At 64.5% G+C, this 53,274-nt stretch carries 63 protein-coding genes, 1 pseudogene and 1 riboswitch (1 of these 65 cut by a window edge); of the genes and pseudogenes, 37 read left to right on the top strand and 27 right to left on the bottom strand.

Annotated features, from left to right (window positions below; translation table 11 throughout):
- Positions 1 to 24: 24 nt before the first annotated feature.
- Complete coding sequence (locus tag IVB45_RS28665) at positions 25 to 435, top strand: c-type cytochrome (protein ID WP_247358596.1); 411 nt, start codon at positions 25 to 27, stop codon at positions 433 to 435.
- Between the two features lie 11 nt (positions 436 to 446).
- Here IVB45_RS28665 and IVB45_RS28670 read toward each other — a convergent pair whose 3' ends face one another.
- On the bottom strand, positions 447 to 704 hold the full coding sequence (locus IVB45_RS28670; RefSeq protein ID WP_247358594.1) for a hypothetical protein: 258 nt from the start codon (positions 702 to 704) through the stop codon (positions 447 to 449).
- Positions 697 to 1,491, bottom strand: coding sequence for a DUF899 domain-containing protein (locus tag IVB45_RS28675; RefSeq protein ID WP_247358592.1), 795 nt, complete (start codon positions 1,489 to 1,491; stop codon positions 697 to 699). The genes IVB45_RS28670 and IVB45_RS28675 overlap by 8 nt, the downstream gene beginning before the upstream one ends.
- A gap of 146 nt (positions 1,492 to 1,637) precedes the next feature.
- On the opposite strand from IVB45_RS28675, the gene IVB45_RS28680 reads away from it, so the two are divergent.
- The 9 genes from IVB45_RS28680 to IVB45_RS28720 all read left to right on the top strand — a co-directional run bounded on the left by IVB45_RS28680 (position 1,638) and on the right by IVB45_RS28720 (position 11,929).
- Positions 1,638 to 2,870: a helix-turn-helix domain-containing protein gene (locus IVB45_RS28680; RefSeq protein WP_247358590.1), complete on the top strand. Its 1,233-nt coding sequence runs from the start codon at positions 1,638 to 1,640 to the stop codon at positions 2,868 to 2,870.
- 30 nt (positions 2,871 to 2,900) lie between these two features.
- On the top strand, positions 2,901 to 3,539 hold the full coding sequence (locus IVB45_RS28685) for a PQQ-binding-like beta-propeller repeat protein (RefSeq protein ID WP_247287956.1): 639 nt from the start codon (positions 2,901 to 2,903) through the stop codon (positions 3,537 to 3,539).
- 215 nt (positions 3,540 to 3,754) lie between these two features.
- Positions 3,755 to 4,405: a LysE family translocator gene (locus IVB45_RS28690; RefSeq protein WP_247287954.1), complete on the top strand. Its 651-nt coding sequence runs from the start codon at positions 3,755 to 3,757 to the stop codon at positions 4,403 to 4,405.
- A 57-nt stretch (positions 4,406 to 4,462) separates the two neighbouring features.
- On the top strand, positions 4,463 to 6,031 hold the full coding sequence (locus tag IVB45_RS28695) for a DUF4403 family protein (protein ID WP_247358589.1): 1,569 nt from the start codon (positions 4,463 to 4,465) through the stop codon (positions 6,029 to 6,031).
- A gap of 134 nt (positions 6,032 to 6,165) precedes the next feature.
- The gene (locus IVB45_RS28700) at positions 6,166 to 7,290 is read left to right on the top strand and encodes an ABC transporter ATP-binding protein (RefSeq protein WP_247358588.1); all 1,125 of its coding nucleotides are present in this window, start codon (positions 6,166 to 6,168) and stop codon (positions 7,288 to 7,290) included.
- An 86-nt stretch (positions 7,291 to 7,376) separates the two neighbouring features.
- Positions 7,377 to 8,426 (top strand): ABC transporter substrate-binding protein, encoded by a 1,050-nt coding sequence (locus tag IVB45_RS28705; RefSeq protein ID WP_027570655.1) that lies wholly within the window; start codon positions 7,377 to 7,379, stop codon positions 8,424 to 8,426.
- A 33-nt stretch (positions 8,427 to 8,459) separates the two neighbouring features.
- Positions 8,460 to 9,722, top strand: a complete 1,263-nt coding sequence (locus IVB45_RS28710) for an ABC transporter permease (RefSeq protein ID WP_247358585.1) — start codon at positions 8,460 to 8,462, stop codon at positions 9,720 to 9,722.
- On the top strand, positions 9,719 to 10,549 hold the full coding sequence (locus tag IVB45_RS28715) for an ABC transporter permease (protein ID WP_018454162.1): 831 nt from the start codon (positions 9,719 to 9,721) through the stop codon (positions 10,547 to 10,549). Before IVB45_RS28710 ends, IVB45_RS28715 begins: the two co-directional genes overlap by 4 nt.
- Before the next feature lie 165 nt (positions 10,550 to 10,714).
- Entirely contained in the window at positions 10,715 to 11,929 is a 1,215-nt protein-coding gene (locus IVB45_RS28720; RefSeq protein ID WP_247358584.1) for an ABC transporter substrate-binding protein, read from the top strand.
- Between the two features lie 170 nt (positions 11,930 to 12,099).
- Here the strand turns inward: IVB45_RS28720 and IVB45_RS28725 are convergent, their stop codons facing one another.
- A complete protein-coding gene (locus IVB45_RS28725) occupies positions 12,100 to 12,645 on the bottom strand; it encodes a PRC-barrel domain-containing protein (protein WP_027570651.1) in 546 nt (181 codons plus the stop codon).
- A 140-nt stretch (positions 12,646 to 12,785) separates the two neighbouring features.
- On the opposite strand from IVB45_RS28725, the gene IVB45_RS28730 reads away from it, so the two are divergent.
- On the top strand, positions 12,786 to 12,929 hold the full coding sequence (locus IVB45_RS28730; RefSeq protein ID WP_247358582.1) for a hypothetical protein: 144 nt from the start codon (positions 12,786 to 12,788) through the stop codon (positions 12,927 to 12,929).
- Positions 12,930 to 12,931: 2 nt separating this feature from the next.
- Here IVB45_RS28730 and IVB45_RS28735 read toward each other — a convergent pair whose 3' ends face one another.
- Complete coding sequence (locus tag IVB45_RS28735) at positions 12,932 to 13,162, bottom strand: hypothetical protein (RefSeq protein WP_247358580.1); 231 nt, start codon at positions 13,160 to 13,162, stop codon at positions 12,932 to 12,934.
- Between the two features lie 243 nt (positions 13,163 to 13,405).
- Here IVB45_RS28735 and IVB45_RS28740 point away from each other — a divergent pair, with 243 nt between their 5' ends.
- The 6 genes from IVB45_RS28740 to thiC all read left to right on the top strand — a co-directional run bounded on the left by IVB45_RS28740 (position 13,406) and on the right by thiC (position 18,974).
- On the top strand, positions 13,406 to 13,954 hold the full coding sequence (locus IVB45_RS28740) for a transglycosylase SLT domain-containing protein (RefSeq protein ID WP_247358578.1): 549 nt from the start codon (positions 13,406 to 13,408) through the stop codon (positions 13,952 to 13,954).
- A gap of 51 nt (positions 13,955 to 14,005) precedes the next feature.
- A riboswitch (TPP riboswitch) is annotated at positions 14,006 to 14,134 on the top strand.
- Entirely contained in the window at positions 14,122 to 15,147 is a 1,026-nt protein-coding gene (locus tag IVB45_RS28745) for an FAD-dependent oxidoreductase (RefSeq protein ID WP_247358576.1), read from the top strand. It overlaps the preceding riboswitch by 13 nt.
- Positions 15,138 to 15,335: a sulfur carrier protein ThiS gene (gene thiS, locus IVB45_RS28750; protein WP_027570647.1), complete on the top strand. Its 198-nt coding sequence runs from the start codon at positions 15,138 to 15,140 to the stop codon at positions 15,333 to 15,335. The genes IVB45_RS28745 and thiS overlap by 10 nt, the downstream gene beginning before the upstream one ends.
- A 178-nt stretch (positions 15,336 to 15,513) precedes the next feature.
- Positions 15,514 to 16,296: a thiazole synthase gene (locus IVB45_RS28755; protein ID WP_247358574.1), complete on the top strand. Its 783-nt coding sequence runs from the start codon at positions 15,514 to 15,516 to the stop codon at positions 16,294 to 16,296.
- Positions 16,283 to 16,891, top strand: a complete 609-nt coding sequence (locus IVB45_RS28760) for a thiamine phosphate synthase (protein WP_247358573.1) — start codon at positions 16,283 to 16,285, stop codon at positions 16,889 to 16,891. Before IVB45_RS28755 ends, IVB45_RS28760 begins: the two co-directional genes overlap by 14 nt.
- Positions 16,892 to 17,075: 184 nt before the next feature.
- On the top strand, positions 17,076 to 18,974 hold the full coding sequence (thiC, locus tag IVB45_RS28765; protein ID WP_247358571.1) for a phosphomethylpyrimidine synthase ThiC: 1,899 nt from the start codon (positions 17,076 to 17,078) through the stop codon (positions 18,972 to 18,974).
- A gap of 124 nt (positions 18,975 to 19,098) precedes the next feature.
- On the opposite strand, the gene IVB45_RS28770 is transcribed toward thiC, so the two are convergent.
- A complete protein-coding gene (locus IVB45_RS28770; protein WP_247358569.1) occupies positions 19,099 to 19,287 on the bottom strand; it encodes a hypothetical protein in 189 nt (62 codons plus the stop codon).
- 415 nt (positions 19,288 to 19,702) lie between these two features.
- Here IVB45_RS28770 and IVB45_RS28775 point away from each other — a divergent pair, with 415 nt between their 5' ends.
- Positions 19,703 to 20,242, top strand: a complete 540-nt coding sequence (locus IVB45_RS28775; RefSeq protein ID WP_247359179.1) for a mismatch-specific DNA-glycosylase — start codon at positions 19,703 to 19,705, stop codon at positions 20,240 to 20,242.
- On the opposite strand, the gene IVB45_RS28780 is transcribed toward IVB45_RS28775, so the two are convergent.
- Both IVB45_RS28780 and IVB45_RS28785 read right to left on the bottom strand, forming a co-directional pair.
- Entirely contained in the window at positions 20,215 to 20,700 is a 486-nt protein-coding gene (locus tag IVB45_RS28780; RefSeq protein WP_247401721.1) for a DUF4262 domain-containing protein, read from the bottom strand. The two genes, IVB45_RS28775 and IVB45_RS28780, sit on opposite strands and share 28 nt — an antisense overlap.
- Positions 20,701 to 20,787: 87 nt before the next feature.
- Positions 20,788 to 21,225, bottom strand: a complete 438-nt coding sequence (locus tag IVB45_RS28785) for a VOC family protein (protein WP_247358565.1) — start codon at positions 21,223 to 21,225, stop codon at positions 20,788 to 20,790.
- Positions 21,226 to 21,565: 340 nt separating this feature from the next.
- Here IVB45_RS28785 and IVB45_RS28790 point away from each other — a divergent pair, with 340 nt between their 5' ends.
- Positions 21,566 to 22,228, top strand: coding sequence for a glutathione S-transferase family protein (locus tag IVB45_RS28790; RefSeq protein ID WP_247358563.1), 663 nt, complete (start codon positions 21,566 to 21,568; stop codon positions 22,226 to 22,228).
- Between the two features lie 21 nt (positions 22,229 to 22,249).
- On the opposite strand, the gene IVB45_RS28795 is transcribed toward IVB45_RS28790, so the two are convergent.
- Both IVB45_RS28795 and IVB45_RS28800 read right to left on the bottom strand, forming a co-directional pair.
- On the bottom strand, positions 22,250 to 22,978 hold the full coding sequence (locus IVB45_RS28795) for an SDR family oxidoreductase (RefSeq protein WP_247358562.1): 729 nt from the start codon (positions 22,976 to 22,978) through the stop codon (positions 22,250 to 22,252).
- Positions 22,979 to 23,094: 116 nt separating this feature from the next.
- Positions 23,095 to 23,529 carry a hypothetical protein gene (locus IVB45_RS28800; RefSeq protein WP_247358560.1) on the bottom strand — a complete coding sequence of 145 codons (435 nt, stop codon included), beginning with the start codon at positions 23,527 to 23,529 and terminating at the stop codon, positions 23,095 to 23,097.
- A gap of 446 nt (positions 23,530 to 23,975) precedes the next feature.
- Here IVB45_RS28800 and IVB45_RS28805 point away from each other — a divergent pair, with 446 nt between their 5' ends.
- The 3 genes from IVB45_RS28805 (at position 23,976) to IVB45_RS28815 (ending at position 25,661) form a co-directional block, all read left to right on the top strand.
- Positions 23,976 to 24,362, top strand: coding sequence for a RidA family protein (locus IVB45_RS28805; protein WP_247287926.1), 387 nt, complete (start codon positions 23,976 to 23,978; stop codon positions 24,360 to 24,362).
- Positions 24,363 to 24,515: 153 nt separating this feature from the next.
- Positions 24,516 to 24,776, top strand: coding sequence for a hypothetical protein (locus tag IVB45_RS28810; RefSeq protein WP_007613673.1), 261 nt, complete (start codon positions 24,516 to 24,518; stop codon positions 24,774 to 24,776).
- A gap of 249 nt (positions 24,777 to 25,025) precedes the next feature.
- Positions 25,026 to 25,661 (top strand): hypothetical protein, encoded by a 636-nt coding sequence (locus IVB45_RS28815; protein WP_247358558.1) that lies wholly within the window; start codon positions 25,026 to 25,028, stop codon positions 25,659 to 25,661.
- A gap of 4 nt (positions 25,662 to 25,665) precedes the next feature.
- Here the strand turns inward: IVB45_RS28815 and IVB45_RS28820 are convergent, their stop codons facing one another.
- Both IVB45_RS28820 and IVB45_RS28825 read right to left on the bottom strand, forming a co-directional pair.
- Complete coding sequence (locus tag IVB45_RS28820) at positions 25,666 to 26,151, bottom strand: J domain-containing protein (protein ID WP_247358557.1); 486 nt, start codon at positions 26,149 to 26,151, stop codon at positions 25,666 to 25,668.
- A 178-nt stretch (positions 26,152 to 26,329) separates the two neighbouring features.
- A complete protein-coding gene (locus IVB45_RS28825; RefSeq protein ID WP_247358555.1) occupies positions 26,330 to 27,889 on the bottom strand; it encodes an outer membrane beta-barrel protein in 1,560 nt (519 codons plus the stop codon).
- 274 nt (positions 27,890 to 28,163) lie between these two features.
- Between IVB45_RS28825 and fabG the strand changes: the two genes are divergently transcribed.
- The 3 genes from fabG (at position 28,164) to IVB45_RS28840 (ending at position 30,033) form a co-directional block, all read left to right on the top strand.
- The gene (gene fabG / locus IVB45_RS28830) at positions 28,164 to 28,931 is read left to right on the top strand and encodes a 3-oxoacyl-ACP reductase FabG (protein WP_247358554.1); all 768 of its coding nucleotides are present in this window, start codon (positions 28,164 to 28,166) and stop codon (positions 28,929 to 28,931) included.
- A 221-nt stretch (positions 28,932 to 29,152) separates the two neighbouring features.
- Positions 29,153 to 29,401 carry a helix-turn-helix domain-containing protein gene (locus IVB45_RS28835; protein WP_018454141.1) on the top strand — a complete coding sequence of 83 codons (249 nt, stop codon included), beginning with the start codon at positions 29,153 to 29,155 and terminating at the stop codon, positions 29,399 to 29,401.
- A gap of 113 nt (positions 29,402 to 29,514) precedes the next feature.
- Positions 29,515 to 30,033, top strand: coding sequence for a collagen-like protein (locus tag IVB45_RS28840; protein WP_247358552.1), 519 nt, complete (start codon positions 29,515 to 29,517; stop codon positions 30,031 to 30,033).
- 9 nt (positions 30,034 to 30,042) lie between these two features.
- Here IVB45_RS28840 and IVB45_RS28845 read toward each other — a convergent pair whose 3' ends face one another.
- Complete coding sequence (locus IVB45_RS28845) at positions 30,043 to 30,258, bottom strand: hypothetical protein (RefSeq protein WP_018454140.1); 216 nt, start codon at positions 30,256 to 30,258, stop codon at positions 30,043 to 30,045.
- A gap of 96 nt (positions 30,259 to 30,354) precedes the next feature.
- On the bottom strand, positions 30,355 to 30,621 hold the full coding sequence (locus IVB45_RS28850; protein ID WP_018454139.1) for a DUF2277 domain-containing protein: 267 nt from the start codon (positions 30,619 to 30,621) through the stop codon (positions 30,355 to 30,357).
- A gap of 125 nt (positions 30,622 to 30,746) precedes the next feature.
- Here IVB45_RS28850 and IVB45_RS28855 point away from each other — a divergent pair, with 125 nt between their 5' ends.
- From IVB45_RS28855 to IVB45_RS28870, 4 genes are all read left to right on the top strand, one after another.
- On the top strand, positions 30,747 to 31,838 hold the full coding sequence (locus IVB45_RS28855; RefSeq protein ID WP_247358551.1) for an alpha/beta fold hydrolase: 1,092 nt from the start codon (positions 30,747 to 30,749) through the stop codon (positions 31,836 to 31,838).
- Positions 31,839 to 31,983: 145 nt separating this feature from the next.
- On the top strand, positions 31,984 to 32,328 hold the full coding sequence (locus IVB45_RS28860) for a hypothetical protein (RefSeq protein WP_247358549.1): 345 nt from the start codon (positions 31,984 to 31,986) through the stop codon (positions 32,326 to 32,328).
- A gap of 41 nt (positions 32,329 to 32,369) precedes the next feature.
- Positions 32,370 to 32,804 (top strand): DoxX family protein, encoded by a 435-nt coding sequence (locus IVB45_RS28865; RefSeq protein WP_247358547.1) that lies wholly within the window; start codon positions 32,370 to 32,372, stop codon positions 32,802 to 32,804.
- 31 nt (positions 32,805 to 32,835) lie between these two features.
- Positions 32,836 to 33,438, top strand: coding sequence for an MSMEG_1061 family FMN-dependent PPOX-type flavoprotein (locus tag IVB45_RS28870; protein WP_247358545.1), 603 nt, complete (start codon positions 32,836 to 32,838; stop codon positions 33,436 to 33,438).
- 85 nt (positions 33,439 to 33,523) lie between these two features.
- On the opposite strand, the pseudogene bfr reads toward IVB45_RS28870, so the two are convergent.
- The 3 genes and pseudogenes from bfr to IVB45_RS28885 form a co-directional block, all read right to left on the bottom strand.
- A pseudogene (bfr, locus tag IVB45_RS28875) lies at positions 33,524 to 34,007 on the bottom strand (bacterioferritin).
- Between the two features lie 133 nt (positions 34,008 to 34,140).
- A complete protein-coding gene (locus tag IVB45_RS28880; protein ID WP_027570626.1) occupies positions 34,141 to 34,413 on the bottom strand; it encodes a (2Fe-2S)-binding protein in 273 nt (90 codons plus the stop codon).
- Positions 34,414 to 34,575: 162 nt separating this feature from the next.
- Positions 34,576 to 34,875 carry a hypothetical protein gene (locus tag IVB45_RS28885; RefSeq protein ID WP_027570625.1) on the bottom strand — a complete coding sequence of 100 codons (300 nt, stop codon included), beginning with the start codon at positions 34,873 to 34,875 and terminating at the stop codon, positions 34,576 to 34,578.
- Positions 34,876 to 35,010: 135 nt separating this feature from the next.
- Between IVB45_RS28885 and IVB45_RS28890 the strand changes: the two genes are divergently transcribed.
- On the top strand, positions 35,011 to 35,355 hold the full coding sequence (locus tag IVB45_RS28890; protein ID WP_247358544.1) for a hypothetical protein: 345 nt from the start codon (positions 35,011 to 35,013) through the stop codon (positions 35,353 to 35,355).
- A 212-nt stretch (positions 35,356 to 35,567) separates the two neighbouring features.
- On the top strand, positions 35,568 to 35,852 hold the full coding sequence (locus tag IVB45_RS28895; RefSeq protein WP_007613695.1) for a hypothetical protein: 285 nt from the start codon (positions 35,568 to 35,570) through the stop codon (positions 35,850 to 35,852).
- Between the two features lie 86 nt (positions 35,853 to 35,938).
- Here IVB45_RS28895 and IVB45_RS28900 read toward each other — a convergent pair whose 3' ends face one another.
- Positions 35,939 to 37,165 carry a lytic murein transglycosylase gene (locus tag IVB45_RS28900; protein ID WP_247358542.1) on the bottom strand — a complete coding sequence of 409 codons (1,227 nt, stop codon included), beginning with the start codon at positions 37,163 to 37,165 and terminating at the stop codon, positions 35,939 to 35,941.
- Between the two features lie 7 nt (positions 37,166 to 37,172).
- Complete coding sequence (ettA, locus tag IVB45_RS28905; RefSeq protein ID WP_027519709.1) at positions 37,173 to 38,822, bottom strand: energy-dependent translational throttle protein EttA; 1,650 nt, start codon at positions 38,820 to 38,822, stop codon at positions 37,173 to 37,175.
- A 232-nt stretch (positions 38,823 to 39,054) separates the two neighbouring features.
- On the opposite strand from ettA, the gene IVB45_RS28910 reads away from it, so the two are divergent.
- Together IVB45_RS28910 and IVB45_RS28915 are read left to right on the top strand one after the other, a co-directional pair.
- On the top strand, positions 39,055 to 39,270 hold the full coding sequence (locus IVB45_RS28910; RefSeq protein ID WP_247358540.1) for a hypothetical protein: 216 nt from the start codon (positions 39,055 to 39,057) through the stop codon (positions 39,268 to 39,270).
- 104 nt (positions 39,271 to 39,374) lie between these two features.
- Positions 39,375 to 40,337: a D-2-hydroxyacid dehydrogenase family protein gene (locus tag IVB45_RS28915; RefSeq protein ID WP_247287911.1), complete on the top strand. Its 963-nt coding sequence runs from the start codon at positions 39,375 to 39,377 to the stop codon at positions 40,335 to 40,337.
- 4 nt (positions 40,338 to 40,341) lie between these two features.
- Here the strand turns inward: IVB45_RS28915 and IVB45_RS28920 are convergent, their stop codons facing one another.
- The gene (locus IVB45_RS28920) at positions 40,342 to 41,310 is read right to left on the bottom strand and encodes an NAD-dependent epimerase/dehydratase family protein (RefSeq protein WP_247358539.1); all 969 of its coding nucleotides are present in this window, start codon (positions 41,308 to 41,310) and stop codon (positions 40,342 to 40,344) included.
- Positions 41,311 to 41,492: 182 nt separating this feature from the next.
- Positions 41,493 to 42,680, bottom strand: coding sequence for a L,D-transpeptidase (locus tag IVB45_RS28925; protein ID WP_247359177.1), 1,188 nt, complete (start codon positions 42,678 to 42,680; stop codon positions 41,493 to 41,495).
- Between the two features lie 321 nt (positions 42,681 to 43,001).
- Here IVB45_RS28925 and IVB45_RS28930 point away from each other — a divergent pair, with 321 nt between their 5' ends.
- The gene (locus tag IVB45_RS28930) at positions 43,002 to 43,850 is read left to right on the top strand and encodes a hypothetical protein (RefSeq protein WP_247358537.1); all 849 of its coding nucleotides are present in this window, start codon (positions 43,002 to 43,004) and stop codon (positions 43,848 to 43,850) included.
- Between the two features lie 2 nt (positions 43,851 to 43,852).
- Here IVB45_RS28930 and sseA read toward each other — a convergent pair whose 3' ends face one another.
- The 3 genes from sseA to IVB45_RS28945 form a co-directional block, all read right to left on the bottom strand.
- The gene (sseA, locus tag IVB45_RS28935; protein WP_247358535.1) at positions 43,853 to 44,704 is read right to left on the bottom strand and encodes a 3-mercaptopyruvate sulfurtransferase; all 852 of its coding nucleotides are present in this window, start codon (positions 44,702 to 44,704) and stop codon (positions 43,853 to 43,855) included.
- A gap of 223 nt (positions 44,705 to 44,927) precedes the next feature.
- Positions 44,928 to 45,341, bottom strand: coding sequence for a rhodanese-like domain-containing protein (locus IVB45_RS28940; protein WP_018454122.1), 414 nt, complete (start codon positions 45,339 to 45,341; stop codon positions 44,928 to 44,930).
- 45 nt (positions 45,342 to 45,386) lie between these two features.
- Positions 45,387 to 46,562, bottom strand: coding sequence for a VWA domain-containing protein (locus IVB45_RS28945; protein ID WP_247358533.1), 1,176 nt, complete (start codon positions 46,560 to 46,562; stop codon positions 45,387 to 45,389).
- Positions 46,563 to 46,685: 123 nt separating this feature from the next.
- Here IVB45_RS28945 and IVB45_RS28950 point away from each other — a divergent pair, with 123 nt between their 5' ends.
- A complete protein-coding gene (locus IVB45_RS28950; protein ID WP_007613712.1) occupies positions 46,686 to 46,931 on the top strand; it encodes a GlsB/YeaQ/YmgE family stress response membrane protein in 246 nt (81 codons plus the stop codon).
- Between the two features lie 105 nt (positions 46,932 to 47,036).
- A complete protein-coding gene (locus IVB45_RS28955) occupies positions 47,037 to 47,879 on the top strand; it encodes a MoxR family ATPase (RefSeq protein ID WP_247358532.1) in 843 nt (280 codons plus the stop codon).
- A 409-nt stretch (positions 47,880 to 48,288) separates the two neighbouring features.
- On the opposite strand, the gene IVB45_RS28960 is transcribed toward IVB45_RS28955, so the two are convergent.
- The 4 genes from IVB45_RS28960 to IVB45_RS28975 all read right to left on the bottom strand — a co-directional run bounded on the left by IVB45_RS28960 (position 48,289) and on the right by IVB45_RS28975 (position 52,554).
- Complete coding sequence (locus IVB45_RS28960; protein ID WP_027570615.1) at positions 48,289 to 49,935, bottom strand: GMC family oxidoreductase N-terminal domain-containing protein; 1,647 nt, start codon at positions 49,933 to 49,935, stop codon at positions 48,289 to 48,291.
- Between the two features lie 16 nt (positions 49,936 to 49,951).
- Positions 49,952 to 50,545, bottom strand: a complete 594-nt coding sequence (locus IVB45_RS28965) for a GNAT family protein (RefSeq protein WP_247358529.1) — start codon at positions 50,543 to 50,545, stop codon at positions 49,952 to 49,954.
- Positions 50,546 to 50,661: 116 nt separating this feature from the next.
- Positions 50,662 to 51,588, bottom strand: a complete 927-nt coding sequence (locus IVB45_RS28970) for an SMP-30/gluconolactonase/LRE family protein (RefSeq protein WP_247358527.1) — start codon at positions 51,586 to 51,588, stop codon at positions 50,662 to 50,664.
- 132 nt (positions 51,589 to 51,720) lie between these two features.
- Positions 51,721 to 52,554 carry an AraC family transcriptional regulator gene (locus tag IVB45_RS28975; RefSeq protein ID WP_247358525.1) on the bottom strand — a complete coding sequence of 278 codons (834 nt, stop codon included), beginning with the start codon at positions 52,552 to 52,554 and terminating at the stop codon, positions 51,721 to 51,723.
- A gap of 177 nt (positions 52,555 to 52,731) precedes the next feature.
- Here IVB45_RS28975 and IVB45_RS28980 point away from each other — a divergent pair, with 177 nt between their 5' ends.
- A protein-coding gene (locus IVB45_RS28980; protein WP_247358524.1) for a mandelate racemase/muconate lactonizing enzyme family protein crosses the window boundary here: on the top strand, positions 52,732 to 53,274 show its 5' end (the start). It continues 561 nt past the right edge of the window; only the first 543 of its 1,104 coding nucleotides appear in the window; its start codon is at positions 52,732 to 52,734; its stop codon lies off the right edge, out of view.

Here is a 53,274-nt window from a genome sequence, read left to right on the forward strand (position 1 = left end):
GCGCGATCCCCGATGGAGGCGCGAATGCAATCACGTCCGCAATCGCCGCAAGGCACATGGCTCCGCGCGATCGCCGGCGCAGTGGCACTGCTGTTGACCGCGCCCGCCTCGCTCGCACAGCAGCCTGGGAGTGACGACGCAGCCCAGCAAGCCTTCAACAATTCCTGCCGCACCTGCCACTCGGTGAAAGAGGGCGACAATCGTCTGGGCCCCAACCTCAATAAAATCGTCGGACGCAAGGCCGGCTCGCTGCCGAACTACAACTATTCCTCGTCGATGAAGGAAGCCGGCTTCGTCTGGGACCAGGACAAACTGACCCGCTTCATGGTCAAGCCGGACGAAATCGTATCCGGCAACAAGATGCAGCCCTATGGCGGCGTCTCGGCGGAGGAAGCGGCGAAGGTCGTTGCCTATTTGCAGGCGGCTTCGCGGTAGAGCTACCGACTTCACCGCTCTGCAATCAGCCTCAGCCATGCCGCCGAGTGAAACGCGCTCATCAAGAGATACATCGGCACCATCCCTCCGAGCATCGCCCCATGTCCGGAGCCGCACAGCATGTCGGCCGGGCCATCGAGCATGGCCGTCAGCACGGCCATGATCGCGAAGGTCGGGGTCGCCGCCAGCCCCAGCCATCTGGCGAGGTGGCGCGCGGCCACCATGCCGTTGCGGCTCGGGCCGGCAGTTGCGCTGACGGGACTAGTCACGTCCTTCCGCGGCCTCCTCGCGAAAAGCCTTCTCGCCGGCGGTCGAGATCTCGACCCATTTCTTGTCGGGTGCCGCACCTTCGGTGTAGCTGTCGTGCCAGTTCCACCATTTGTAGGTCGGCGTTTGCGGATAGCCCTTCGGCGAATCTTCCCAGACCTCCTGCCGTCCCAGCGGCGTGATGTCGAGGTAATTCCAGGTGCCGCCCATCTGCTCGTCGCCGCGGCTCTTGACGAAGTAGGTGCGGAAGATGCGGTCGCCATCGCGGAAGAGCACGTTGGTCCCGTGCCATTCGTCGACGCCGAAATCGGCATCGAAACTGTCGGTGACGGTGACCCATGGCATGGTCCAGCCCATCCGCTGCTTCAGCCTGATGATGTCGGCCTGCGGTGCGCGCGAGGCGAACACCAGCGTGGTGTCGCGGGCATTCAGATGCGCGACATGGGCGACCTGGTCGGCCACCATGGAGCAGCCGCGGCAGGCATGATCCGGCCAGCCGAACACGCCCGGCTCGAAGAAGGCGCGGTAGACGATCAGTTGCCGCCGGCCCTGAAACAGGTCGTGCAGACTGACCTTGCCGCCGGGCCCCTCGAAAGCATAGGTTTTCGTCACTTCCATCCACGGCATGCGCCGGCGCTCGGCGGCCAGGGCGTCGCGGGCACGGGTATGCGCCTTTTCCTTTACGAGCAGTTGCTGACGGGCGGCCTCCCAGTCCTGCGGCGACACCACCGGCGGTGTTTGCATGGCGGCCTGTCCGTTATTTCCTGCGTTGTCAGCTGATGTCATCATGGCTCTCCAACTTTCCCGGGCGGCCGTTCCGTATCTCGCGATGCGAGATCCGGAACCGCTCGTCCCTCGCCGCACATCGTCGGCCGTCAACGATCTCTCGCACCGGACGGTTGCGTGGTGGGAGTAACAAGTGTGGCGGGATTTGAATGGAGTCGCTGATCACGGCGGCGGCCCGCGCGCTCCAAGCCGGCGATCCGCTGGGCGCGCTGAACCGCGTCGCACTGCGCAACGATGCACCTTCGCTGGCGCTGCGCGGTATCGCGATGGCGCAGCTCGGCGATCTCGCCAAGGCAAAGACATTGCTGCGCAGCGCCGCACGCGCCTTCGGCCCGAGAGAGGCGGTGGCGCGGGCCAGGTGCGTGGTGGCGGAGGCCGAGATCGCACTCGTCTCGCGCGACCTGAATTGGCCGGCCAACACGCTCGCGGCCGCGCGAGCGACGCTCGCAAGCCACGGTGACCTCGCCAACGCCGCCCATGCGGGTCACATCGAGGCGCGCCGACTTCTCCTTCTCGGGCGCCTCGATGACGCCGAACGCACGCTGACCGATATCAACTCCACGCCGCTGTCCCCGGCTTCGCAGGTCGCCCGTGAGCTCGTGATCGCCGGGATCGCCATCAGGCGGCTCCGAACCAAAGACGCGCGCGCGGCGCTCGGGCGCGCGGCGAGCGCAGCACGGCAGGCCGGCATTCCAGCGCTTGCAGCCGAGGTCGAAAGCGCGAGCCACGTGCTCGACACGCCCGCAGCGCGCCTGATCACGCGCGGGCACGAACGGCCGTTGCGGCTCGAGGAGGTCGAGGACCTCGCGACATCGGAGGCGCTCGTGGTGGACACGTTCCATCACGCGGTTCGCAGACGAGGCATCCTCGTGCCGCTCGGAAGGCGGCCGGTGCTGTTCGCGCTCGCCCGCATCCTGGCGCAGGCCTGGCCCGCCGACGTCTCGCGGGAAGCGTTGATCACGGGAGCGTTTCAGGCAAGGCACGTCGATGAATCGCATCGCGCTCGGCTGCGCGTCGAAATCGGGCGGCTCCGCACCAAGCTCAAGCCCCTCGCCGATGTCAGCGCGACCAGCCAAGGTTTTGCGCTGACGCCGCACAAGACACCGGGCAAGACGCGCGACGTCCTCGTCCTGGCACGCCCCGTCGAGGAGAAGCACGCCAATGTGCTCGCCTTCCTCTCCGACGGCGAGCCCTGGTCGAGCTCGGCGCTCGCGCTGGCGCTGGGAACGAGCGCGCGCACCGTGCAGCGGGCCCTCGAAGAGCTGGCGCGATCGAACAAGGTGCAGTCCTTCGGACACGGAAGGGCGCGGCGCTGGATGACGCCGCCCGTCCCGGGTTTCCCGACAGGCTTGTTACTCCCCGGACCGCTCCTGAAGACGTAAGGTGTTATTCACGCCACAGGGACCGAGCAGATGAAACGTTCAGCCGCCGAGATCGTCAGGGAATACGGGCCCTTTGCGGGCGTCGAAGCCGTGCATGGCGTCACCTATGACGGCACCCATGTCTGGTTCGCGTCCGGCGACAGATTGAACGCGGTCGATCCGGCCGATGGCAAGATCGCCCGCTCCATCGATGTCGCCGCGCATGCCGGAACGGCGTTCGACGGCCGTCACCTGTTTCAGATTGCCGAGGACCGCATCCAGAAGATTGACGCTGCGACCGGCAAGGTGCTCGCCACCATCCCTGCCCCCGGCGGCGGCGGCGATTCCGGATTGGCCTGGGCCGAGGGCTCGCTCTGGGTCGGACAGTATCGGGAGCGCAAGATCCATCAGGTCGATCCCCAGACCGGAAAGATTCTCCGCACCATCGAAAGCAAGCGCTTCGTCACCGGGGTGACGTGGGTCGACGGGGAGCTCTGGCACGGCACCTGGGAAGGCGAGGACAGCGACATCAGGCGGATCGACCCCGAGACGGGCAAGGTGCTGGAGCAGCTCGACCTGCCTTCAGGTACCATGGTCTCAGGGCTCGAGTCCGACGGCGGCGATCACTTGTTCTGCGGCGGGGGAAATCGCGGCAATGTGAGAGCCGTCCGCCGTCCCCGGCGCGGCTAATCTCAGGATGGGCCCCACAGCTTTATTCAAGCTGCTTGCCGACACTTGGCTGTTGCGCTCGCTGCGATCATGCGGACGTGAGTGCCTAGCCACATTCCTAAGGGGCGTACGAAAGACGCTCGCCCCAATGCGGGTTGAACCGATGAATGGATTGACAGTCGGCCTCCGCACTACTTATCTCATACTGCTCATTCCTTTTCACGGTATCCCTTCCTATGTTCAACGCTCACGTTCTGCTCGCGTTCACCCTTGCATCGCTGGTGCTGAACATTACTCCAGGTCCGGACATGATGTTGACGCTCACGCGCGGCATGACGCAAGGCTTTAGAGCTGCCTTCATGAGCGTCTTGGGGACATTCTTTGCCGGATTCATCCAAATACCGCTTGTTGTTCTAGGTCTCGCCGAAATCTTCCAGCATTCACCGGAACTGTTCTCCGCCGTGAGATTGCTCGGTGCGGCTTACCTAGCATACCTTGGTGTTCGCGCTTTTTGGCGGAGTATTCGCCTCGATAAGAATACAGCACGCGCGGCGCCGGCAGGCGCACACCGAGCTGCTTTCATACAGGGCTTCACTACGAACCTGCTCAACCCGAAGGTCTTCCTGTTTATGACGGCGTTCCTGCCCCAATTCACTGATCACACTGTTGGTCCGGTCTGGGAACAACTGTTGATTCTTGCAGTAGTCTCGAAGACCCTTGGCTGCGTCGTCTATGTCGGCATCGCCGCTGGCGCTTCCAGCATTGGCGGCTGGCTTTCCCGCAACGCCTGGTTTGCCAAGCTACAAGAAGGCATCCTTGGCGCTGTCATGCTTGCCATTGCAGGGTTGCTTTTCGTTGATCGTAGCGCCCCGGCGCCCACGCGCTAGGCTAGCGCCCTCCTCGCCTGCCCTGTAGACTTCCGCTCCGGGCGGCCTGGGGGATTGATGCGACTAACGCTGAACTTGAAGACTATCCTGATCGCCATCGCGGTGCTCGCGGCGTCGTTCTTCATCAGCCTGAAGGCGATGGACTGGCTGTCGCCGCGCGCGACCAATTCCGCGCCTCCGGTCGCGCAACTGCCGCCGCTGCCGCCCGCCTCCAAGAGCTCGATCGTGATCGCACCGGTCGCCATCGCGGTGTCGGCGATCCGCGAGCAGGCCGAGAAGGCCGCGCCGCGTAATTTCGCGGGGAAGGCCGAGAACCCGATCTCGCAGATCCTGGAGAACGCCGACATCGGCTGGTCCGCCGTACGCGGGCCGATGGCGGCTGCCGGCGACAAGGACGTGCTGACGATTTCGACGCCACTCAGCGGCAAGCTGAACGTGACGGGATCGCTGTCCTCGAAGGCCACCGGCGCGCTCGGCGACGCGCTCAGCGGCGTGCTCGGCGGTGACGCGGCGAAACGAATCGGCGCGGTCAACATCAAGAACCTGAATGCCAGCGCCGAGATCAAGGGTAACGTGGTCATCACCTCGCGCCCGAAGCTCGCCGCGAACTGGCATCTCGAGCCCAATCTCGGCGCCCAGGTCAATCTCGGCGACACCAACCTCAACGTCGCCGGCGCCAAGGTCAACGTGCCGGCGCAGGTGAAGCCGCTGATCGACAAGAACGTCGGCGAGCAGATCAACATCGTCTCCGAGCGCATCCGCAACGATCCGTCGCTGCGGGAGAATGCGAAGCTGCAATGGGCCAAGGCCTGCCGCTCGATTCCGCTGCAAGGCTCGGGGTCTTCCGCCGCGCTGCCGCCGCTCTGGCTCGAGATGAAGCCGACCCGCGCCATCGCGGCGCAGCCGCGCGTCGACGCACAGAACGTGACGCTGCTGCTTGGCCTCGAGCTCGAGACGCGCGTGATCTCGACACCGTCCAAGCCGGACTGTCCGTTCCCCGACAAGATCTCGATCGTGCCGCCGACCGGCACCGGCGTGAACATCGGCGTGCCGATCGACGTGCCCTTCACCGAGATCAACAAGCTGATCGCGGCGCAGATGGTCGGCCACACCTATCCCGAGGACGGCTCCGGTCCGGTCGATGTCACCGTGAAAAGCGTCAACGTGGTCCCGTCGGGCGAGCGGTTGCTGATCTCGCTCCTGGTCCGCGCCAAGGAGAAGAAGAGCTGGCTCGGTCTCGGCGCGGAGGCGACCGTGCATATCTGGGGCCGGCCGATGCTCGACCAGGCGCAGCAGACGCTGCGACTCGCCGATATCCAGCTCGCGGTGGAATCCGAGGCGGCCTTCGGCCTGCTCGGCGCGGCGGCGCGCGCGGTCGTGCCGCAGATGCAGCAGGCGCTGGTGCAGAAGGCGTCTCTCGACCTGAAGCCGATCGCCGCCAACGCCCGTGAGAAGATCGCGGGCGCGATCGCCGACTACCAGAAGAACGAGGACGGCCTCAAGGTCGATGCCAAGATCGACAGCCTCACTCTCGCCGACATCGCCTTCGATTCCAAGACGCTGCGCATCGTCGCCGAAGCCGGCGGCTCGCTCAATGTGTATGTCACCAAGCTGTCGGGAATGTAGCGCGCGCCTTTCCTCAACGGATCCGTTCGCGTCGTCGCTTGCGCCGCTGGCATTCTGGTCGGAGGATGCTAAGCTGCTCTTCACAACCTCAGACGAGGTCCTGACAGCATCGTAGCTGATAACGCGAGGACAACATGGAAGCCGGCACGGTCCCCCCTGCGCCGGCACTGGTGCGCTTTTCCGGCATTCAAAAGACCTACGATGGCGAGCACCTCGTGGTGAAGAACCTCGATCTCGACATCAGGAAGGGCGAGTTCGTCACCCTGCTCGGCCCGTCCGGATCGGGCAAGACGACCACGCTGATGATGCTGGCCGGCTTCGAGGTTCCGACCCAGGGCGAGATCTACCTCGCGGACCGGCCGATCAAGAACGTGCCGCCACACAAGCGCGACATCGGCATGGTGTTCCAGAACTATGCCTTGTTTCCGCACCTGACGATTGCGGAGAATATCGCCTTCCCGCTATCCGTCCGCAACACGAACAAGGCCGAAGCGCAGGAGCGCGTGAGAGCGGCGTTGCGCATGATCAAGATGGAAACCCTGGCGCAGCGGCGGCCCGGGCAGCTGTCCGGCGGCCAGCAGCAGCGCGTGGCGCTGGCCCGCGCGCTGGTTTTCAATCCGCAACTCGTGCTGATGGACGAGCCCCTGGGCGCCCTGGACAAACGCCTGCGCGAGCAGATGCAGCTGGAGATCAAGCAGCTGCACGAGACGATGGGCATCACCGTCGTCTATGTCACCCACGATCAGAGTGAAGCGCTCACCATGTCGGACCGCATCGCCGTGTTCAACGACGGCATCGTGCAGCAGATCGACAGGCCCGACGCGCTGTATGAGCATCCGGTGAACAGCTTCGTCGCCCATTTCATCGGCGAGAACAATGTGCTGTCCGGCACCGTCGAGACGGTCGAGAAACAATATTGCCGCGTTGCGCTGGCGGGCGGCGGCGCCGTGACCGCACGCGCGGTCAACGTATCGGGCACGGGCGCATCGACCTCGCTGTCGGTGCGGCCGGAGCGGATCGCCATTATTCTGGATGGCACCTCCAGCGACGAACCCAACCGACTGCCAGCCAAGGTGCAGAACACCATCTATCTCGGCGACCACGCGCTGGCCGTGCTCGACGTCGCCGACAACAAGGAGTTCATGGTCAAGCTTCAGCCGGGGACGCATGGCAGCCTGAGAGCTGGCAGCCTTACACCCGGCGATGACGTATTCATCACCTTCCGCCCGGAGGACTGCCTGGCCCTCGATCCCGTCTGATCCAAACATGCAGCGTCGCTCCAGCGCGGGCAGACCTGCACCGACCAAGCTCAACGCAAGTCACGTGAAGAAGAAGGAACAAGACCATGCTGAAGCGCAAGATTGTCCTGGGTTTCGCCGCCGCACTCACCGCCAGCGCGGCGCTGGCCACGGTCGCGCAGGCGCGTGACCTCACCGTCGTGTCGTGGGGCGGCGCGTATCAGGATGCCCAGAAGAAGGTCTACTTCGAACCATTCAAGAAAGCGGCCGGTGTGCCCATGAATGACGAATCCTGGGACGGCGGCGTCGGCGTGTTGCGCGCCAAGGTGCAGGGTGGCGCCGCCACCTGGGACGTCGTCCAGGTCGAGAGCGACGAACTGGCGGTTGGCTGCGAGGAAGGCCTGTTCGAAAAGCTCGACTATTCGAAGATCGGCGGCGAGACCGCCTATATCCCGCCGTCGGTCAACGCTTGCGGCGTCGGCGCCATCCTCTACGATTTCGTTCTCGGCTACGACAAGGACAAGCTCAAGGAGGCCCCGAAGGGCTGGGCCGACTTCTTCGACACCAAGAAGATCCCGGGCAAGCGCGCCTTGCGTCAGGGCCCGAAGACCACGCTGGAGATCGCCCTCATGGCCGACGGCGTCGCGCCAAAGGACGTCTACAAGGTGCTGGCGACCGACGAGGGCATCGAGCGCGCGTTCAAGAAGCTGGACACCATCAAGGGCGACATCGTCTGGTGGAAGGCCGGCGCCCAGCCGCCGCAATTGCTCGCCTCCGGCGAGGTGGCGATGACCTCGGTCTACAATGGCCGCATCGACACCGCGAACAAGAACGAGAAGAAGAATTTCGGCATGGTGTGGGACGGTGCGCTCTTCACCATCGACACGTGGGTGATCCTGAAAGGCAGCCCGAACAAGGACGCGGCCTACAAGTTCCTGGACTTCGTCGGCAAGGCGGAGAACCAGTCGAAACTCTCGGAGAACATTGCTTATGGCACCTCGAACAAGGACGCAGCCGCCCTGCTCGCGCCTGCTGTTCTCAAGGATCTGCCGACAGCGCCCGACAACATCAAGAATGCGGTCGAGATCAACGTTGCCTTCTGGCTCGAGAACATCGACCGCCTGACCGAGCGCTTCAACAAATGGGCCGCGAAATAGCGCGCCCGCAGGGCTCGACCGAAGGCAACACGAATGACGGATGCGCTCTTGACCGGCGCCGATGCGTCGACCGAGGTGCCGCTCAAGCGCCGATTGCGGCGGGCGGAGCGCGCACGCCAGGTCAAGGCATTGGCGCTGGTGCTGCCGCTTCTCGTCTTCCTGCTCTTCACCTTCGCTGGGCCCATCGCCGGCATGCTGTGGCGCGCCGTCGATGACCGGGAGGTGCGTCTGGTTCTGCCTCAGACCATCGCGGCTCTCGCCAGTTGGGACGGCAGGGATCTGCCGGACGAAAAGGCCTACGCGGCGCTGGCGGGCGACATCATGGCGGCGCGCGCTTCCGGCACCATTGCGATTGCGGCCAAGCGGCTCAATTACGCACTGAACGGCTTCCGCACCATCCTGACCACCACCGCACGCAACCTGAAGACTGCGCCCGAGCCCGGCACGGCCAAGGAGACGCTGGGCAAGATCAATCCGGCCTGGCGCGAACGCGCCACCTGGACCACGATCAAGGACGCCAGTGGCCCCGTGACCGGCTTCTACCTTTTGTCGGCGCTCGATCTGACGCGGAACGCGGACGGCGGGATTATCGCAGCACCGCCGGATCAGGCCATCTACCGCGACGTTTTCGTCCGCACCTTCCTCATCAGCCTCAGTGTCACGGCACTTTGCCTGATCCTCGGCTTCCCGGTCGCCTACCTGCTGGCGGCGCTGCCGCCCGGCCGGTCGAACCTGCTGATGATCTTCGTCCTGCTGCCGTTCTGGACGTCGCTGCTGGTCCGCACCTGCGCCTGGATCGTTCTGCTGCAGGGCAAAGGCGTCGTGAACGACAGCCTGCTCTGGCTTGGCATCATCGATGCGCCGTTGCGCCTGATCTACAACCGCTTCGGTGTCTGCGTGGCCATGACCCACGTCCTGCTGCCGTTCATGATCCTGCCGCTGTACAGCAGCATGAAGGCAATCTCGCCTGCTTACATGCGTGCCGCCGCCTCGCTCGGTGCACCACCCCTCACCGCCTTCCTGCGGATCTACCTGCCTCAAACCCTGCCCGGCATCGGCGCGGGAAGCCTGCTCGTCTTCATCCTGGCGCTCGGCTATTACATCACGCCGGCACTCGTCGGCGGCGCCGCCGATCAAATGATCAGCTACTTCATCGCGCTCTACACCACCGAGACGGCCAATTGGGGCCTTGCGTCGGCACTGGGTGCGGTGCTGCTGCTCGCCACTATTCTGCTCGCGCTCGTCTATGGAAAGCTGGTGCAGGGACAGCAGGTCACGGGAGGGATGAAGAATTGAGCGACAATTCCTCCATCCGCACACCGAGCCAGCGTATCGCGTGGACCGCGACCATCGTGATTTCCACGCTGGTGTTCATCTTCCTGATCGCGCCGATCCTTGCGATCATGCCGCTGTCCTTCAGCTCGGGCTCGTACCTCACCTATCCGCTGCCGGGCCTCTCCCTGCGCTGGTATGACGACTTCATCAATTCGCCGCGCTGGATGAATTCGCTGAAGAACAGCATGATCATTGGTGTGGCCTCGACCCTGCTGTCGATGGTGCTTGGCACGCTGGCGGCGCTGGGGCTGGCGCAGTGGAAGAGCCGGTTCAAGCCGCTCGTGCTGGCCTTCGTGCTATCGCCGGTCGTCGTGCCCGGCGTCATCACCGCGGTTGGCCTGTATTTCTTCTTCGCGCCGATCGGACTGACCGGCAGCTATCTCGGCTTGATCCTGGCCCACACCGCGCTGGCGACGCCCTTCGTCGTGATCACGGTCGGCGCGACGCTGCAGAGCTTCGACACCAATCTGGCGCGCGCCGCCGCCTCGCTCGGTGCCTCGCCGCTCGACGCGTTCCGCCGCGTGATCCTGCCGCTGATCCTGCCCGGCGTGGCATCGGGGGCGCTGTTCGCCTTCGCGACCAGCTTCGATGAGGTGGTGATCGTGCTGTTCATGGCAGGTCCGGAACAGCGGACCCTGCCGCGCGAGATGTTCAGCGGCATCCGCGAGAACATCAGCCCGACCATCACGGCCGCGGCGGTGATCCTGACGACGGTCTCGGTCATCCTGCTCGCCACCCTGGAAGGCTTGCGCCGACGCAACGAACGGCTCAAGGGCAGCAGCGCGTGAGACTTCTCCCCCTCCCTGCTTGCGGGGAGAGGGCAAAAACACCGCAGCGCCCTGCTTATTTCTCAACCCTCCTCGCGCATTCCGGGCTTTGCTCCCGCGACCGATTGTCGTTAGAACGGCTCCCGCAACAAAGCCCAAACAACAACGCTGAGGGAGAAAAACAAAATGCAAAAACTCATCGCCGCGATCGCGGCCGGTCTCGCTCTCGCCGCCACGCCAGGCGCCGCGCAGGCGCAGATTTCCGACGACGTCGTCAAGATCGGCGTGCTCACGGACATGTCGAGCCTCTATGCGGACGCGACCGGCAAAGGCTCGCTCGCTGCCGTCGAGATGGCGGTCGCCGATTACGGCGCCAAGGTCGCGGGCAAGCCTGTCGCAGTGGTCTCCGCCGATCACCAGAACAAGCCCGACGTCGGCGTCAACATCGCCCGCAACTGGTACGACAACGACAAGGTCGACGCGATCTTCGACGTGCCGACCTCGTCCGTGGCACTGCCGATCTCGGCGCTGACGCGCGAGAAGAACAAGATCCACATCAATTCCGGCGGCGGTTCATCCGATATCACGGGCGTCGCCTGCTCGCCCAACACGGTGCACTGGACCTACGACACCTATGCGCTGTCGAACGTCGCAGGCCGAGCCATGGTCAAGCGCGGCGAGGACACCTGGTTCTTCGTCACCGCCGACTACGCCTTCGGCATGGCGCTGCAGCGCGACGCCGCCAACGTCGTCAAGGAGAGCGGCGGCAAGGTGCTCGGCGAGGTCCGCCATCCGCTCAACTCGTCGGACTTCTCCTCGTTCCTGCTCCAGGCCCAGGCTTCCAAGGCCAAGGTGGTCGCGCTGGCCAATGCCGGCGGCGACACCACCAATGCGCTGAAACAGGCGGCCGAGTTCGGCCTGACGGAGGGCGGCCAGAAGATGATCGCCTTGCTTATGGAGATCACCGACGTTCATTCGCTCGGCATCAAGTCGACGCAAGGCCTGATCATCACCGACGCGTTCTACTGGGACACCAACGAGGAGACGCGCGCGTTCTCCAAGCGTTTCAACGAGAAGGTCGGCCACATGCCGACCATGATCCAGGCGGGGCTCTATTCGGCGACCATGCATTATTTGAAGGCGATCGACGCCATCAAGACCGACGAGGCACCGAAGGTGATGGAGCAGATGCGCAAAACGCCGGTCAACGACTTCTTCGCCAAGAACGGCAAGATCCGCATCGACGGCCGCATGGTCCACGACATGTATCTGTTCGAGGTCAAGAAGCCCGAGGACTCCAAGGGCGAGTGGGACCTCTACAAGCTGATCGCCACCGTGCCCGGCGACGAGGCCTTCCGCCCGCTCGACAAGGGCGGCTGCCCGCTGGTGAAGGGAAACTAGGGACATTCTCCGTCATTGCGAGCGAAGCGACGCAATCCAGAAATGCTTCCGCGGTGGCAGCCTGGATTGCTTCGTCGCAAGAGCTCCTCGCAATGACCGGAGGCGAAAAAACACACGACAGCGCGCCCGGCAAAAACCGGGCGCGCTTCGTTTAGCCGTTCAGAGCCGCGTTACTCCGAGTACTTGAACTCGGGCATGTTCTTCAGCTCATCCTTGCTCGCATTGAACACGGCGTGGTCCGGATACCATTTCGACGAGGACGTGGCGGTCGTTGTCGTCGCGGGCTTGTTGTCGGTGCCCGTCGCGGCGCCCGTCGTGGTGGTCGCCGCGGGCCGGTTGGCTGCGCTGTTCGGGTTGTTCCCGGCAGCGCCGGTGTAGGCGACGGCCTCGTTGACGAACTTCAGCTTCTCATAGGGCACGGCAACCAGATGCTCGCCCAGGCCGAGGAAGCCGCCGACGCCGATCACGGCGATCTTGATGTTGCCGCTCTTGTCCATCAGCAGATCGTTGATCGAGCCGATGTTCTCGTTGGCGTCGTTATAGACCTTGATGCCGTCCATCTTGGACGTACGCCACTGTCCCGACGCGGTCGTGGTGGTCGTCGAGGCGGCGGCAGCCGGCGCCTTGTCGGTGGTGGCGGTCGGATTTTGCGCGAACGCAACGGTTGCGAGCAGTGCGGTACCGGCGAGACCGGCCGCGATCGATTTCATCAACATATTGTCCTCTCCTTCAGCAGAAAACTCGTGCGGAGAAAACAGCTCGGATCAGTCCCAGTTCCGCGCGTGCTGCAATTTCGTCGCGTGCTGCGCGAGTATCGAAGCCGCGTGCGTTTGTTCCTAAGTCACTCAGGAACATTTTGCAGCGCACGATTCCCCTCGACGATCACGCGGCGCGCGCGATCGCATATGACGGCGAGCTGTCGCTGCACGGCCGAGAGCCGGGTGGGCTGATCGTGCGGATGCAATTGCAGGCATGGCAGCAGCCGCGGCTTGCGGCCTAACCTCAGGCAGCGAGCGGCGGGTGCTCGAGGGCGGCCTCGTCGAAGATCGCAATCGCCTCGAAGCGATAATTGCAGGCGTGGCACGTCCAGAGATAGGAGACGCGCCCTTCGCCCGGCTCGATCCAGTCGGGCCTCGGGATCAGCGTGCCGCATTGGGCACAGGGGTTGTTTCTGGGCAAATCGTGTTCTGACATGTCGCCACTGTGGGCTTTGACCATGGTTGATTTTGTCATGGCACCTCTCCCGATTCGCTGGCCGTGACATACTCGCTTTCGTCCGCACATGCGAATAGACAGGCCTGCTGTCGCGAGTTCGTCCGCCTGAGGGAACTCTGGCGCCAGCAGTGAGTCGTCACAGCGGCTCGGCGCCGCGGAAACGTTAACGGCGGCGCTTGGTCACATCATCGCCGCGTTCGGGGGCCTAAACGGCAGCCGGGCGCCGGCCTTCAATCAGTCTCAGGACCTCCGGGATATCTGATGAAAATTTTACGTGTCGCCGCGCTGCTCGCGGCCGGACTGACTTTGCCGCAGGCCGCATTCGCGGGTCAGGCGGAGTACGCCGAGATGGTCGCGGCCCATGCGCGCGCCAACGGCGTGCCGGAGGCGCTGGTGCATCGCGTCATCATGCGCGAAAGCCGCTACCAGCCCGGCCTGGTCGGCCATGGCGGCACCATCGGACTGATGCAGATCAAGCTCGCGACCGCCCGCGGGGTCGGTTACACCGGCGACGCCGCCGGTCTGCGCGATCCCAACACCAACCTCACCTATGCCGTGAAATATCTCGCCGGCGCCTATCACGCCGCCAGTGGCGATCACGCCCGGGCCGTTCGTTATTTCGCCGGCGGCTATTACTACGCCGCAAAGCGCCAGCGGCAGGAGGCCGTGCAGGTCGCCAACATGGGCGAGGCCAATATGGGCGCCCCTTGGCTCGAGCCAAACGGCAATCCGCAGCCGATGTTCGGCAGCGTCCCGCACCGCAAGCTCGCCCAGCGCGTCCGCAACGCCCGGGCGCAGGCGCCCAGGTAAGCGCGGTCGCACCAAGCGCGTTGACCACCCAGCCCTGCTGGCATACATTAGAGCCGTTCCGAGGGGTGCTCCGAGGAGGAGCTGAGATACCGCTAAATGGGCAAATCCGCCCAGGACCGCGGTGACCCTTTGAACCTGATCCGGGTCATGCCGGCGAAGGGACAGGGATGTTGCAGACGACCAAGCGACCGGATTCCCCGGTATCCATCATCGGCGCAGGCATTGCGGGCGCTTGGCAGGCCTTGCTGTTCGCGCAGGCCGGCCACGCCGTCACCCTGCACGAGCGCGGTGACTCCGACATGACCGATGCCACCAGCCATTGGGCTGGCGGCATGCTCGCGCCCTATTGCGAGGCGGAAGTCTCCGAACCCATCATCAGCCGCCTCGGCCTGCGCTCGCTCGACATCTGGCGGCGCGAGCTGCCCGACACGCCTTTCAACGGCTCGCTGGTCGTCGCCCACCCGCGCGAGCGCAACGACTTCGAGCGTTTCGCCCGGATGACCGAAGGCCATCGCCGGCTCGATGCCGCCGGCCTTGCCGAGCTCGAGCCGTCGCTCGAAGGCCGCTTCCGCGACGCGCTGTTCTTCCCGACCGAGGGTCATGTCGAGCCGCGCCGCGTGCTGCCGAAACTGCACGAGCGCATCCGCGCCGCCGGCGGCACCATCAAATTCGAAAGTGATGTCGCCGCGGCCGAACTCGCAAAACTTGATCCTGAAGGCATCGTGATCGACTGCCGCGGCCTTTCTGCGCGCGACGAGCAGCCGGAGCTTCGCGGCGTCAAGGGCGAGATGATCCTGATCGAAACCGCCGAGGTGCAGCTCGCGCGCCCGGTGCGGCTGATCCATCCGCGCTGGCCGCTCTATGTGATCCCGCGCGAGGACAATCTGTTCATGCTGGGCGCGACCTCGATCGAGGCCGAGGACACCGGCGTCAGCGTGCGCTCGGCGCTGGAGCTGTTGGGCGCGGCCTATGCCGTGCACCCCGCCTTCGGCGAGGCCCGCATCGTCGAATTCGGCTCCGGCCTGCGCCCCGCTTTTCCCGACAATCTGCCGCGCATCGGCATCCGTGACGGCACGATCAGCGTGAACGGCCTCTACCGCCACGGCTTCCTGATCGCGCCTGTTCTGGCCGAGCTGACGCTGAGCTTTGTCGAGCGCGGCCAGATCGACAATGAGGTGATGCAATGCGCGTGATCGTGAACGGCGAGCAGCGCGAGATCAATTCGGCCAGCGTCGACGCGCTGCTCAGCGAGCTCGACTACGAAGGCACTCATTTCGCGATCGCGCTCAACTACGACGTCGTGCCGAAGAGCCGCTGGGCCGAGACCCATCTCAAGCCCGGCGACGAGATCGAGATCATCACGCCGCGGCAGGGAGGGTGATGGGGATGGCACACTGTTTCCTTTCGTCGTCCCGGCGAGCGCCCCACACTCCGCCGTCATCGCCCGGCTTGACCGGGCGATCCAGTACGCCGCGGCGTCTCGGCTCCAGCCGCACGGCCGCGGCGTACTGGATCCCCGCCTTCGCGGGGATGACTCCGTCAATCGAGGAGACACCGACATGGTGACCTTCTACGGCAAAACCTTCCCCTCCCGCCTCCTGATCGGCAGCGCGCTCTATCCCTCGCCTGCGATCATGCAGGCGGCGATCCGCGCCTCGGGCTCGAACATCGTCACGGTGTCGCTGCGGCGCGAATCCGCCGGCGGCAAGACTGGGGACGCGTTCTGGAATCTGATCCGCGAGCTCGACGTCACCGTGCTGCCGAACACCGCCGGCTGCCGCAGCGTGCGCGAGGCAGTGACCACCGCCAAGCTCGCACGCGAATTGTTCGGAACGAGCTGGATCAAGCTCGAAGTCATCGCCGACAACGACACGCTGCAGCCCGACGTCGTCGGCCTGGTCGAGGCAGCAAGCCTCCTGATCAAGGACGGCTTTGAAGTGTTCCCCTATTGCACCGAGGATCTTTCGGTTGCGAACCGCCTGGTCGATGCCGGCTGCAAGGTGGTGATGCCGTGGGCCGCGCCGATCGGCAGCGCAAAAGGCATCACCAACCGTGACGCGCTCAAGCTGATGCGCGAGCGGCTGCCCGATATCACGCTGGTGGTCGACGCCGGCATCGGCGCGCCGTCGCATGCGGCCGAAGCGCTCGAGCTTGGCTACGACGCCGTGCTGCTCAACACCGCCATCGCCAAAGCCGCCGATCCGGTCGCCATGGCCAACGCCTTCCGCCTCGGGATCGATGCCGGCCGCACCGCTTTTGAGGCCGGGCTGATGAACGCCCGCGATTTCGCCTCCCCTTCCACCCCTGTCGTTGGGACACCCTTTTGGCATGCCGTATCCTGATCGCTTCTATCCCGTCGTCGACAGCCTCGCCTGGGTCGAGCGCCTGACCAGGCTCGGCGTCGGCACCATCCAGCTGCGCGCCAAGGACCTCGACGACTCCCGGTCGCTGCAGATGGTCACCGACGCGCTCGCGATCACCGCGGGCACGCAGGCCAAGCTCGTCGTCAACGACTATTGGCGCGCCGCGATCGTCGCCGGCGCGAAATACCTGCATCTCGGCCAGGAGGACTTGGCCGACGCCGACCTCGCTGCCATCCGCGAGGCCGGCCTGTCGCTCGGCATCTCCACCCATGACGAGGACGAGCTGGACACCGCGCTCGCCGCCGAGCCCGATTATGTCGCGCTGGGTCCGATCTTCTTCACCACGCTCAAATCGATGCGCTTCGAACCGCAGGGCATTCCGAAGATCACGGAATGGAAGAAGCGCATCGGCAATATCCCGCTGGTCGCGATCGGTGGCATCAAGTTCGAGCACGCCGCGGAGATCTTTGCCGCCGGCGCGGATTCCATCGCCGTTGTTTCAGACATCACCCAGAATGCCGACCCGGATGCGCGGGTGCGGCAATGGCTCGGCCTGTCCAAGGAGGCCGCATGATGCTTCACCTCCCAGGCCATCCACACACTCCGTCGTCATCGCCCGGCTTGACCGGGCGATCCAGTACGCCGCGGCTTCTCGGCTTGAGCCGCACCGTCTCGGAGTACTGGATCCCCGCCTTCGCGGGGATGACAGTCGCAATTGACGCACGCGCAACGACATCAACGAACTCAAGGAGGATCCCATGAACATCCGCTCCAACCCCGACAAGACTGTCCCCGCCGTCACCACCGGCCCGCTGCCCTCGTCGCGAAAAATCTTCGCCTCGCCCGATGCCGCGCCCGACCTGCGCGTGCCGCTGCGCGAGATCATCCTGTCCGAAGGCGCCGGCGAGCCGAACCTGCCGGTCTACGACACCTCCGGCCCCTACACCGACCCGAGCGTGACCATCGACGTCAACGCCGGTCTCGCGCGCGGCCGCAAGGCCTGGGTGCTGGAGCGCGGCGGCGTCGAGGAATATCAGGGCCGGCAGATCAAGCCGGAGGACAATGGCAGCGTCTCAACCGACAAGGCCGCGCGCGCCTTCTCGGCCTATCACCAGCCGCTGCGCGGCCTCGACGGCCACAAGATCACGCAGCTCGAATTCGCCCGCGCCGGCATCATCACCAAGGAGATGATCTACGTCGCCGCGCGCGAAAACCTCGGCCGCAAAGAGCAGCTCGAGCGTGCGGAAGCAGCCCTTGCCGACGGCGAAAGCTTTGGCGCGGAAGTCCCCGCGTTCATCACCCCGGAGTTCGTCCGCAGCGAGATCGCGCGCGGCCGCGCCATCATCCCCTGCAACATCAATCACAGCGAACTCGAGCCGATGATCATCGGCCGCAACTTCCTCACCAAGATCAACGCCAATATCGGCAATTCGGCGGTGACGTCGTCGGTCGAGGAAGAGGTCGAGAAGATGGTGTGGGCGATCCGCTGGGGCGCCGACACCGTGATGGACCTCTCGACGGGCCGCAACATCCACACCACCCGCGAATGGATTTTGCGCAACGCGCCGGTGCCGATCGGGACCGTTCCGATTTATCAGGCGCTGGAGAAGTGCGACGGCGATCCGGTCAAGCTGACCTGGGAGCTCTACAAGGACACGCTGATCGAGCAGTGCGAGCAGGGCGTCGACTATTTCACCATCCACGCCGGCGTGCGCCTGCAATACATCCACCTCACCGCCAACCGCGTCACCGGCATCGTCAGCCGCGGTGGCTCGATCATGGCGAAGTGGTGCCTGGCGCATCACAAGGAAAGCTTCCTCTACACCCATTTCGACGAGATCTGCGATCTCATGCGCAAGTATGACGTCTCGTTCTCGCTCGGCGACGGCCTGCGTCCGGGCTCGATCGCCGACGCCAACGACCGCGCGCAGTTCGCCGAGTTGGAGACGCTCGGAGAACTCACGAAGATCGCGTGGGACAAGGGCTGCCAGGTCATGATCGAGGGTCCCGGCCACGTGCCGATGCACAAGATCAAGATCAACATGGACAAGCAGCTCAAGGAGTGCGGCGAGGCGCCGTTCTACACCCTCGGGCCCCTGACCACCGACATCGCGCCGGGCTACGACCACATCACCTCAGGCATCGGCGCGGCCATGATCGGCTGGTTCGGCTGCGCCATGCTCTGCTACGTCACGCCAAAGGAGCATCTTGGGCTACCCGACCGCAACGACGTCAAGGTCGGCGTCATCACCTACAAGATCGCCGCCCACGCCTCCGATCTGGCCAAGGGTCACCCGGCCGCCCAGCTGCGCGACGACGCGCTGTCCCGCGCCCGTTTCGACTTCCGCTGGAGCGACCAGTTCAACCTCGGCCTCGATCCCGAGACCGCAAAGAACTTCCACGACGAGACCCTGCCGAAGGAAGCCCACAAGGTCGCGCATTTCTGCTCGATGTGCGGTCCAAAATTCTGCTCGATGAAGATCACGCAGGACGTGCGGGACTATGCGGCGACGCTGAACGATCCCAACGGCGTGGGGATGTCGATGAGCGGGACGGCCGAAGACGGCATGAAGCAGATGAGCGCGAAGTTCAAGGAGATGGGCGAGAGCTTGTATCTCGATGCGGAGAAGGTGAAGGAGAGCAATCGGGTGTTGTGAGGGGCGCCCGTGCGAATTCTGGGGGCGACGGTCGTCGCCCCCAAAGTTGGAAACGCAATACGAACAGCCCATGCGGTTTGAAATACTACCAGGACTACCACCGTACGGACCTCCGGCCATCTCTTTAACCGGGCGCGGTGAGCGCGAATTTCGGGAAGGTTTGGTAGTCCGCTTCTATCCCAACGATTCCGATCCATGGATCGGCAATTTCGTGGGAGGCATCTTCGATTACACGACTGTGCTCGATCATCCCAACGGAAGAGACGTGATCGTTGTCGCTCGCGGCGATACTTGCATTATCGATCCGGAACACCACGCCGTTCGAGATCGCATTGCAAGTGACACTGCGCGTGCAATTGCCGTACCGGCTCTTGGATTAGTCGTTTTCCAAGGGTCGGTCGATTTCAGCGCAATTCGGTCAGATAATTTGCGATGGAATAGTCCGCAGATTTCGTGGGATGGCTTCCGCAAGATAAATGTTCAAGAACCATGCTCACCGGCGAGGCATGGTCTCCCATTGGAGACTCTTGGATATCATTCAGCCTCGATCTTTTGACAGGACACTGCACTAACGGAATTTATGAACTAGAAGCGGCTCGGGCGTTGCGTGTGACGCGCAAATCGGACTAACGCCAGCAAGCGTAGCCCGGATGAGCGCAGCGACATCCGGGTCTTTGCCATCCCGCATATCGCTCCGCTCATGCGGGCTACAGCCGCGGATAATTGACCTGCCCGATACATTCCCCCACCGCCTCCCGGATCAACTCCGCCCCAATCTCCGCCTCGTCTTCGTCGGCACCGCCGCCAGCACGCGCTCGGCCGAGCTCGGGCACTACTACGCCCATCCCGGCAACCGCTTCTGGCGTGCGATCGATGAGGCCGGGATCACGCCGCGGCGCTATCAGCCGGGCGAGTTCGCAAGCTTGCTCGAGCTCGGGATCGGCTTCACCGATCTCTCCAAGTCGGGCGCCGGGATGGATCACCAGATCGCGGCTGAGACGATCGACGTGCCGGGATTCAGGGCCAAGATCGAGAAGTATCGCCCGAGGACTATTGCGTTCACGAGCAAGAAGGCCGCGAGCTTGTTTTATGGCAGGCCGTCGAGCGTGATTGCGCTGGGGCGGCAGAAGCGCGATGAGATTTTGCCTGAGGTGTTCGTGCTGCCCTCGCCGTCGGGCGCGGCGTCCGGGCATTGGACATTGGAGCCGTGGCACGATTTGGCCGAGTGGATCGGCAAGCTTCAGGAAAACGATCTCAACACCGGTTGATACGTTTTGAGACTCACATCGTACCCCGCTTCCCAAGGAAACCGTCCCTCGCGATCCGGCCATACGATCTGAAGGCAGGGAAACGGCCGCAGCAATCTTGCATAGAACCAGATCGCCGTGCCGAGATAGGCTTCATAGGCCCTGAGCGGCACCTCGACGAAGCAGACCTTACGCTCGAGCGGAAGGTCGTCGCAAACGTCGCCCGCGACGTAGCGCCGTCCGGCTGCGGCTCGGTCGCGAACGGCGTTGATGACGGCGCAAGCGTCTTTGGGGTCGAGCCCGAACAAGACCAGTTCGGCGTGCGCGTAGTTGAGGTAGAGGCCAATCGAGAAAACATAAGCCGGGGTCTGCGCCGCAGCGGCGATGCCCATCAGATGGCAGCCGTGTTCCCGAACGTTGCGGAACAGTATCTCGTCGGGAGCCCCGTCCGGCTCGGGCCATACGAAACTATCCAGCATGGGCAGGTCTCGGACCTGGGGTTCGCGGGGTGGGTGAGCGCAGCGTAACCCACCACCTCGCGTCTGCAAACTACATCCTTCAGCCCCTCACCCCGCATACGCCCTATCCAGATCCACAATCACGATCTTCCTCATCTGCATCATCGCCTGCATGACACGGTTCGCCTTGCTGCGGTCGGGATCGCCGAGGTAGCGGCCGAGCGCTGATGGGATCACCTGCCAGGACAGGCCGAACTTGTCCTTGAGCCAGCCGCAGCGGGATTCCTCGCCGCCGTCGGCGGTGAGCCTGTCCCAGAAATAGTCGACTTCCGCCTGCGTCTCCACGCTGACGAAGAACGACACCGCTTCGTTGAACTTGTATTGCGGCCCGCCATTGAGCGCGTTGAAGCGCTGGCCTTCGAGCTCGAACACCGCCATGAAGTCGCTGACGGTCTCAACCTTGGCGTTGGGGAACACCGATTTGTAGAAGGCGACGGCCTCCGGCACGTTGTTGTCGAACCAGAGAAACGGCGTGATGGAGGTCATGAACGGATATCCTTTTGCCTCGGGCGGGCGCGCGGCGGCGCGCCGATGTTCCAAGGACGAGGCTGCGCGGGACGTTCCGACATGAGACGTGGAATTTTTCAACCCCGACAGTGCGCGAGCAAAAAACGAGATAATCTGTCGGAATCCGCGCCGGTCGTTCGTCCTCTGGACGCAAAGCGCTGAACCGAACACCTCGCTGGCATCGTGATCTGTGAGGGGCGCGCTGCCACAAACCTCGTCATTGCGAGGAGCCCTTGCGACGAAGCAATCCAGACTGTCTCCTCGGTTGTAGTCTGGATTGCTTCGCTGCGCTCGCAATGACGACGAATGGAGACCTCCCATGCCCCCCACCATCACCGGCTTCGCCAACTCGCCCGACCGCGGCCGCGGACAGGCCCGCGACATGCGGGTGCGCTGGGCGCTCGAGGAGGTCGGCCAGCCTTACGACGTGCGTCTGGTTTCGTTCGAGGACATGAAGGCGCCCGCGCATCTCTCCCTGCATCCGTTCGGGCAGATTCCGACCTATGAGGACGGCGATCTCGCCTTGTTCGAGTCCGGCGCCATCGTGCTCCATATCGCCGAGCGCCATGCCGGGCTGCTGCCGACCGAGCCGCACTCCCGCGCCCGCGCGATCGCGTGGATGTTTGCCGCGCTGAGCACGCTGGAGCCGCCGACCGTCGAGCTCGGGATGGCCATGCTGTTCGAGCGCGACAAGAGCTGGTACGCGGAGCGGCTGCCCATGCTGCAGGATCGCGTCCGTGTCAGGCTCGGCGAATTGTCCCGCCGCCTCGGCGATGCCGACTGGCTCGACGGTGCGTTCAGCGCCGGCGATCTCATGATGGTGACGGTGCTGCGCCGGTTGAACGCGTCAGGCCTGCTGGACGAATATCCAGAAATCGCCGCCTACGTCGCCCGCGGCGAAGCACGGCCCGCTTTCAGGCGCGCGTTCGACGCGCAATTGGCGGTTTTCACCGCCGCATCGAAGGGTTCGCAGGGCAGTTAGCGAAGCGTAACCCGCAGCGCTCTAAAGGTCGAAATTGGTCGGCAGCATCACCACGTCACGAATTGTCATGCCGCGCGGCCGCGTCAACATGAACATCACGACCTCGGCCACGTCGCTGGCCTCCAGCAGGCTTCCGGAGTCCCTAGCTTCCTTCAGCTTCTCCGGCGGCCAGTCCGCAAGCAGGGCGCTGATGACCGGACCGGGCGAGATCGAGCCGACGCGGATGCCGTGCTTGAAGACCTGGCGCCGCACCGTCTGGACGAAGCAGTTGACCGCCCATTTGGACGACGCGTAGACCGGCTCCCATGGCGTCGGAAAATGCGCCGCCAGCGAGCTCGTGACGATGATGTCGCCGGTCCCGCGCGCGATCATGTGCGGCAGCACGTCGTGCACGTTCTTCATCACGACGTTGACATTCAGGCTCAGCATCCGGTCGATCGCCATGGTATCGGCATCGACCAGATCGCCACCGACATACGTGCCGGCATTCGCATGCAGGATGTCGAGCTGGCCGGCCTGCTCCAGAACGCGCGGCAGCAACGTTGCGCAGTCTTTTGGGTCGAGCAGGTCGACGAGCAGCGGCATCACTGCGTCGCCGTGCTTGTCGCAGAGCGCCTTGAGCGCGGCCTCGTCGCGGTCGACCATCACCACGCGCGCGCCCGCGGCCAGCATTGCCTCGGTGCTGGCCAATCCGATGCCCGACGCAGCCCCGGTCACGGCCGCAATCTTGCCTTCCAACTCTTTCGCCATGGGATCCCTATCTTGCCGAGGTCACCGGGATCGGGAGTATAGCGATCCCGGGCGGAATTGTCGGGGAGGGATGGTGGGCACGGCGCAAGCGCGCTTGCCCACCTCTCGCACCCGCCCTACCGCATCGTGATCGCAAGCCCGCTCAGGTCCGCATTCGCCATCAGGCCGACCTGCGTGCCGGACAGCTCGAGCACGGCGCCCTTCTGGTTGGTCAGCACGATCGCGCGGGCGCCGCGGCCCACTGCGATGCCGGCACCGGCGGCGCCGTAGACGCCGGCGATGTCGGAGGGCCGGTTGATGTTGGAGACGCGGCCGCGCAGCACCGTCTTGGAGCCGCCGAAGACGAGGCCGTAGTCGAGCCCGCCGGTCGAGAGCGAATAGGCGCGGCCGCGGAAGTTCATCACGCCCGAGCCGCCGGAGCCGCCGATGATCCAGCCCGCCTTGTAGATCGTCAGCACCACAGTGCCGCCGTCGGCCAGCGCCGAGGTCGAGAGGCCGGCCAGCGCGGCGATGCCGACCAGCGCGGCGCGGAAGGTTGATGCGAACTTCATGGGGGTCTCCGGGGGGCTATTCTTCAAGGAGGAAAACGAATCAGACGCCGCGAATGTATCCGATGGATCGGGGCGGCAACATGATGGGCTGGGCGTGAGTCGTGGTCTGTAGCAACGCACTCAACTGTCATCGCCCGGTTTAACCGGGCGATCCAGTATTCCAGGGAGGGCGATGGTGAACCGAGACGCCGCGGCGTACTGGATGCCCCGGTCGAGCCGGGGCATGACGGCGGAGTTTGGCGCGACCAGGCACCACTGCCATCATGCCATTCTGCTCCTGTTTTGCCCGCCGGAGCAATCGATTATTTTGCTTTTCCGAAGCCAAAAAAACATCAATGGTTCCCGCGGGATGGCTACTGTGCATGGGGTTGTTTTCGCGTTTTTTGTTGGAGGCGCCCCGGCCTGCCGCTACGCTTGCGCTTCCAGCTGTCCATCCGAGGTGATCCATGCCGATCCAGCATTTCGCACCGCCGCCGCACGTCAAGGCGCCGCCGCTATCCTTTGCCACGCGCGCCGGCGATCTCCTGTTCGTCTCCGGCATTCCCGGCTTCGACGCGAGCGGCGCGCTGCCGGACGGCTTCGAGGCGCAGTTCGCCAACGTCGCCGTCAACATCAAGCGCGTGCTGGCAGAGGCCGGCGCCGAGATCCGCGATCTCGTCAAGGTCAACGTGCTGCTGACCCGCGCCTCGGACGTCGCCGCCATGAACGCGCTCTATGCCGGCGCCTTCGGCCCGCCGCCCTACCCCGCCCGCACCACCTGCGTGGTCCACGCGCTGCCCGATCCGAAGATGCTGATCGAGATCGAGGCGGTGGCGTCGCTGGCCAAGGGGTAGACGTGTGCTCGTCAGGCGATAGTCAAGGGATAAGGATCGTTCGAACAGCCGACGAACGGCTGACATATCCGTGAACGGTCGCCGCCCCGCTTGCCAGCCGCACCATTTTGCCGCACCAATTTCCGTGTCACGTTCCCCATCAGGAGATATTTCATGCGTCGCGTTCTCGCCCTCTGTGCCGTTGCCGGCATCGCCACCTCCGTGTTCGCCGTGCCGGCCTCCGCGGCGGTCGGCTATTACGTGATCCGCTGGGACAACACCGGCATCTGCCAGGTCTGGAACGAGGACCTGAAGTACAAGCCGTTCCAATGGGGCGTGTCGACCTACAAGGTCGTCAGCAAGCCGCTTCCGACCTTCACGGCCGCCTCGGAGCTCCAGATCAAGCTGCGCGCGGAGCGCCGCTGCACGCTCTAGGCGTGAGGCGACAGACCGGATTTCGAAGGGGCGGATCGCGCGAGCGGTCCGTCCTTTTCTTTTTGGACGCGCCATTGGTTTTTCGGCCGTCGTCACGCGTTTTTTCCGCGCATCCGCTTTGAACCTGGCCCGTTGGCGGACCTACTCACATTTTGTCCGGGGCGCCCCCGGCGTCCCGCGCCAACCAGCATCCTTGCCCGCTTGTTTTTGCCCGCTTGTTTTCTCACCTCCTGGCTTTGGAGCCAATCGATGCGCGCACCGACGTCAGCAACGGTTCTGGCCGCATCGCTGCTTCTCGCCGCAACGGCGAACGCACAGGCTCCGCAATCCTTCCGCGTGATCTCGCCGGTGTTCGGCCAGTTGGTCAGCTTCGCGATGCCTTCGAATTTTTCCGCGGTGTTCGAGAACACCAAGGGCGGCCACTACATCCGCGAGGCCGTGCTGAAGGGCGAGACGCCCGAACGCTGGACCGAGATGATCACCGTGACCGGCGAGAAGGGCATGACGACCACTCCCGGTTCATCGCCGGAAAGATTCGCGGGCTCGATCGCAGGCGGTTTCAAATCCGCCTGCCCCGACAGCTTTGCGGCGAGGTCGCTTGGCGCCACCGCGTTCGGCCGCTTCGAAGGTTTCGTCGCCGTGATCGGCTGCGGCCGCGTCGACAGCGGCCCGACCCGGCACAGCGAGACCGCGCTCCTGGTCACGCTGAAGGGTACGACCGACTATTACACGATCCAGTGGGCCGAGCGCGGCCCCGAAAGCGACGAGCCGCCGGTGAACGACGACCGCTGGCAGGCGCGTTTGCGCGCACTCAGCCCGATCGAGCTCTGCCCGATCGTAGCAGGCGAAGCCGCGCCCTATCCGAGCTGCGTGAACAAGAGCTAAGCCCTCACGCGTCCTTGTAGGCGCGGGGATGGATCAGGAGGTCGCGCGCGGCGGCGAGATCGATGAACGCTTCCGCGCTGCCGCCTTGGTCGGGGTGCATGCCCTTGGCGGCGCGGCGATAGGCCTGGTTGATGTCCTCGCAGGTGAGCTGCACCGCGAGCGGCAGGCCGAGCACCTTGCGGGCGCGATCCTCGCTGGACAATTTTTTCGGCGCAGCATTGCGGCGGCCGAAGCGCGGCGCCGTCAGGTCGTGAACGACATCGAGCACCACGCCGAGACGGCGCCGGGCCGCCAGCGTGACGCTGTGATCGTCATTGTCCACGGCCTGGCGCAGCACCGGAAGCGCCTGCTCGGCGGCTTGACGCAGCATGGTATCGGTGCTCATCCGCGCGATCTCGGCCACGAGCCGTCCGGCCTCGGCCCAATCGGCGCCGTCCGCCGACCGCAGGCGTTCGAGTGCGAGTTTCCAGGATTCAAGCCGTTCCATCATGCGCGCAACGTTTAGCAATCAAGACCAGTATGCCAAGGCCGCCGTTTCCGACCCCTTAATTTCGAATTAGCCTTTCATGAAACTTCGAAACGAATCCTGAAGGAAATTGTCCCAGCTGCGCGCAGACCGCATCGCGGTCGTTACGCCCCCGCCGGATGGACCGCCAGACCCGGCACGATCAGTTGAACTGATACGCGAGACCGAAAGTCGCAACGTGGGTGCGCAGTGTGACATCGAAAGTATCGACGGTGTTGCTGGGCGCGAAGTGCGACGTTCGGCTGATTGCGTAAGTCGACGTGCCGAAATCGGCGAAGCGGTATTCGGCGCGCGCCAGCCAGTGATGGCCCAGCGCCGTCTCAAGGCCACCGCCGAGGGTCCAGCCCAGTTTCGTCGTGGAGTTCGTTATCACAGACGGCGATAAATTAAACAAGGTCCGGCAGGGCGCGCTCCCGCAGGTCGAGATCACCTCGTCATGCTGCCATGCCGCACCGCCGCTCGCGAATAGCAGCGTCGCCGGCGTCACCAGGAAGCCGAGACGCGCGCGCAGGCTCGCGTCCCATGTTGACTTCACCACAAGGGAATCGGCGCTCTCGTGGAAGGTGCCGAACGCCGGCGACACCGGATATCCGCTCAGCGTGACGGTCCGGTCGGCAAAGCCGGCGTCGCCTTCGATGCCGGCGACCCATTTGGGAGCGAATTGCCAGTTGACGCCGGCATAGGGACTGGCGCGGAAGGCGGTGCCGTTGAACGGCACGGTGTTCTTCTCGAGCGGGATCAGTGCAACGCCAAACAGTTCCGACGTTGCCGCCGTATCCACCTGCTGCGCGCGGACGCCGAGTCCAAGACCGAGATACGGGCCGGTCCATGACATCGCGATCGGCGCTGCCTTGGTGATCATCGCTGCCTGCGCTCCTGCCACGATCCGGTCGCCGAACTTGTAGGCCAGGCCGAACGAGGCGGCGTGAGTCTGGATCTTGAGATCGAATTTGTCCGCGGTCGAATTGAAGCCCGAAGCGGGCACGGCGGTCCGAGCAATGGTGAACGGTGTAGCGCCAAAATCGGCGTAGCGATATTCGGCGCGTGCAAACCAATTGCCGCCCAGCGCGGTCTCGATGCCGCCACCGACGGTCCAACCAACCTGGATAGACGATGCAGAAATCACGGCGGGCGAAAACGTAAAGCCGGGACAGTTGGCGCAATTCGAATTGATGTAGCTCCGCTGCCAGGCGATGCCACCGGTCGCATAGGCCAGCGTGGCAGGTGTGAGCAGGAAGCCGAGACGGGCACGCAGGCTGGCGTCCCACTCGGTCTTTACGGTCAGGCTGTCGGGCGGCAAGGCGAAGCGGACGAAGCCGGGGGAGAAGGCCAGCGACTGGCGCGTGGTGGACTGGTCGGCGAAGCCGACATCGCCTTCGAGGCCCGCAATCCATTGCGGCGCCAATTGCCAGTTGAAGCCGCTAAAGGCACTGGTGCGGAAGCCCAGTCCGTCGAAGGACGCACTTGTCGGCCGACCGTCCGCCAAATTCTGCGGGGCGCCGGCGACCGTCTCCGATGTCGCCGTGGCGTCCGTGCGCGAACCACGGAAACCGAGCCCAAGACCCGCGTAAAATCCGCCCCAGAGTGACGTGACCGCCGATGGGACCTTGTACGTCGGCGCGCCCCCGATATCCGCCGCCAAGGCAGGCACCGTCGCTACGAACGCGACCAGAGCCGCGCTTCCGCCCCTCAATTTCTTCATGCCCAATACCCCGTCCGCGCGGAATCGCCGCCGCCCCAAATATTCGAGACAGATGTGACGCTGACGGCGCCAAACTTCTTGGACCCAAGCGACGGCGGATCAGACAAGAACGAACTGGCGATGTTCGTGCCGTGCCGTGGCATCTTTGCCACGTCCACCGGAAGTCACCGCGACGCCCGATTGCATAAGGCGTCAGCGCGGCATGGCGTTTCTGCCGCTTCCGTTTTCAACTAGTCTTGCCGGCAACGTTGAAAACCCAGCCAAGGAAACGCCCATGCCTCTCCTCCAAAACCATATCGCCGTCATCACGGGCGCCGGATCCGGCATCGGCCGGGCGATCGCTTCCGGCTACGCCCGCGAGGGCGCGCAAGTGGTGTTGCTCGACGTCAACGCCGACACGGTCGCGGAAGCCGCCGTGGAGATCCGCAAGTCCGGCGGCAAGGCCGAGAGCTTTGCGCTCGACGTGACCAAGCGCGACGACTGCTTTGCGCTCGCCAAGCAAGTCGCCGACAAGGTCGGGCAGGTCTCGATCCTCGTCAACAATGCCGGCATCACCCGCCGCAACGCCTTCACCGCGGAGCCGGAAACAGTGGCGAAGGACTGGAACGACATCATCTCGCTCAACCTCAACGGCGTCTTCAACATGACGCAGGCGTTCCTCAGCCCCTTGCGCGCAGCCAAGGGCCGCATCGTCAATATCGGCTCGATCCAGTCCTTCGTGCATCTGCGCACGCCGAGCTCGGCGGCCTACACCACCTCGAAGCACGGCGTGCTCGGCTTCACCAAGGCGCTCGCGGTCGAGCTCGGCAAGGAGGGCGTGCGCGTCAATGCGATCGGGCCGGGCTTCATCGAGACCAATATCAACGCCAATGTGCGCGCGACGAATCCGGCGCTGGTGCAGGCCTTCGTCGATCACACCCCGCTGGCGCGCACCGGCAAGCCCGAGGACATCGTGGGTCCCGCGATCTTCCTTGCGTCGGACATGTCGTCCTACGTCACGGGAACGATCGTAATGGTGGACGGCGGATACCGGACGGTGTGAGCGGGGTGATGCCCGCTCCGTAACGCAGGATATGCTCGCAGGAATATGCAATCCGTGCCAATCGCGGCGGTGCGGCGGCATTCCCAAGGTCAATTCGTGCGATCGCCTGCGGTTAACCTTTCGTTAACCAAACCCGCCCACCGTAGATCTACGGCTTGGGGGTCGTTTGTTCTCGATCCGCTTCCAAAGACGGAAGCGGGCGTTGATCGGGGAGTGTGTCGATGACCACTGTTCATGTCGCTGCGTCCGAACCGGGCGCGTATGTCCTTTCACCGAACCAGATCGTTCCGCTGCTGATCGGCGCCACCGTCGACGAGGTCGAGCGTGAGCTCGTGCTGCAGACGCTCGCGCGCTGCGACGGCAATCGCACGCGCGCCTCGCGCGTGCTCGGCCTCTCGGTGCGCACGCTGCGCAACAAGATCAGGCTCTATGCCGCGTCCGGCATCGAGGTGCCGGCCTATCACGACTAGCGCGCGACGTGCCGCCGATTGGTGTTGATCATGCGCAGGCGCGAGCCCGGGCGGAATTGCCGCTGTCGTCAAACGCCGCTAATTAGCTTGCTTCCGGTTAAGGGAGCAGCGGCGTGGCAGACGAACAAAAACGGCAGGGACCTCAGGGACCGCGCGGACGGCAGGGCGAACCGGGGCGGCCGGGACCGCAGGGTCATCCAGGCAAACGCGGGCCGGATGGCGCGCGCGGCAAGCCAGGACCTCAGGGCAAGCCGGGACCGATCGGGAAGCCCGGACCGCTGGGCAAGCCCGGTCCGCAAGGCAAGCAGGGCGAAGCCGGACCGCGCGGGGCGGCCGGTGCACCGGGACCTGTCGGACCGCAAGGGCCGGCGGGGCCGCAAGGCCCGGGCGGCGAGGCCGGGCCGCCCGGCCCATTGCCGTCGATCGAGCAGGTGCTGCCGTGGCTCGATCAGCTGTTCGACGCCTGGGACGAGCGCCGCCGGCAGCGCGAGCGTGAAGCCGCCGAGCGCGACGCGTTGGAAGCGGCCGTGCAGGAAACCGACGACGCACCCTTCGGCGATGAGGACGAGAGCAGCGAAGACGACAATCACAGGAAGAAGAAGAAAAAGAAGAAGCACGGCCACAAGGAGTGACGGACGAATCTATTTCGTCCCATTCTCGCGTCGTGGCAGCATGCCCATGCGCTCGAATTGCCAGCGCATGGCGCGGTACCAGAGATAGCCGACCGCTGCGCCGCACAAGGCCAGGATCACGACGTTCGCGCTCGAGAACGAGCCGCTCCACCACGTCATCCACGCGGTCCACAGCAGCGTGAAGACGATGGCACCTGCTTTCAGCGGAAGAAGAGGGCGGCTCATGGTCGTGCTCCCGGGTGTCAAAGGCCCGGCGAACATCATCGCGCGTTGAGACCGTTTTCACCGTGAGCCAGGTCACGGAACGGACGCGCGAGCCGCCTAACCGAACCGCAGCCGCGAACGTTCCTTGGCCTTTTCCGCCTCGACCTCACGGTCGCGTGCCGGGGCATGGGTGTGCAGCGACGTCAGAAGTTTTCGCGCAGCCTCCGAGACCTCCGCCACCGCACGGTCGAAGGCCGCCTCGTTGGCCTGCGACGGCTTGTTGAAGCCGGACAGTTTGCGAACGAACTGGAGCGCGCTGGCGTGGATCTCATCCTCCGTCGCCTCCGGCTCGAAGTTGAACAGCGTCTTGATGTTGCGGCACATGCAGTCTCTCCTGACCTTTCCCTCAAGGACGACCGGCGAAAACGAAATCCTACATCCTTCCGCACAGTTCTGCTAAGTTCCGCCGCAACGCGGCCGCCGACCAGAGCCGCACGGGGGAAATAGACATGAAAGCTTCCTGCGCGGCGCTGTCAGCCATCCTGTTGTCCGTCTCGTTGGCGGCCATCTCGACATCCGCATGGGCGGCCGATTATCCGGCGCCGAAACAGGGCGACTGGGTCGCCAGGGATTTCAAGTTCCACACTGGCGAGACCATGCCGGAGCTGAAGCTGCACTACACCACCGTGGGTGAGCCGAGCGGCCAGCCGGTCCTGGTGCTGCACGGCACCGGCGGCTCAGGCGCGAGCATGCTGTCGCCCGCCTTCGGCGGCGAGCTGTTCGGCGCGGGGCAGCCACTGGATGCCTCCAAATATTACATCATCATCCCCGACAATATCGGCCATGGCAAATCGTCAAAACCGTCCGACGGGATGAAGACGAGCTTCCCGAAATACGATTACGACGACATGGTCGAAGCTCAGTATCGCCTGGTGACGGAAGGGCTCGGGGTCAAGCATCTGCGGCTGGTCTTCGGCAATTCGATGGGCGGCATGCACACCTGGCTGTGGGGCGAGAAATATCCGAAGGCGATGGACGCGCTGATCCCGATGGCCTCGCAGCCGACCGAGATGGCGTCGCGCAACTGGATGCTGCGGCGGATCATGCTCGACACCATCCGCAGCGACCCCGACTACAACGGCGGCAATTACACCAGCCAGCCGCGCATGATGAAATACGCCATCACTGCCTACGGCATTGCAAGCATCGGTGGAACGCTGGCCTATCAATCGCAGGCGCCGACGGCGGCGAAGGCCGACAAGATCGTCGACGAGCGGCTGGCCATGCCGATCACGGCAGATGCCAACGACTTCGTCTACCAGTGGGAGTCCTCGCATGACTACAATGCCGGCGAGAAGCTGGGGGCCATCGAAGCGCCGCTGCTGCTGATCAATTCAGCCGACGACGAACGCAATCCGCCTGAGACCGGCATCACGGACGCTGCGATGACGCGGGTCAAGAACAGCAAACTGTATCTCATCCCGGCAAGCACCGAGACGCGCGGCCACGGCACCACCGGAAACGCCAAATTCTACAGCGAGCAGGTCGAGCAATTTCTGCAAGCCGCGCCGCAGCAAACGATCGAATCTGCGCGCCGCTGATTTTGCATCGCATCAACGGTCGTCTAGCCCGCATATTATTTGAGCATGCATTACGCTGACGGCTCGGGCTTAATTGCGTCGATGTCCGAATCGACGCGTGGGAAAATCGCGCGCCAACGGCACGACACGCGATGAGGAGGATCGCATGCACAGGCTCGCACTGTGCGTTTGGCTCGCGGCACTGACGGGCGCCGCGTTCGCGTTCGACAACGGGCAATATGATCACGTCCCGCCCGACATCCGCGCCTGGTTCAAGAGCGTGATCGCACCGAACGGCGTGCCCTGCTGTGATGTCTCCGACGGCCATCGCACGGAGTACGACGTGCGCAGCGGTGCCTATTGGGTGCCGATCGAGGGACAATGGATGGAGGTGCCCGAGCGCGCCATCATCCGCGACCGCGGCAATCCGGTGGGTCAGGCCGTTGTGTGGTACGTCCGTCACCGCGGCGCCGTCATCATTAGTTGCTTCGTGCCGGCCGATGCGGTGTAGCGCGCGATAGCGCCTCGGCGCCGCGCGTGCTAGTTCGGCCGATGGCTCCTGCGAACGACAGAACGCGCGCTGTGATGCGCTTTGTGCTGGCAGCGTTTTACATCGTGGCCGGCATCGCGCATCTGCGGGTCCCCGACAAGCTGCTTGCGATCACGCCGGCCTGGGTTCCGTTTGCAACACAGTTGATCCTCATCACTGGCGTTTGCGAGATCGCAGGAGCGGTTGCGCTGGTGACGAAGCCGCTGCGCTGGTGGGCAGGCGTTGCGCTCGCGCTCTATGCGCTTTGCGTGTGGCCGGCCAACATCAAGCATGCCCTGGAGGGCATCGACCTTCCACCCATCCCCAACAGCTGGCTCTATCACGGGCCGCGACTGGCGCTGCAGCCGGTGCTGATCTGGTGGGCTTTGTACTGCGCTGGCGTGATCGACTGGCCGTGGCGGCGCGACAAGGGGGATAGCGATCGCGCCGGGAGATGATATTCTCAGACATTCCACCAGGGAGACCTTCGTGACTGATCTTTGCGCCGAAGACCTCGCTACCATCTATGCCCAGCCGAGCCCGCGCGTGATCGCGAAAGCGCGCCCCGCGATCGATGCGCACGCGAAAAAATTCATTGAGATGTCGCCGTTTTGTGTGCTCGCGACGTCGGGAGCCGATGGCAGCGTCGATGCCTCACCACGCGGCGGCGGCGTTGGCTTCGTCCACATCGCCGGCCCCAACCAGCTGCTGATGCCTGATCGCTCCGGCAACAACCGGATCGACAGTTTTCGGAATGTGGTGGAGGGCTCGGGCTTCGTGCATCTGTTGTTCTTCGTCCCCGGCATCGACGAGACGCTGCGCGTCGGCGGTCGCGGCACGCTGTCGGCCGATCCGGACCTGCTCGCCTCAATGGTGGAATTTGGCAAGTCGCCGCGCGCGGTGCTGAACGTCGCCGTCAGCGAAGTCTATTTCCACTGCGGCAAGGCCCTGATGCGCTCGAAGCTGTGGTCATCCGAGAAGGTGCCGCGCTCGGTAATGCCGAGCATCGTCGAGGTGGTCCACGAGCAGACCGGCCTTGGTGAGCCGCAGAGCCAGGAGATCGTGGAAGAGCTCTACAAGACGCAGTTGTAGCTGGCGTCGTGGACTGTCGTCCCGGCCTGGCGCGCAATTGCGCATCAGACCGGCACGGAGTTTGTGGCAGCGCTAACGCGCCGAACTAGTGCCCCTCGCCCTCGAGCCCGCCAACGTGCTTCTGGGTATAGAGTTCGAGGCCGATGCGGCCGATCAGGTCGAGCTGGGTCTCGAGGAAGTCGATGTGGTGCTCCTCGTCGCTCATCAGTTTCTCGAACAGGTCGCGCGTGACGTAGTCCTTGACGCTGTGGCAGTAGGTCGCCGCTTCCTGGTAGAGCGCCCGCGCGCTCATCTCGGCGGCGAGATCGCACTCGATGATCTCCTTGACGTTCTGGCCGATACGCAAGGGATCGAGCACCTGCATGTTCGGGAAGCCGTCGAAGAACAGGATCCGCTCGGTGAGCTTGTCGGCGTGCTCCATCTCCTCGATGGACTCCTTGCGCCAGACCTTGGACATGTCCCGCAGGCCCCAATTGTCGAGGAAGCGGTAGTGCAGCCAGTACTGGTTGATCGCAGTCAGCTCGTGACGCAGTGCCTTGATAGTCGATAACTTTTGCGTCGCCCTGCATGGTTCACTCCAGCTCTTGCAGTCCAAATCGGCCGTAAACCGAATTTAGAACGCTTCTAAATGAGTTTGAGGACTGGGGCAACCGGCTACGGGGACGCAGCCGGGGAAAAGCTCAGCCAGGGTTGCGGAAGATTTCAGCAGGCCGCGAGGGCGAACTCGGCCGGCTGGGCCGTTTCGTCATTGGCAGCCACAGTGTGGTTGTGCGGGCAGCCGGAGCAGCAGGACGAGGCACAAGGGCCAAGCGCTTCGTCGATAATGGTCTTGATCGTCCGAGCGCAGCGGCCGCATTCGGCGCTACAGCCGAGACATCCATAGACCTGCTTGGCATGGCGCACGGCGTCGTCGGACTCGGCGACGGCGGCGCGGATGTCGTCATCGCTCAGCACGTTACAGGAACAAACGATCATGGAAGCGGCAGGCCCTTTTGGTGATGCGCCATCATCGATATTTAAGGGGCCGGCCGGATGCAAAAGGAAAAAGCGGAATTTGAAGCTATTCCAAACTAGCCCGGAAACAGCCTAGAACGGCTCTAAAATAGGGCCTTGCGCTGGATCAAGATTGCGGCGGATCTAGTCGCCTCCGCCGCCTCCACCATCGCCGCCGCCCCCGCAATCTCCGCCACTACTGCCGCCATCGCTGCTGGAACAGCTGCCGCCGTCGGTCGCGCTGCCGGAACTGTCGCTGGAAAACCAGCTCCCCAATGAGAAGCCGTCGCTCGTGCCCGCGGAAGTGTCGCCACCGCTATTGCCGCTGGCCCCGGCGCGGGAGCGCCGCTGGCCGCGGTTCTGGAGATGGGTGATCCAGCCGTAGCCGATTGCGACGACGATCCCGGCAGCGATCAATGCATTTATCATCGCGTTGCCCATCATCGCCCTCCCCTGGCAGAGCTGCGGTCCATGTTAATTGGTCGCCCCCGGCAAAGGTGCCGTTCATTGATCATTCAATCGAAGTATGGAACTTTACCCCCAAAGAGTTCCCGCGTGTTTTGCTTGAAAGGTCAGTCAATGAAGAAGTCGCTCCTGGCAATCGCTGCCGTCGCCGCTGTGGCCCTTAGCGCCGCTACACCAGCCCAGGCGCAACGCGGCGTTGCCGCGGGCGTGGCAGCCGGAATCATCGGGGGCGCCATTGTCGGTGGGGCGCTGGCCTCTCCGTACTATTACGGGCCCGGCCCTGGCCCCGGCTACGCATATGGTCCGGGATATAGCCCGGGCTACTATCCGCCGCGCTACTACGCGCCGGGCCCGGGCTACGTCGCCGACGACTATTACGGCAACGGCTGCGTCTGGCAGAAGCAGCGCTTCTGGGACGGTTATGCCTGGCGCGTCCGCCGCGCCAGAGTCTGTGGCTGAAGTCGCCCCAAGCCGGTTCATTCCAGATGCGCCGTTCATCTAGGGGCCTGAAAAAGACCGCTTTTTCTCGTCACAGCTCCGTGCGCGTTTACCGCAGATTGACCATTTGCGCGCTTCCTAGCTGCAAGGCCATTTCCATCAGAGTCTGCGTGAACCTTTGAACCCCGGGCGCTCCTAACAAGGAGCATCCATCTCTCAGGAGAGCCAAGAGTATGAAGAAGACTTTAGTTGCCGCCCTCACGGTTGCGACGATCGCCGGTTCGCTGGTGACCGCTACGCCATCCGCCCAGGCCCATGACGGCGTCGGCGTCGGCATCGCAGCCGGCCTGATCGGCGGCGCGATCGTCGGCGGCGCAATCGCATCGAGCCGTCCCGCCTATGGTGGACCGGTTTACGTGGCCGAGCCCGGCCCGCCGCCGCCGCCCTGCTACTGGCAGCGCCAGCGCTACTGGGACGGCTACGGCTGGACCGTCCGCCCGGTTCGCGTTTGCTACTGATCTGATCGCATGGCGCTCATGAGCGCCGCGATCGAAGCCCGGCCGAGCACCTCGGCCGGGCTTTTTTCTTTTGGCTGGCCCTGTGCCTACGGCGCCGCCTGGATCGAGCGCAGCACCTCTTCGCTCGGCCAGCAATCGACCTTGAGGCCTGCGGACTTCTGGTAGGCGCCGAGCGCAGCGCGCGTCTGCATGCCCGCCTTGCCGTCGATCTTGTCCTTGTAGAGCCCCGCGCGCGTGAGCCCGCGCTGCATCGCCTCGACATCTCTGGTTCGCAATTGCTTCGAGGCAGACCACGGCGTCGCGAACGGTTGCGGGCTCGTCATGCGGTCGGCGAGATGGCCGACGAACAGCACGTAGAGATCGGAGAAATTGTATTCCTTGATGACGAAGTAGTTCTTCGTGGTCAGGAAGGACGGGCCGTAGATGCCTTCGGGTTGCAGCAGCGAGGCCGGCTGGGCCTGCTCGGCGGCAGTGAGCTTTTGTCCACGCACCGGCACAAAGCCTTCGCGCAGCCACTGTCCGATCGGCTTCGTCACCTCGGGCACGCCGGCGGTGCAATCGACCTTGGCCGGTGCCTGCACCTCGTAAGCCCAGCGCACGCCGCTCTGCCAGCCCTTGTTGACGAGCTGCTGCGCGGCGGAGGCCAGCGCATCCGGCACCGAATGCCAGATGTCGATGCGGCCGTCGCGGTCGAAATCGACGCCGTGCTTGTAATATTCGGACGGCAGGAATTGCGTGAGCCCGGTCGCGCCGGCCCAGGACGAGCGCATGTCCTTGCGTGTCACCACGCCGTCACCGAGAATTTTCAGCGAGAGGATGAACTCGTTGCGATAGGTGTCCTTGCGACGGCCGACATAGGCCTGCGTCGCCAGCACGCGCACGAGATCGTAAGGCAGTGTGTAGCGGCCATAGTCGGTCTCGCGGCCCCAGATCGCCAGCATGACGGTGGCCGGCACGCCCGAGCTCTTCTCGATCTCGGTCAGGGCCGGACGATATTTTTGCAGCAGCCGCTGCCCCTCGCCCGCAAGCCGCGCGATCGAGGCTTCCCTGACATAGTCCGCCGGCACCTGCACGAACTCGGCCTGCGACGGCGCCCCGGTCGCGGGCCGCCCCGGCAGGATCAGATCCGGCAGCTTGTAATCCGGCTCGAGGCCGCGCGTTTCTCGTTCGAACGTCGCGCGCGATACGCCAGCGGCCTCCGCCTCCGGCCACAGCGAGGCGATGAACTGCGTGAAGGCGGCATCAGCGGCGCGGGCGGGCGACAGGCCGCAGGTGATAGCGATCACCGCAGCTATGAGCACCCGCCGCATCATGCCGAGATCACCGCGTCAGCTTCTTGTACTTCACGCGATGCGGAATGATGCTGTCCTGGCCGAGCCGGCGCATCTTGTCCTTCTCGTAGTCCTGGAAGTTGCCCTCGAACCATTCGACATGGCTGTCGCCTTCGAAGGCCAGGATGTGGGTCGCGATGCGGTCGAGGAACCAGCGATCATGGCTGATGATGACGGCGCACCCGGCGAAATCCTCCAGCGCCTCTTCGAGCGCACGCAGCGTGTCGACGTCGAGGTCGTTGGTCGGCTCGTCGAGCAGCAGCACGTTGGCGCCGGATTTCAGCATTTTCGCAAGGTGCACGCGGTTGCGTTCACCGCCGGAGAGCGCGCCGACTTTCTTCTGCTGGTCGGCGCCCTTGAAGTTGAACGACGAACAATAGCCGCGTGAATTGACTTCTCTCTTGCCGAGCAGGATCAGCTCGTTGCCGCCGGAGATCTCCTCCCACACGTTCTTGCTGCCATCGAGCGCGTCGCGCGACTGGTCGACGTAACCGAGATGAACGCTCTCGCCGACCGTGATGGTGCCCTTGTCCGGCTGTTCCTGCTTGGTGATCATCCTGAACAGCGTGGTCTTGCCGGCGCCGTTGGCGCCGATCACGCCGACGATACCGCCGGGCGGCAGCTTGAAAGTGAGATCGTCGATCAGCATGCGATCGCCGAAACCTTTGCTGAGCCCTTCGAAGTCGACCACGTTCTGACCTAGGCGCTCGGCCACCGGAATCGTGATCTGCGCGGTCTGTGTCTGCTTTTCGCTCGCCTGCTTCAGGAGCTCGTCATAGCGCTGATAACGCGCCTTGGATTTGGCCTGGCGGGCTTTCGGCGAGGACGCGATCCATTCCTGCTCGCGGGCGAGCGTCTTCTGATGCGCAGCGTCCTCGCGGCCCTCCTGCTCGAGCCGCTTCTGTTTCTGCTGCAGCCAGGACGAGTAATTGCCCTCGTAGGGAATGCCCTTGCCGCGATCGAGCTCGAGAATCCAGCTCGTGACGTTGTCGAGGAAGTAGCGGTCATGGGTGACGATCAGGATCGCGCCGGGATAGTTGCGCAGATGGCCTTCCAGCCACGACACCGATTCCGCGTCGAGATGGTTGGTCGGTTCGTCCAGCAGCAACAACTCAGGCTGGTCGAGCAGCAGCTTGCACAGCGCGACGCGGCGGCGCTCACCGCCGGAGAGTTTCGACACGTCGGCATCGTCGGGCGGACAGCGCAGCGCGTCCATGGCCTGGTCGACCTTGCTGTCGAGATCCCAGAGGCCCTGGGCCTCGATCTCGTCCTGCAGCTTGGTCATCTCGTCGGCGGTCTCCTCGGAGTAGTTCATCGCCAGCTCGTTGTAGCGATCGAGGATGGCCTTCTGTTTGGCGACGCCCAGCATGACGTTCTCGCGCACGCTGAGTGCCGGATCGAGATGCGGCTCCTGCTCGAGATAGCCGACGCGGGCGCCCTGGGCGACCCAGGCCTCGCCGTTGTACTCCTTGTCGAGGCCGGCCATGATCTTGAGCAGCGTCGACTTGCCCGAGCCGTTGACACCGAGCACGCCGATCTTGGCGTCCGGGTAGAAGCTCAGATGGATGTTATCGAGCACCTTCCGGGTCGGGTAGCTCTTGGTCAGGCCCTGCATGAAATAGATGAACTGGCGCGCCATCGGTCCCGAAAACCTTCGATTTGAGGAAATTTGCTTGCCGCCGATGTAGCGATCCCGCCCCCAAAGGGCAATGTTTTCCCTCCGTTCACCACGGATGAATACGGGACGGACACCATCCCGCCGCTGATCCGGACAATTGAAACCATCTTTTAATAAATCAGGCCAAAGCTCGTTTTCGCGCGGAAACAGCGCCACCCGCTCAGAATGAACGGGAGCATAGCGAGACAGCGTCATGGCCATGATCGAGACCCATTCCCTTCCCGTTCCGGCGGAAGCCGGCAGCGCCGCCGCATTTGCCTCGGAGATCAAGGGCTTCTGGAAGCGCTTCTTCGCCCCCGCTTTCAATCCCTACCGGCCCGAACTGCACTACATGCGCGGCCCCGGCCCCGCCTGGCGTGCCAAGCACGGCATGAATGCGCCGTTCCGGCTCAAGCCCCGCGACCTCTGAGCCTTTATCAGCTGTCGGATTTTTGAAGACGCGAACGGCTTGCGCACGGTCCTGATTGCGCGCAACCATGGCCTGGTTCCACCTCTCGCCATGGAAGAACGCTGATGACGCGGCTGCGCTGTGCAATTCTGGACGACTATTTCAACCTCGCCCTCGACGTCGCCGATTGGCAAAGCCTGTCCGACCGGATCGACGTCACCGTGTTCAGCCACCCCTTCGCCTCCGAGCAGGCCGCGGCGAGCGCGCTGGCCGATTTCGAGATCGTCTGTGCGATGCGCGAGCGCACCGCGTTCCCGAAGAGCCTGTTCGAAAGCCTGCCGAAGCTGAAGCTGCTGCTGACATCAGGCATGCGCAACGCCTCGATCGACATGGAGGCCGCCAAGGCGCGCGGCATCACGATCGGCGGCACGCAATATTCGCGCGATCCGACTGCGCCCCTCACCATGGGCTTGATCCTGGAACTGACCCGCGGCATCGGCCGCGAGAACGCACGCATGCATGCGGGCGAGCCTTGGCAGGCCTTTGCCGGCGTCGAGATCGAGGGATTGACGCTCGGCGTCGTCGGGCTCGGCAAGCTCGGCAGCAAGATGGCTGATATCGCGAAGGCGTTCGGCATGAACGTGATCGCCTGGAGCCCGAACCTGACCCCGGAGAAGTGCAAGGACGCCGGCGTCGGCTACGCCACCAAGGAGGAGCTGTTCTCCAAGGCCGATATCGTCAGCATCCATGTGGTGTTGAGCGAGCGCTCGCGCGGGCTGGTCGGGGCTGCCGATCTCGCGCGGATGAAGCCGACGGCCTTCGTCGTCAACACCGCGCGCGGGCCGATCGTGGACGAGCAGGCGCTGCTCGAGGCGTTGCAGCAGAAGAGGATTGCAGGCGCCGGCATCGACGTGTTCTCGGTCGAGCCGCTGCCGACGGACCATCCCTTCCGCAAGCTCGACAACCTCGTGCTGACGCCGCATCTCGGCTACGCCACCGAGGACGGCTTGCGCATCCATTACGGCCAGATGGTCGAGGCGATCGACGCCTTCACCAAGGGCAGCGGGCTGCCGCGGAAGCTGGCCTGAAGCCTCAGGCCGCCGTGCGGTGGCCGGCGGGCTGCCGCGCTGCATCGGCAAAGCTGTGGCGCCAGGAGGCATGCGCCGGCAGCCAGCCGAGCTCGCGCTTGACCTTGGCGTTGGATGCTCCGCGCACCTCCGTCATCATCGCAACAATGTGCTCGCCCGCAAGCAGGCGGCCGAGCCAGGCGGGGATGTGACGCGGCGGCTTGGCACCAAGGAGTTCGGCCAGCGCGGGCAACCAATCCTTCACCTGCGCCGGATGATCGTCGACGATATTGTAGATGCTGCCGGCGCGTCCGCGTTCAAGCGCGGCGAGCGTGGCAGAGGCGGCATCTTCGGTGTGAATGAACGACCACGTGCCGCCGCCATCGCCGATCACCGGCACACGCCGGTGGCGCAGCTGGTCGATCATCGCCGGCGAGAGCGTGCCCGTACCTGGTCCATAGAAGAATCCATAGCGCAGCACGATGCCCTCCGGTTTCGTTGAAGCGGTGACGCTTCGCTCCAGATAACGGATTGCCTCAAGCGTGCGTCGCAGCTCTCGCGGCGGATTCGAGTCCAGCTCATCGGTCTCGGTCTTCACCGTTCCCCCGGCGCGACTGAAGGTCCAGCCGCAGAAGCTTTGCGCGATGAAGCGCCTGGCGCCCGCCTCGCGTGCGGCATTCAGCAGAATGTCGGTTCCGCGGGTGCGGAGCTCGTTGGTTCGCGCGAAAGCCCGATCGAAATGGCGGAGGTCCGTGGCGGCCGCGAGATCTGTCATCTGGTGGATGACGGCGTCGGGCTTTGCCGCAATCACCGGAGCGCGCATGCTGTCGGCATCGAGGCCGTCGGCCACGACCGGCTCCGCACCCAATCGCCGCACAAGGTCTGTTTTTGCCGCACTCCGTGTCGTGCCGATCACGGAATGACCCGCGGCGACAAACGCCGGAACAAGATACTGACCGACCGCGCCGGTCGCGCCCGCAACAAAGATGCGCATCCTGTGCTCCTCAATTCGTTGCAATCCTCCCGGACGTAATCGAGGTGCGGAGCCGTTCAAGCAAGGCATGCGCATACGCAAGCGAGACATGCTCGCATGCGCCAAATGATGACGGCGCGTGACCGAAGGCCACGCGCCGTCATCAGATCAATTCTTGCTAGATCAATTCTTGCGAGGCCAGTTCAGCGCACGGTGACGGGCGCGGGCAGCGGCGGCACCACTGTCGGCTGGGTGCCTCCGACCGGGCCGGCCTGTGCGGCCATCGGAGCGGGGCCGGCAGCACCGGGCACGGGCGCGGCGGATGCGGTCGCAGTTCCCGGCGGCGGACCACCCGGCATCACGACCACGCGGGTGCCGACCTTGACGCGATCGAACAGATCGGAGACGTCCTCGTTCAGCATGCCGATGCAGCCGGAGGAAACGAACTTGCCGATGGTCGAGGGCTGGTTGGTGCCGTGGATGCGGTAGACGGTCGAGCCGAGATACATCGCGCGGGCGCCGAGCGGATTGCCGGGACCGCCGGCCATGAAGCGCGGCAGATAGGGCTGGCGCTCGATCATCTCCGTCGGCGGATGCCAATCCGGCCACTCGGCCTTGCGAGTGATCTTCTGCACGCCGGTCCAGGTGAAGCCGTCGCGGCCGACGCGGACGCCGTAGCGGATCGCACGGCCGTTGCCGAGCACGTAATAAAGGTAGGTATTCGGGGTATCGACGATGAGCGTTCCGGCCGGCTCCTTGGTCGCCAGCGAGACTTCCTGGCGGCGCAGGTTCTGCGGCAGCTGCGCCGGGGCAGCGTCAGGCTGCTCCTCGGGCGGGAGCGAGGCGATCGCCATCGGCCGGCCGTCGGCACCCACGGGCGGCTGCCCGGCCTGGACCGTTCCGGTCGCGCCGGGACCACCGACAGCCTCGGGCGGACGCAGGCCGTCACTGCCGGGCGCCTGAGCCGGACGATCGGCGTAGATCACCGCGGGCGGGCCGGCAGGGCGGCCGTAGCGCGGATCGTCGGGTGATGTCACGGGCCCCTGCGGCGGCGCGGCCGAGTAGACGGGGGCGCCGGCGGGACGGCCATAACGGGGATCATCGGGCGACATCACCGGCCCCTGTGGGGGCGCGGCGGAATACACCGGGGGAGCGCCGGGCGGACGGCCGTAGCGCGGATCCGGGCCGGGCGGCGGCAGCGCTGCCTGCGGCATCGAATCGTCTTCATCGTCGAGCGCGTCGAAACTCGGCGCGCGGTCGCCGGGCCGATATTCGGCCGGCGCGCCATAGTTCGGCGCCTGCTGGACCGGATAGCTCTGGGCCTGCGCGAGCGAGGTTCCCGCCGCAGCGACTGTTGCGGCAGCGCATATCGTCAGAAAATGTTTGATCATCATCGCTCTTGTATAGTCCCCGGGCCCCGTCCGGACCGTTAACGGCCAGATGACGGAAGATAGCGGCACATTCAAGACATGACAGGCGGATTTGTGCCTGATTTGCCGATTTGTGATCCGCAAGACTACCGTTGCCTGCTTGCATCAGGGGACGAAAATCAGCCCACGCCCGAGATCGCAGGAGTCGCCGGCTCCGTTTTTTACGGAACGGCGCGGAATCGTTGCGGTATGTTCGAATCAGCCTGATTCGCCTCCGCTTTGAGCTTCGATCCCCGCGTGGCGAACGCGGCAAGCAGTACCGTCACCGCGTTCAGATGGCTCATGGGCCCTGGCCACTTCGCCGCCGGGGCGGAAATTCGCAATCCCTCGATGCTTCCCGGCTTTCGCTTCCTGTTTGCCGCGATCCTGCTGTCAGCCTCCATCCTGGTGTTCGGCCTGGGCGCCGCCGCGCTGCTGCGGGCGAGCCACGAGCAGTATGTCAGCAACCCCTCCTGGCGGAATGGTCCGCAGGAGCAGGTGTTTGCACAGGCTCCCGAGCCGGCCCTGCCGGTGCTCGCGGTCCTGCGCGCCGAGCCGGAAGCAGCCACCGATCCGACACCGTCGCTGCGCGATCAAGTCCCGACCATCGCGCTGCCGATGAGCGAGCCCGAACAGGTCGTCGCGCTGACGACTGAGACCGACGGTCAGCCGCAGGTCGCTGCACCTCCGGCCGACGTCCCGGCCGAGCCGGCCAATGTCGAGGCCGAGACCAAGGCCGAGAGGACGATGGACGCCGCGGCGCCGGCCTCAAGCAACACGCTTACTCCGGCCGACGCCAGCGCATCCATCGCCGAGACCAAGGCCGTTTCGATCGCTCTCACGAGCAAACCAGCACCTGCCGCCCCCAGCGGAGCCCCGGCTTCGTCCACGTTCGACATGGCGAGCGCGAAGTTCGCCGCATTGAACGACCCGGCGACCACGGCCTGGAAGGATCCGCCGGCGAAGACCAAGGCCGACTCTAAGGCCGACAGCGGTTCGCCGGAGAGCAAGGCGACCAAGCCGCGGGCGCATCGCGTGAAGAAGCGCCGCCGCATTGTCCGGCGTCCGCCGCCGCCTGTTCAGCAACTCGATCCGTTTGGGCAGCCGCAACCCACACTCGCCGCGACGACGACCGCGCGCGCACGTCAGTAGGGTTACGCTGGCCCCGTCGCGATCGGCGGTCCCTTTTCCTGCCCCCATTCCGACCACGAGCCGTCATAGAGCGCGGTGTCGGTGATGCCGAGGCGATAGAGCGCCAGCGTCAGCACGCCGGCGGAGACGCCGGAGCCGCAGCTCGTCACAATCGGGGCATCGAGCTTGACGCCGGCGCCCGTGAAGGCGGCGCGGAGATCATCGAGCGGCTTCATCGTGCCGGTCGCGGCGTCGAACAGAAGATTGTAGGGCACGTTGCGCGCGCCCGGGATATGGCCGGAGCGAATGCCCGCGCGCGGCTCCGGCGCCCGTCCCTCGAACCGGTCGGCGGCGCGCGCGTCGATCACCTGCTCGGCACGGCTTTCGACGTTGGCGATCAATTGCTGCATGCTGCGCACGCACTTGGAATCGTAGCTCGCCTTGAATGTCGCTGGCTTCGGCTTCGCCTCGCCGCTCTCGACGGGACGCCCCTCGGCGCGCCACTTCTTCAGGCCGCCATTGAGGATGCGCACATTGCTATGGCCGAAAGCCAGGAACATCCACCACGCGCGGGGAGCAGCGACCCAGCCGCCGGCATCGTAGATCACGACGGTGTCGGCATTGGAGATGCCGAGATGACCGACGTCGTGGCCGAACTGCTCGGCGCTCGGATACATGTGCGGCAGCGGGTTGGAATGGTCCGAGACCGCGTCGACGTCGAAGAACACTGCGCCTGGCAGATGCGCGGCGAGGTAATCATCCTTCGGCAATGGCAGCACGCCGGGCAGCTTGAAGCTGGCGTCGAGCACCTTGATGTTGGCATCGTTGATGTGGGCGGCGAGCCATTCGGTGGAGACGAGGGGATCGGTGGTCATGCGAGGTCTTTCTTGTCATTCCGGGCTAGCGCAACGTGAGCGAGGTTGAAGCAGTGTGCATCCAACTCCGCTGTCATCGCCCGGCCAGTGCGCAATTGCGCACTAGGAACGGGCGATCCAGTATTCCAGAGGCGATTGCGATTGGGCCGAAAGGCCGCCGCGTACTGGATTCCCCGCTTTCGCGGGGAATGACGCCGGAGATTGGAGCGGCAGCGCAGCACCCTCACCCCTTCTTCTTCGGCTCCCACTGTTGAGTCGGCCCGCCGGCGTCGCGCCAGGCGGCGTAGCCGCCGGCGATGTGGGCGACGGGTTTGAGGCCCATGTCCTGCGCGGTCTTGGCGGCGAGCGCAGAGCGCAAGCCGCCGGCGCAATGGAACACGAACTTCTTGTCCTCCTGGAACACCGGCTTCGCATAAGGGCTCTGCGGATCGATCCAGAATTCGAGCATGCCGCGGGTGCAGGCGAACGCGCCGGGGATGCGGCCGTCGCGCTCGATCTCGCGGGGATCGCGGATATCGACGATGACGACGTCGCCGTTCTTCGAGATCTCGATGGCGTCCTTGGCGGTGAGCGTCTCGATCTCGGCATTGGCCTCGTCGATCAGCGCCTTGATGCCGCGGGTGATGGTCTGGGGCACGTGGTCCTCCCTCTTGTTGTCATTCCGGGGCGCGCGGAGCGCGAGCTAGTGCGTCAATTCCTTCATCGCACCCTCAAGCCCCTCGATCGTGATCGGGTACATGCGGTTGGCGAAGATGCGTTTGATGATGGTGGTGGATTCCGAATAGTCCCAGTGCTTCTGCTGCACGGGATTGAGCCACACCGAATGCGGATAGGTGCGGATGATGCGGTCGAGCCAGACCGAGCCGGGCTCCTCGTTGACGTGCTCGACCGAGCCGCCGGGCACCATGATCTCGTAGGGCGACATCGATGCGTCGCCGACGAACACGATCTTGTAGTCGTGCGGGTATTTATGCAGCACGTCCCAGGTCGGCGTGCGGTCGGTGAAGCGACGCTTGTTCTGCTTCCACACGCCTTCATAGAGGCAGTTGTGGAAGTAGAAATACTCCATGTGTTTGAACTCGCTCTTCGCGGCCGAGAACAGCTCCTCGACCTGCTCGATATGCGCGTCCATGGAGCCGCCGATGTCGAAGAACACCAGCAGCTTCACCGCGTTGCGCCGCTCGGGCCGCATGTGCACATCGAGATAGCCGTGATTGGCGGTCTCGCGGATGGTGGTATCGAGATCGAGTTCGTCAGGCGCGCCGGTGCGCGCGAACTTGCGCAGGCGACGCAATGCCACTTTGATGTTGCGGATGCCGAGCTCGACATTGCCGTCGAGATCCTTGAACTCGCGCTTGTCCCACACCTTCACGGCGCGGTTGTTGCGGTTCTTGTCCTGGCCGATGCGGATGCCTTCGGGATTGTAGCCATGGGCGCCGAACGGCGAGGTGCCGGCGGTGCCGATCCACTTCGAGCCGCCCTGATGGCGGCCCTTTTGCTCCTCGAGGCGCTTCTTCAGGGTCTCCATGAGCTTGTCCCAGCCCATGGCCTCGATCTGCTTCTTCTCGTCCTCGGTGAGGTATTTTTCGGCGAGCTTCTTCAGCCACTCCTCGGGGATCTCGGCCCCCTCCATGGCGTCGAGCAGGCTTTCCAGCCCCTTGAAGACGGTGCCGAAGACGCGGTCGAACTTGTCGAGGTTGCGCTCGTCCTTCACCAGCGAGGTGCGCGAGAGATAGTAGAAATTCTCGACCGAGTAGTCCGCAAGATCAGCGTCGAGCGCCTCCATCAGCGTGAGGTATTCGCGCAGCGTCACGGGGACCTGCGCATCGCGCAGAGAAGTGAAGAATTGCAGGAACATGGGTGACAGATTGCCCGTCGGGGGGCGAACGTCAAGGGGCGGAGGCCACTGCTCTGCGCTGGACCGGGAGGCTTTTTGCTCTAGAATTGGTTGTCTCACGGGGTTGTTTTGGGGACGTTTGCAATGGGAATTCTCGCAGCGCTCATCATTGGCGCGATCGCAGGCTGGCTTGCCGGCAAGATTGTCCATGGGGCGGGATTTGGGCTGATCGGCAACATCGTCGTCGGCATCATCGGTGCACTCGTGGCCAGCTGGATTCTGCCTCAGCTGCATATCCAGCTCGCAACCGGCACGGTCGGGGCCATCGTGGATGCCACGATCGGCGCGGTGATTGTGCTCGTCATCCTTTCGCTGATAAAACGGGTCTGAAAGCCTGACCGAACCAGGAACGGCCGCCACGCGCGGCCGTTCCGTTTGTTGGACCAGGGCCATGAAACTGGCAATTCCTGGGACGACGACCAACAAGGACGCACGATGAAATTTACCGGCACCAAGGACTATGTCGCGACCGACGATCTCAAGGTCGCGGTCAATGCCTCGATCGTGCTGGAGCGCCCGCTGCTCATCAAGGGCGAGCCCGGCACCGGCAAGACGGTGCTGGCGGAGGAGGTGGCGAAGGCGCTGAACGCCCCGCTCCTGACCTGGCACATCAAGTCCACTACCAAGGCGCAGCAGGGCCTTTACGAATACGACGCGGTGTCGCGCCTGCGCGACAGCCAGCTCGGCGATGCCCGCGTGTCCGACATCAAGAACTACATCAAGCGCGGCAAACTGTGGGATGCCTTCACCGCCGAGCAGCGCCCGGTCCTCCTGATCGACGAGATCGACAAGGCCGACATCGAATTCCCGAACGATTTGCTGCTCGAGCTCGACCGCATGGAATTCCATGTCTACGAGACCGGCGAGACGATCAAGGCCAAGCAGCGCCCGATCATGATGATCACCTCCAACAACGAGAAGGAGCTGCCGGACGCGTTCCTGCGCCGTTGCTTCTTCCACTACATCAAGTTCCCCGACGCCGACACCATGACCCGAATCGTCGACGTCCACTTCCCCAACATCAAGAAGCAGCTGGTCGAGGAAGCCTTGCGCATTTTCTTCGAGGTCCGCGAGGTGCCCGGCCTGAAGAAGAAGCCGTCGACCTCGGAGCTGCTCGACTGGCTCAAGCTGCTGCTCAACGAAGACATGAGCGTCGAGCAGCTGCGCGAACGCGACCCGCGAAAACTGATCCCGCCGCTGCACGGCGCGCTGCTCAAGAACGAGCAGGACGTGCATCTGTTCGAGCGACTCGCGTTCCTGAGTCGGAGGGAAGTATAGGTTCGAGCGCACTCCGCTGCCGCGCCACCTTCCGGTGTCATTCCCCGCGAAGGCGGGGAATCCAGTACGCCGCGGCTTCTCGACTCAATCATAACCGCCTCTGGAATACTGGATCGCCCGGTCAAGCCGGGCGATGACACCGAGAGTGTGGCGCACTCTCTCCACCTCGTCATTGCGAGCGCAGCGAAGCAATCCAGGCTGCCTCCGCGGAAAGATCCTGGATTGCATCGCTGCGCTCGCAATGACGGAGCAAGGGCGAGCATCGCCCTCTCGAACTCGCGTTTCAAATCGCGAGGGGCGGACCAAGGTCGCGTGAGATGGGCCTCCGGCTCTGCAGCGCACAGCTGCACCGGACGATGCTTCGCATCGCTGGGGAAGCGGTGCGCTGCGTCTGGGGCACGAGACCTTGCTACGCCACCGCCGCATCCGGCACGCGCGCGGCTTCCATCGGCTGCTTGCCGCGGATCAGGTCCGAGGCGCGGTCGGCGATCATCATAGTTGAGGCATTGAGGTTCGCCGAGATCATGCGTGGCATCACGGAGGCGTCGATGACGCGGAGACCTTGCAACCCGTGAACTCGGAGCTGGTCGTCGACCACCGCCCAGGTGGAGTCCGCCGGGCCCATGCGGCAGGTGCAGCCGGGGTGGAAGGTGGTGGTGCCGCGTTCGGTGGCGGCGGCCAAGAACTCGTCGTCGGTGTTGATGTTCGGGCCCGGGAAATCCTCGTAGGCGTAATAGGGCGACAGCGGCGCGCTCTTCAGCAGGCGCCGCGCCAGCTTCATGCCACCGACGATGACGCGGCGGTCGAGCTCGGCGTCGAGATAATTGGTCTGGATGATCGGCGGCGCAAACGGATCTGACGAGCGGATCCGGACATAGCCGCGGCTCTCCGGACGCTGCTGCCAGGACGCGACGGTCATGCCGGGCTCGTCCTCGAGCTGGCCCTGCACGCCTTCCTTGTAGGACGCCGGCGTGAAGGTGAGCTGCAAGTCGGAGCTGTCGGCGCTCTCGCCGGAATGCCAGAAGCAATAGACCATGGTCGGCGACAGCGACAGCAGGCCTTTGCGCGCGGTCGCCCATTTCATCGCCTCGACCCAGAGACGCCAGCCGCGGCGAAGCTCGTTGATGGTCCTGATGTCTTTGACGCGCGCGACCGTTCGCGGCGCGTAATGGTCCTGCAGGCCTTCGCCGACCGGAAGCGCGTGACGCACGGCGATGCCGTGGGCGCTCAACAAATCTGGCGAGCCGATGCCGGAGAGCTGCAACAGCTGCGGCGAATTATAAGTGCCGCCGGAGAGAATCACTTCCTTGTTGGCGCGCACTTCGACCGGCGTGCCGCCACTACCGCCCTTCATGTAGCGCACGCCGACGGCGCGCTTGCCCTCGAAGATGATCTCGGTCGCGTGCGCGTGGGTGTGGACATGCACGTTCGGACGCTTCATCGCGGGCTTCAGAAACGCGGTGGCGCCGGAGACGCGCAAGCCCCTATCGATGGTGCGCTGGCAGTAGGAGACGCCTTCCTGGGTCTTGCCGTTGTAGTCGGGATTGCGCGGAATCCCGAGGCTCACCGCGCCTTCCATGAAGGCTTCGCAAAGTGGATCGCGCCAGTTCATGGTGGTGACGGTGAGATTGCCGTCGCGGCCGCGATAAACATCCTCGCCCTCGCCGACGCGCTTCTCCAGCCGCCGGAAGTAAGGCAGCACGTCGGCATAGCCCCAGCCGCGATTGCCCATCTGCGCCCAGGTGTCGAAATCCATGCGCTGGCCGCGATTGTAGATATGGCCATTGATCGAGGACGAGCCGCCGAGCGTCTTGCCGCGCGGCGCGTAGATGCTGCGCCCGCCGGTCCAGGGCCCGACCTCCTGCTGGTAGGCCCAGTTGATGCTCTTCATGTGGAAGGTCTTGATGAAGCCGGCCGGCAGATGGATGTAGGGATGCCAGTCGCTCGGGCCCGCCTCGAGTACGCAGACGCTGGTAGCAGGGTCTTCGCTCAGCCGGCTGGTGAGCACGCAACCGGCGGAGCCCGCGCCGACGATCACATAATCAAATCTGTCCATGGTGCCTCGGCCGCCTCTAGCGCGGCTTGTCATTGAGTTGATAATTCAAATGCATTCGCACGGTCGGCCATTCGGCCGCGGTGATGCTGTAGACCACGGTGTCGCGGAGCGTGCCGTTCGGCGCGACCTGGTGGCTGCGCAGGATGCCGTCCTGCTTGGCGCCCAGGCGCTCGATGGCGCGACGGCTCTGGTGATTGAAGAAGTGGGTGCGGAATTCCACCGCAATGCAGTCCAGGGTTTCGAAGGCGTGGGTGAGCAGCAGCAGCTTGCACTGCGTGTTGAGCGGGCCGCGCTGCGCGCTCTTGCCATACCATGTCGAGCCGATCTCGACGCGGCGGTTGGCGGCATCGATGTTCATGTAGGTCGTCATGCCCACGATCTTGCCGCTGCCATCGAACACGGTGAAGGGGAGCATCGAGCCCGCGGCCTGAAGACCGAGCCGGCGGTCGATTTCCTTGCTCATGTTGTCCGGCGTCGGAATCGCGGTGTACCAGATGGTGGAGAGCTCGCCGTCCTTCACGGCCTCGATCAGCCCCTCGCGGTGCTGATGCGACAACGGCTCCAGACCGGCATGCTGTCCGCGCAGGGTAATGGGATCAGGCCAGGGCATTTGAAACTCTCTTTTAGTCATTGCGAGGAGCGAAGCGACGAAGCAATCCAGACTGTCACCGCGGACGCATTCCTGGATTGCTTCGCTTCGCTCGCAATGACGGTCACTAGCACCGTTTACTTGTTTAGGAAATTGAGCGGCAAACCGCCACGCGGCCAGTCCATCGCGATCAGTTCGCCCTTGCCTGAGAGCGTGATGTAGGCGGTCTTCAGCTCGGGACCGCCGAAGGCGATGTTGGTGGTGACGCGGTCGCCGGTCGGGACCTGCTCGACCAGGGTGCCATCGGGCGCGATCACCGAGATGCAACCGGAGACGAGGGTGGCGACACAGACATTGCCGTTCGCTTCGACCGCCAGCGAGTCGAACATCTGGTAGCCGCCGAGGCCGCAGATCGGTTTGCCGCGCTCGCCGCGATAGATCACGTCGCGCGGCTTCAGCGTGCCGGGCGCGGAGAGCTCGTAGGCCCAGAGCCGGCCGGTGGGCGTCTCCGCGATATAGACGGTGGCCTCGTCCGGCGACAGGCCGATGCCGTTCGCCGGCAGTATGCCGTGCACGACCTCGACGATCTCTTTCATGCCGGGCTTGAGATAATACATGCCGCCGACGTCCATCTCGCGCGCGCGGCGCTTGCCGAGATCGGAGAACCAGAGGCCGCCCTGCTTGTCGAACACCAGATCGTTCGGCCCACGCAGATCGTGCTCGCCGCATTTCGTCACGACGGTCTCGATCTTGCCCGATTGGAGATCGACGCGCTGGATCGAGCCGCCGAGATAATCGTCGGGCTGCGGACCCGGCATGATCATGTTGCGGGTCGGGATCCAGGAGAAGCCGCCATTGTTGCAGATGTAGATCTTGCCGTCGGGGCCGAGGGCTGCGCCGTTCGGGCCGCCCGGAATCTTCGCGACGATCTCCTTGCGCCCGTCGGGATGGATTCGGGTCAGGCGCTGGCCGCGGATTTCCACCAGCACAACCGAGCCGTCCGGCATCACGACCGGCCCTTCGGGAAATTCGAGGTCGGTGGCGAGAACTCGGACGTTGGACATGTGGACCCTCCCGGCTGCTTGTTATGACTTGCACGGGATGTCCGGCACGGCCCCACACGCAAGATTGCCTGCGGTTATGACAAAGTCGCCGGGGCTTGCCAAGCAAGCGGGATGGTATGCCAGCGTTGCGCGCTAATCTCGCACGGGTATCCAAATCTCCAGGCCGCCATTGCCGGTGGCGGGATCGAATTTCTCGTCGTAGCGTTCGAAGTTCGGCGCATCCGCAGCCTTCAGGCCGGAGGCCGGCAGCCACTGATTCCAGATCGCGTTGACGGTGCGCCTGATCGAGGCGACGTGGTCGGCGTGGGTGAACACCGCATAGCGCTGCTCGGGGATACGGATACGGCCGAAGCGGCGCGGCAGTTCGGAGAAATCGCCGACCTCGACGCCGGCGATGTAGTCGAAATTGCCGGCATCGTCGCCGTTGCAGCAGACGCCATAGGCGACCGGTCCAACGCGCGCGGGAATGTCGCCGACCTCCCGGTGGAAGCGCTGCCACAGACCTGGAATGGCCGCGCCGTTGTCGCAGGAGATGCGCTCGTTGATGCCTGCGACGAGGAAGGCCTTTGTGGTTTCGAAGCGCGGGGTGGCGAGTTTGTCGGAGATGGTCGAGTCCATGAGGATCGGCTCCTGAAGCTTGAGATGGCCGGTGCATTGCGCGGCCCGCACCGCTTCCGGCGTGGTGCCAAACTGGTCGCGGAACGCGCGGGTGAATGCTTCGTGCGAGCCGTAATCGGCCTCCAGCGCCAGCGACAGGATGTCCGGCGCGCCGTTCGCAAGACTGCGCGCCGCTTCGCTCAGCCGCCGCGCGCGCACGTACCGCATCACCGGCAGGCCGGTCGCGGCAGCAAACGCGCGCACGATGTGGAACCGCGACACGCCGGATATCGCCGCGATCTCATCGAGCGTCATCGGCTCGGCCAGATGGCTCTCGACATACCAGAGCGCGCGCTGGGCTGGGTTCATGGCGTTTCTCGTTCGAAGCGCGACCATGGTGCACGGAAGTCCGCAGGCTTCGCTTGATCGGCGTTGCGGTCCCGCAAGATGATAACGCCGGAACAGCCACTGGCAACGTCCGGGCGTTCATGGCTACACTCGGGACGTCCTGGCAACCGCTCACGAGAAAGCAGGAGGAACTGCGTCATGAAGATCACCGATGTGCGGGCGCACCATATCCGCATCCCCTATGACGCCGGTGTCGCGAGCTTCCGTCAGGGCGCCTCCGCCATCACGGCCCTCGACATGGTGATGGTCGAGGTCACCACCGACGCCGGGTTGACCGGCTGGGGCGATGCCTTCGCCTATGTCTGCCCCCGCACCACGCGCAGTGCCGTGGAGGAAATGATCGCACCGCAGGCGCGGGGGCTGGAGGTTCCCGATGCTGCCGGCATTCCGGCGGTGATGGAGCAGATCCAGCGTAACCTGCATCTGTTCGGCCGATACGGCATCACCATGTTCGCGATCTCCGGGTTCGACATCGCGCTGTGGGACCTCGCCGCCAAGATCAAGAGCGTGCCGGTGCATCGCCTGCTCGGCGGCACCAGGCGCCCGGCCATTCCGGCCTATGCGAGCCTGTTGCGGATCGGCTCGCCCGACAACATCGCCGCCGAATGCAAGAAGGCGCTGGCGCTCGGCTACGGCGCCATCAAGCTGCACGAGACCACGGCGCCGGCGGTGTTTGCCGCG

This window comes from Bradyrhizobium sp. 4 (assembly GCF_023100905.1).
In the GTDB taxonomy this organism is placed as follows: Bacteria; Pseudomonadota; Alphaproteobacteria; order Rhizobiales; family Xanthobacteraceae; genus Bradyrhizobium.

Coding starts and splice junctions, on each gene's coding strand:
- IVB45_RS28780 (WP_247401721.1), bottom strand. CDS start 20,700: ATGCTGGATAGTTTCGTATGGCCCGAGCCGGACGGGGCTCCCGACGAG.
- IVB45_RS28710 (WP_247358585.1), top strand. CDS start 8,460: ATGACGGATGCGCTCTTGACCGGCGCCGATGCGTCGACCGAGGTGCCG.
- sseA (WP_247358535.1), bottom strand. CDS start 44,704: ATGACCACCGATCCCCTCGTCTCCACCGAATGGCTCGCCGCCCACATC.
- IVB45_RS28970 (WP_247358527.1), bottom strand. CDS start 51,588: ATGTCCAACGTCCGAGTTCTCGCCACCGACCTCGAATTTCCCGAAGGG.
- IVB45_RS28885 (WP_027570625.1), bottom strand. CDS start 34,875: ATGATGGGCAACGCGATGATAAATGCATTGATCGCTGCCGGGATCGTC.
- thiS (WP_027570647.1), top strand. CDS start 15,138: ATGCGCGTGATCGTGAACGGCGAGCAGCGCGAGATCAATTCGGCCAGC.
- IVB45_RS28665 (WP_247358596.1), top strand. CDS start 25: ATGCAATCACGTCCGCAATCGCCGCAAGGCACATGGCTCCGCGCGATC.
- IVB45_RS28955 (WP_247358532.1), top strand. CDS start 47,037: ATGAAATTTACCGGCACCAAGGACTATGTCGCGACCGACGATCTCAAG.
- IVB45_RS28795 (WP_247358562.1), bottom strand. CDS start 22,978: ATGGCGAAAGAGTTGGAAGGCAAGATTGCGGCCGTGACCGGGGCTGCG.
- IVB45_RS28895 (WP_007613695.1), top strand. CDS start 35,568: ATGAAGAAGACTTTAGTTGCCGCCCTCACGGTTGCGACGATCGCCGGT.
- IVB45_RS28945 (WP_247358533.1), bottom strand. CDS start 46,562: ATGTTCCTGCAATTCTTCACTTCTCTGCGCGATGCGCAGGTCCCCGTG.
- IVB45_RS28965 (WP_247358529.1), bottom strand. CDS start 50,545: ATGCCCTGGCCTGATCCCATTACCCTGCGCGGACAGCATGCCGGTCTG.
- IVB45_RS28920 (WP_247358539.1), bottom strand. CDS start 41,310: ATGCGCATCTTTGTTGCGGGCGCGACCGGCGCGGTCGGTCAGTATCTT.
- IVB45_RS28850 (WP_018454139.1), bottom strand. CDS start 30,621: ATGTGCCGCAACATCAAGACGCTGTTCAACTTCGAGCCGGAGGCGACG.
- IVB45_RS28695 (WP_247358589.1), top strand. CDS start 4,463: ATGCGACTAACGCTGAACTTGAAGACTATCCTGATCGCCATCGCGGTG.
- IVB45_RS28815 (WP_247358558.1), top strand. CDS start 25,026: ATGCGCGCACCGACGTCAGCAACGGTTCTGGCCGCATCGCTGCTTCTC.
- IVB45_RS28680 (WP_247358590.1), top strand. CDS start 1,638: ATGGAGTCGCTGATCACGGCGGCGGCCCGCGCGCTCCAAGCCGGCGAT.
- IVB45_RS28910 (WP_247358540.1), top strand. CDS start 39,055: ATGGCCATGATCGAGACCCATTCCCTTCCCGTTCCGGCGGAAGCCGGC.
- thiC (WP_247358571.1), top strand. CDS start 17,076: ATGAACATCCGCTCCAACCCCGACAAGACTGTCCCCGCCGTCACCACC.
- IVB45_RS28960 (WP_027570615.1), bottom strand. CDS start 49,935: ATGGACAGATTTGATTATGTGATCGTCGGCGCGGGCTCCGCCGGTTGC.
- IVB45_RS28820 (WP_247358557.1), bottom strand. CDS start 26,151: ATGATGGAACGGCTTGAATCCTGGAAACTCGCACTCGAACGCCTGCGG.
- IVB45_RS28720 (WP_247358584.1), top strand. CDS start 10,715: ATGCAAAAACTCATCGCCGCGATCGCGGCCGGTCTCGCTCTCGCCGCC.
- IVB45_RS28805 (WP_247287926.1), top strand. CDS start 23,976: ATGCCGATCCAGCATTTCGCACCGCCGCCGCACGTCAAGGCGCCGCCG.
- IVB45_RS28860 (WP_247358549.1), top strand. CDS start 31,984: ATGCACAGGCTCGCACTGTGCGTTTGGCTCGCGGCACTGACGGGCGCC.
- IVB45_RS28845 (WP_018454140.1), bottom strand. CDS start 30,258: ATGAGCCGCCCTCTTCTTCCGCTGAAAGCAGGTGCCATCGTCTTCACG.
- IVB45_RS28950 (WP_007613712.1), top strand. CDS start 46,686: ATGGGAATTCTCGCAGCGCTCATCATTGGCGCGATCGCAGGCTGGCTT.
- IVB45_RS28890 (WP_247358544.1), top strand. CDS start 35,011: ATGAAGAAGTCGCTCCTGGCAATCGCTGCCGTCGCCGCTGTGGCCCTT.
- IVB45_RS28755 (WP_247358574.1), top strand. CDS start 15,514: ATGGTGACCTTCTACGGCAAAACCTTCCCCTCCCGCCTCCTGATCGGC.
- IVB45_RS28735 (WP_247358580.1), bottom strand. CDS start 13,162: ATGACAAAATCAACCATGGTCAAAGCCCACAGTGGCGACATGTCAGAA.
- IVB45_RS28825 (WP_247358555.1), bottom strand. CDS start 27,889: ATGAAGAAATTGAGGGGCGGAAGCGCGGCTCTGGTCGCGTTCGTAGCG.
- fabG (WP_247358554.1), top strand. CDS start 28,164: ATGCCTCTCCTCCAAAACCATATCGCCGTCATCACGGGCGCCGGATCC.
- IVB45_RS28705 (WP_027570655.1), top strand. CDS start 7,377: ATGCTGAAGCGCAAGATTGTCCTGGGTTTCGCCGCCGCACTCACCGCC.
- IVB45_RS28760 (WP_247358573.1), top strand. CDS start 16,283: ATGCCGTATCCTGATCGCTTCTATCCCGTCGTCGACAGCCTCGCCTGG.
- IVB45_RS28700 (WP_247358588.1), top strand. CDS start 6,166: ATGGAAGCCGGCACGGTCCCCCCTGCGCCGGCACTGGTGCGCTTTTCC.
- IVB45_RS28975 (WP_247358525.1), bottom strand. CDS start 52,554: ATGAACCCAGCCCAGCGCGCGCTCTGGTATGTCGAGAGCCATCTGGCC.
- IVB45_RS28800 (WP_247358560.1), bottom strand. CDS start 23,529: ATGAAGTTCGCATCAACCTTCCGCGCCGCGCTGGTCGGCATCGCCGCG.
- IVB45_RS28865 (WP_247358547.1), top strand. CDS start 32,370: ATGGCTCCTGCGAACGACAGAACGCGCGCTGTGATGCGCTTTGTGCTG.
- IVB45_RS28810 (WP_007613673.1), top strand. CDS start 24,516: ATGCGTCGCGTTCTCGCCCTCTGTGCCGTTGCCGGCATCGCCACCTCC.
- IVB45_RS28900 (WP_247358542.1), bottom strand. CDS start 37,165: ATGATGCGGCGGGTGCTCATAGCTGCGGTGATCGCTATCACCTGCGGC.
- ettA (WP_027519709.1), bottom strand. CDS start 38,822: ATGGCGCGCCAGTTCATCTATTTCATGCAGGGCCTGACCAAGAGCTAC.
- IVB45_RS28675 (WP_247358592.1), bottom strand. CDS start 1,491: ATGATGACATCAGCTGACAACGCAGGAAATAACGGACAGGCCGCCATG.
- IVB45_RS28745 (WP_247358576.1), top strand. CDS start 14,122: ATGTTGCAGACGACCAAGCGACCGGATTCCCCGGTATCCATCATCGGC.
- IVB45_RS28725 (WP_027570651.1), bottom strand. CDS start 12,645: ATGTTGATGAAATCGATCGCGGCCGGTCTCGCCGGTACCGCACTGCTC.
- IVB45_RS28855 (WP_247358551.1), top strand. CDS start 30,747: ATGAAAGCTTCCTGCGCGGCGCTGTCAGCCATCCTGTTGTCCGTCTCG.
- IVB45_RS28685 (WP_247287956.1), top strand. CDS start 2,901: ATGAAACGTTCAGCCGCCGAGATCGTCAGGGAATACGGGCCCTTTGCG.
- IVB45_RS28790 (WP_247358563.1), top strand. CDS start 21,566: ATGCCCCCCACCATCACCGGCTTCGCCAACTCGCCCGACCGCGGCCGC.
- IVB45_RS28835 (WP_018454141.1), top strand. CDS start 29,153: ATGACCACTGTTCATGTCGCTGCGTCCGAACCGGGCGCGTATGTCCTT.
- IVB45_RS28740 (WP_247358578.1), top strand. CDS start 13,406: ATGAAAATTTTACGTGTCGCCGCGCTGCTCGCGGCCGGACTGACTTTG.
- IVB45_RS28690 (WP_247287954.1), top strand. CDS start 3,755: ATGTTCAACGCTCACGTTCTGCTCGCGTTCACCCTTGCATCGCTGGTG.
- IVB45_RS28880 (WP_027570626.1), bottom strand. CDS start 34,413: ATGATCGTTTGTTCCTGTAACGTGCTGAGCGATGACGACATCCGCGCC.
- IVB45_RS28785 (WP_247358565.1), bottom strand. CDS start 21,225: ATGACCTCCATCACGCCGTTTCTCTGGTTCGACAACAACGTGCCGGAG.
- IVB45_RS28925 (WP_247359177.1), bottom strand. CDS start 42,680: ATGATCAAACATTTTCTGACGATATGCGCTGCCGCAACAGTCGCTGCG.
- IVB45_RS28930 (WP_247358537.1), top strand. CDS start 43,002: ATGGGCCCTGGCCACTTCGCCGCCGGGGCGGAAATTCGCAATCCCTCG.
- IVB45_RS28915 (WP_247287911.1), top strand. CDS start 39,375: ATGACGCGGCTGCGCTGTGCAATTCTGGACGACTATTTCAACCTCGCC.